Origin of the sequence: Alkaliflexus imshenetskii DSM 15055, assembly GCF_000517065.1 — a bacterium.
Lineage (GTDB): Bacteria > Bacteroidota > Bacteroidia > Bacteroidales > Marinilabiliaceae > Alkaliflexus > Alkaliflexus imshenetskii.
On record NZ_KI912105.1, the window covers coordinates 3,484,738 to 3,533,957 of the forward strand.

The 49,220-nt window shown below is 43.3% G+C and carries 35 protein-coding genes (1 of these 35 running past the window's edge); 26 read left to right on the forward strand and 9 right to left on the reverse strand.

Annotation, left to right across the window (positions count from 1 at the left end):
• Positions 1 to 701 carry the 5' end (the start) of a CTP synthase gene (locus ALKIM_RS0114530; protein ID WP_026475282.1) on the reverse strand. The gene continues 919 nt to the left of window position 1, outside the view, so the window shows 701 of its 1,620 coding nt (coding positions 1–701); it begins with the start codon at positions 699 to 701; its stop codon lies off the left edge, out of view.
• Positions 702 to 1,047: 346 nt separating this feature from the next.
• On the reverse strand, positions 1,048 to 2,946 hold the full coding sequence (locus ALKIM_RS0114540) for a DUF349 domain-containing protein (protein WP_026475283.1): 1,899 nt from the start codon (positions 2,944 to 2,946) through the stop codon (positions 1,048 to 1,050).
• A 236-nt stretch (positions 2,947 to 3,182) separates the two neighbouring features.
• Between ALKIM_RS0114540 and trmD the strand changes: the two genes are divergently transcribed.
• On the forward strand, positions 3,183 to 3,869 hold the full coding sequence (trmD, locus tag ALKIM_RS0114545; protein ID WP_235714425.1) for a tRNA (guanosine(37)-N1)-methyltransferase TrmD: 687 nt from the start codon (positions 3,183 to 3,185) through the stop codon (positions 3,867 to 3,869).
• A 46-nt stretch (positions 3,870 to 3,915) separates the two neighbouring features.
• Here the strand turns inward: trmD and ALKIM_RS0114550 are convergent, their stop codons facing one another.
• Entirely contained in the window at positions 3,916 to 6,780 is a 2,865-nt protein-coding gene (locus ALKIM_RS0114550) for a PD-(D/E)XK nuclease family protein (protein WP_026475285.1), read from the reverse strand.
• 53 nt (positions 6,781 to 6,833) lie between these two features.
• Here ALKIM_RS0114550 and ALKIM_RS0114555 point away from each other — a divergent pair, with 53 nt between their 5' ends.
• Together ALKIM_RS0114555 and odhB are read left to right on the forward strand one after the other, a co-directional pair.
• Complete coding sequence (locus tag ALKIM_RS0114555) at positions 6,834 to 9,701, forward strand: 2-oxoglutarate dehydrogenase E1 component (RefSeq protein ID WP_235714426.1); 2,868 nt, start codon at positions 6,834 to 6,836, stop codon at positions 9,699 to 9,701.
• A 68-nt stretch (positions 9,702 to 9,769) separates the two neighbouring features.
• Positions 9,770 to 11,032, forward strand: a complete 1,263-nt coding sequence (gene odhB / locus ALKIM_RS0114560) for a 2-oxoglutarate dehydrogenase complex dihydrolipoyllysine-residue succinyltransferase (protein ID WP_026475287.1) — start codon at positions 9,770 to 9,772, stop codon at positions 11,030 to 11,032.
• Positions 11,033 to 11,112: 80 nt separating this feature from the next.
• Here odhB and ALKIM_RS0114565 read toward each other — a convergent pair whose 3' ends face one another.
• Positions 11,113 to 11,577, reverse strand: coding sequence for a DUF4293 domain-containing protein (locus ALKIM_RS0114565; protein WP_026475288.1), 465 nt, complete (start codon positions 11,575 to 11,577; stop codon positions 11,113 to 11,115).
• Between the two features lie 283 nt (positions 11,578 to 11,860).
• On the opposite strand from ALKIM_RS0114565, the gene ALKIM_RS0114570 reads away from it, so the two are divergent.
• Entirely contained in the window at positions 11,861 to 12,736 is an 876-nt protein-coding gene (locus ALKIM_RS0114570) for a nucleoside phosphorylase (RefSeq protein WP_026475289.1), read from the forward strand.
• Between the two features lie 98 nt (positions 12,737 to 12,834).
• A complete protein-coding gene (locus tag ALKIM_RS0114575) occupies positions 12,835 to 13,719 on the forward strand; it encodes a transglutaminase-like domain-containing protein (protein ID WP_026475290.1) in 885 nt (294 codons plus the stop codon).
• A 6-nt stretch (positions 13,720 to 13,725) separates the two neighbouring features.
• Here ALKIM_RS0114575 and ALKIM_RS0114580 read toward each other — a convergent pair whose 3' ends face one another.
• Positions 13,726 to 14,457, reverse strand: a complete 732-nt coding sequence (locus ALKIM_RS0114580) for an MBL fold metallo-hydrolase (protein WP_026475291.1) — start codon at positions 14,455 to 14,457, stop codon at positions 13,726 to 13,728.
• Between the two features lie 178 nt (positions 14,458 to 14,635).
• On the opposite strand from ALKIM_RS0114580, the gene ALKIM_RS0114585 reads away from it, so the two are divergent.
• Entirely contained in the window at positions 14,636 to 15,835 is a 1,200-nt protein-coding gene (locus tag ALKIM_RS0114585) for a transglutaminase-like domain-containing protein (protein ID WP_026475292.1), read from the forward strand.
• 106 nt (positions 15,836 to 15,941) lie between these two features.
• On the opposite strand, the gene ALKIM_RS0114590 is transcribed toward ALKIM_RS0114585, so the two are convergent.
• The gene (locus ALKIM_RS0114590; protein WP_026475293.1) at positions 15,942 to 17,183 is read right to left on the reverse strand and encodes an aminotransferase class I/II-fold pyridoxal phosphate-dependent enzyme; all 1,242 of its coding nucleotides are present in this window, start codon (positions 17,181 to 17,183) and stop codon (positions 15,942 to 15,944) included.
• Positions 17,184 to 17,511: 328 nt separating this feature from the next.
• Here ALKIM_RS0114590 and ALKIM_RS0114595 point away from each other — a divergent pair, with 328 nt between their 5' ends.
• The 9 genes from ALKIM_RS0114595 to cysN all read left to right on the forward strand — a co-directional run bounded on the left by ALKIM_RS0114595 (position 17,512) and on the right by cysN (position 29,322).
• The gene (locus tag ALKIM_RS0114595) at positions 17,512 to 19,986 is read left to right on the forward strand and encodes a TonB-dependent receptor (RefSeq protein ID WP_026475294.1); all 2,475 of its coding nucleotides are present in this window, start codon (positions 17,512 to 17,514) and stop codon (positions 19,984 to 19,986) included.
• A 316-nt stretch (positions 19,987 to 20,302) separates the two neighbouring features.
• Positions 20,303 to 21,103, forward strand: a complete 801-nt coding sequence (locus ALKIM_RS0114600; protein WP_026475295.1) for an outer membrane protein assembly factor BamD — start codon at positions 20,303 to 20,305, stop codon at positions 21,101 to 21,103.
• A gap of 35 nt (positions 21,104 to 21,138) precedes the next feature.
• Positions 21,139 to 21,471, forward strand: a complete 333-nt coding sequence (locus ALKIM_RS0114605; RefSeq protein ID WP_026475296.1) for a DNA-directed RNA polymerase subunit omega — start codon at positions 21,139 to 21,141, stop codon at positions 21,469 to 21,471.
• Positions 21,472 to 21,646: 175 nt separating this feature from the next.
• Complete coding sequence (gene coaBC / locus ALKIM_RS0114610; RefSeq protein WP_026475297.1) at positions 21,647 to 22,858, forward strand: bifunctional phosphopantothenoylcysteine decarboxylase/phosphopantothenate--cysteine ligase CoaBC; 1,212 nt, start codon at positions 21,647 to 21,649, stop codon at positions 22,856 to 22,858.
• A 47-nt stretch (positions 22,859 to 22,905) separates the two neighbouring features.
• On the forward strand, positions 22,906 to 23,826 hold the full coding sequence (gene porD, locus ALKIM_RS0114615) for a type IX secretion system protein PorD (RefSeq protein WP_235714427.1): 921 nt from the start codon (positions 22,906 to 22,908) through the stop codon (positions 23,824 to 23,826).
• A 261-nt stretch (positions 23,827 to 24,087) separates the two neighbouring features.
• Positions 24,088 to 25,743 (forward strand): DNA repair protein RecN, encoded by a 1,656-nt coding sequence (gene recN, locus ALKIM_RS0114620; RefSeq protein WP_026475299.1) that lies wholly within the window; start codon positions 24,088 to 24,090, stop codon positions 25,741 to 25,743.
• A 259-nt stretch (positions 25,744 to 26,002) separates the two neighbouring features.
• Entirely contained in the window at positions 26,003 to 26,848 is an 846-nt protein-coding gene (locus ALKIM_RS0114625; protein ID WP_026475300.1) for an enoyl-ACP reductase FabI, read from the forward strand.
• A gap of 269 nt (positions 26,849 to 27,117) precedes the next feature.
• Positions 27,118 to 28,023 (forward strand): sulfate adenylyltransferase subunit CysD, encoded by a 906-nt coding sequence (cysD, locus tag ALKIM_RS0114635; protein ID WP_026475302.1) that lies wholly within the window; start codon positions 27,118 to 27,120, stop codon positions 28,021 to 28,023.
• 21 nt (positions 28,024 to 28,044) lie between these two features.
• A complete protein-coding gene (cysN, locus tag ALKIM_RS0114640) occupies positions 28,045 to 29,322 on the forward strand; it encodes a sulfate adenylyltransferase subunit CysN (RefSeq protein ID WP_026475303.1) in 1,278 nt (425 codons plus the stop codon).
• 88 nt (positions 29,323 to 29,410) lie between these two features.
• Here cysN and ALKIM_RS0114645 read toward each other — a convergent pair whose 3' ends face one another.
• Positions 29,411 to 30,355: a diacylglycerol/lipid kinase family protein gene (locus ALKIM_RS0114645; RefSeq protein ID WP_026475304.1), complete on the reverse strand. Its 945-nt coding sequence runs from the start codon at positions 30,353 to 30,355 to the stop codon at positions 29,411 to 29,413.
• A 333-nt stretch (positions 30,356 to 30,688) separates the two neighbouring features.
• On the opposite strand from ALKIM_RS0114645, the gene ALKIM_RS0114650 reads away from it, so the two are divergent.
• From ALKIM_RS0114650 to ALKIM_RS0114670, 5 genes are all read left to right on the forward strand, one after another.
• On the forward strand, positions 30,689 to 31,306 hold the full coding sequence (locus ALKIM_RS0114650) for a TetR/AcrR family transcriptional regulator (protein ID WP_026475305.1): 618 nt from the start codon (positions 30,689 to 30,691) through the stop codon (positions 31,304 to 31,306).
• Positions 31,307 to 31,346: 40 nt separating this feature from the next.
• Positions 31,347 to 32,702 (forward strand): TolC family protein, encoded by a 1,356-nt coding sequence (locus ALKIM_RS0114655; RefSeq protein WP_235714428.1) that lies wholly within the window; start codon positions 31,347 to 31,349, stop codon positions 32,700 to 32,702.
• A gap of 61 nt (positions 32,703 to 32,763) precedes the next feature.
• On the forward strand, positions 32,764 to 33,813 hold the full coding sequence (locus tag ALKIM_RS0114660) for an efflux RND transporter periplasmic adaptor subunit (protein ID WP_044117993.1): 1,050 nt from the start codon (positions 32,764 to 32,766) through the stop codon (positions 33,811 to 33,813).
• Positions 33,814 to 33,864: 51 nt separating this feature from the next.
• The gene (locus tag ALKIM_RS0114665; RefSeq protein WP_026475308.1) at positions 33,865 to 36,987 is read left to right on the forward strand and encodes an efflux RND transporter permease subunit; all 3,123 of its coding nucleotides are present in this window, start codon (positions 33,865 to 33,867) and stop codon (positions 36,985 to 36,987) included.
• Between the two features lie 98 nt (positions 36,988 to 37,085).
• Positions 37,086 to 37,379: a PG0541 family transporter-associated protein gene (locus tag ALKIM_RS0114670; protein ID WP_026475309.1), complete on the forward strand. Its 294-nt coding sequence runs from the start codon at positions 37,086 to 37,088 to the stop codon at positions 37,377 to 37,379.
• A 301-nt stretch (positions 37,380 to 37,680) separates the two neighbouring features.
• On the opposite strand, the gene ALKIM_RS0114675 is transcribed toward ALKIM_RS0114670, so the two are convergent.
• Together ALKIM_RS0114675 and ALKIM_RS19670 are read right to left on the reverse strand one after the other, a co-directional pair.
• Positions 37,681 to 39,273, reverse strand: a complete 1,593-nt coding sequence (locus ALKIM_RS0114675) for an OmpP1/FadL family transporter (protein ID WP_026475310.1) — start codon at positions 39,271 to 39,273, stop codon at positions 37,681 to 37,683.
• Between the two features lie 147 nt (positions 39,274 to 39,420).
• Positions 39,421 to 41,049 carry a hypothetical protein gene (locus ALKIM_RS19670; protein ID WP_084555905.1) on the reverse strand — a complete coding sequence of 543 codons (1,629 nt, stop codon included), beginning with the start codon at positions 41,047 to 41,049 and terminating at the stop codon, positions 39,421 to 39,423.
• 261 nt (positions 41,050 to 41,310) lie between these two features.
• Between ALKIM_RS19670 and proS the strand changes: the two genes are divergently transcribed.
• From proS to ALKIM_RS18740, 6 genes are all read left to right on the forward strand, one after another.
• Positions 41,311 to 42,786: a proline--tRNA ligase gene (gene proS / locus ALKIM_RS0114690; protein WP_026475313.1), complete on the forward strand. Its 1,476-nt coding sequence runs from the start codon at positions 41,311 to 41,313 to the stop codon at positions 42,784 to 42,786.
• A gap of 172 nt (positions 42,787 to 42,958) precedes the next feature.
• Positions 42,959 to 43,645, forward strand: a complete 687-nt coding sequence (locus ALKIM_RS0114700) for a hypothetical protein (protein WP_026475314.1) — start codon at positions 42,959 to 42,961, stop codon at positions 43,643 to 43,645.
• A gap of 50 nt (positions 43,646 to 43,695) precedes the next feature.
• On the forward strand, positions 43,696 to 44,919 hold the full coding sequence (gene pepT / locus ALKIM_RS0114705) for a peptidase T (protein WP_026475315.1): 1,224 nt from the start codon (positions 43,696 to 43,698) through the stop codon (positions 44,917 to 44,919).
• A gap of 352 nt (positions 44,920 to 45,271) precedes the next feature.
• Positions 45,272 to 46,186 carry a tyrosine-type recombinase/integrase gene (locus ALKIM_RS0114710; RefSeq protein WP_026473068.1) on the forward strand — a complete coding sequence of 305 codons (915 nt, stop codon included), beginning with the start codon at positions 45,272 to 45,274 and terminating at the stop codon, positions 46,184 to 46,186.
• Positions 46,158 to 47,342 (forward strand): IS91 family transposase, encoded by a 1,185-nt coding sequence (locus tag ALKIM_RS18735; RefSeq protein WP_044117669.1) that lies wholly within the window; start codon positions 46,158 to 46,160, stop codon positions 47,340 to 47,342. Before ALKIM_RS0114710 ends, ALKIM_RS18735 begins: the two co-directional genes overlap by 29 nt.
• A gap of 569 nt (positions 47,343 to 47,911) precedes the next feature.
• Positions 47,912 to 49,220, forward strand: a 1,309-nt coding sequence (locus ALKIM_RS18740) for a right-handed parallel beta-helix repeat-containing protein (RefSeq protein WP_162148826.1), incomplete at its 3' end; no start/stop codon positions are given.

The following is a 49,220-nucleotide window of genomic DNA, read 5'->3' on the forward strand; positions in this document are numbered from 1 at the left end:
CTATCCACATTGCAGAAAAGCGCCACCTTTTTTCGAATGTCTAAAGCCAAATGCTTTTCGGTACGCAGAACCAGTATGTCGGGCTGAACACCAATTTCCAGAAGGGCTTTTACAGAGTGCTGGGTTGGCTTGGTTTTGAGCTCTCCACTGGCTGCAAGGAACGGAACCAAAGTAAGGTGAATCACGATGGCTCTGGAGCCCAGCTCCCATTTCAACTGACGCACCGCTTCAATATAGGGTAATGACTCTATATCGCCAACTGTTCCGCCAATCTCAGTAATGACCACATCAAACTTGTGTTTGTTGCCCAAAAGTTTGATGTTCCGCTTTATTTCATCAGTAATATGTGGAATAATCTGAACGGTTTTGCCCAGAAAATCGCCTCGTCGTTCTTTGTTGATGACGTTTTGATAGATTCGTCCTGTGGTAACGTTGTTGGCCTGTGAGGTGGGAACGTTAAGAAAACGCTCGTAATGCCCCAGGTCGAGGTCTGTTTCGGCACCGTCTTCAGTAACATAGCACTCTCCATGTTCGTATGGATTGAGTGTTCCCGGATCCACGTTCAGATAAGGATCCAGTTTTTGTATGGTAACTCTATACCCTCTGGCCTGTAGTAGTTTGGCTAGAGATGCGGAGATTATACCTTTACCTAATGAAGAGGCAACCCCTCCTGTAACAAAAACATAACGAGTATCCGGCACGGCGTAAACAGTTTAAAATTTTACATGACAATGCACGGGGCATGTTCTGTTAGTTCGGTCTGGATAACAGATTGTTAGAGTGTTTTTACCCCTGATGCAAAAAAAATTAAGTGACAAAGGTAACAAAATCATTTCTAAAATTTTTCAACCACTGCCAGATGTTTCAAAACATCATATCTATTAGGTTGCATGATAAACCGTTTGATTTTTTGTCATAGTTTAAAAAAATGCCCGCTACTCAATCAATACGCTTTGCAACTTTACCACCCTGAGAGGTTATATAAAAGGGTTGCAGTTTGTCTCTCTGCAACCCTTGGCTTTCTTTTTTTTAATGGTTCGTGATGATTTATAGCATCTCGTCAATCAAATCAAGTTTTTTGTTGAGCAACTTAATGTTTCGTTTTCCGTTTTCAATTTTGTGTTTGAAGTCACGTACCAGAGCATCAGAGTTTTTTGATTTGGCGAAGAATCCAATGTTGTTCTCCCACAATACAATGTCATTCTCTAGTTGCTTGAGTTTGGTCATTATTTTGTTGCGTTCCTGTCCAATTTTCTCGTTAAACTGGCTGGTTGCTTTCCAGTTTTCCAGCTTGTTTCTGAATTTTTGCAGGTTTTTATTTACTTCATCCAGATTCAGATGGTCAAATTTTTGATTGATGATGTTTCTGAACTCTTGGTTTATACGCTCTTTGTCCTGAATGGGCACAAAACCAATTTCCGACCAGCGGCGTTGAAACTCCTGTAGGGTAGAGAAGCATTTTTCGCTGTCCTCTTCCATGTTAAGCTGTTTCAGCTCTTCAATTATCTCTTCTTTCAGTTTCAGATTGCTGGCTTGCTCTTCATCTATGTAGCTGAAAAACTGCGATTTTCTATCGAAGAAGTAGTCACAGGCCTCTCTGAAACGTTTCCAGATGGCATCCGATTGCTTGCGTGGTACCGGTCCAATCTCTTTCCATTTTTTCTGGATGCGAATAAATTCGTCGGTGGTTTTTTTCCAGTCGTGACTCTCTTTCATCGCCTCTGCCTGAATGCAGAGTTCTGTCTTTAGTTGAAAGTTGTTTTGCTGATCTTCTTTGTATGATTTAAAGTAATCCCTTTTTTTGTTGAAGAACTCATCACATGCTTTGCGAAAACGATCATAAACCTGATTGTTCTCTTTCTTTGGGGCAAAACCTATTGTTTTCCATATTTGCTGTAGGTCAATTAGTTGCTTGCTTTTGTCTTCCCAATCGCGTGGCGAAACAATGTCATCTTTAATGAGCGCTTCAGCCTTTTCACAAAGTTCTGTTTTAGCCTCAAGATTTTTCTTAAGTTGGTTCTTTAAGGATTCAAAGTGTTCTTGTTGTTTCTGATTGATTTTGGCTGTAGCAGCTTTAAAACGTTCCCACAGCTCTTCCTTCTTTTCGCGCAGAACGGGGCCTATTTCGCGCCATTGGTCATGATATTTCTGGAGTGTTTTAAACGCTTTTACCGGAGATGTTTCCAAAAGCAGTTCTTCGGCTTTTTCGCAAAGAGCCAATTTTGCTTCGCAGTTTTTCTTTAAATCAAGATCCCGAAGTTCATTGTTTATCTTTATGTAATTATAGAAGTTTTCTACGTGCAGGTGAAATGTCTCCCAAAGGTCGTGAAGTTTGCTTTGTGGCACAGGTCCAATTTCGCGCCATTTTTGTTGCAGCGTTCTGAATTCATGAAAAGTGTCATTAAGAGATTCCTGACGGTTCACCAGGTCTTTAATGGCTTCAATCACCTCATATTTGGCCTGCAGATTTTTCTCTTTCTCGTGTTCTTGCGTTACCCGCTCTTCATCTCGCTTGGTTCTGTATTCGTAAAGCAGTGCTGAGAACTCCTTTTGTGTCATATCGGGTTGGGGCGAAAAATTCTCTTCGGCCTCTCCCGATTCCAGAAACTTTCTTCGCTGTTCATCCTCAATCTCTTTGGAGGCCTCATCAAAAACTTCGCGAATGACATCTACATGCTCTTTTATTTCAGAGATGGGATGATTGCGTAACAGTTTTTTAAAGGCATCGGTAAGTTGCTCCCTCGAGAATGATGCGTAATCGGTATCTTCAACAGGAGCGACTTCTTCCTGATGCTTTTCATGCGTATGCTCAGTGGATTCTGATGCGTGAATGTTATCGCCCTGCATTTCTGCATTATCAGAGGGTGCAGGGGTATCGCCGGAAGAGTGTTCCGTGTTCAAATTCAACCCGTCCAGGGAGGATTTGTTTAGTTCATTAGCTTCCATCACCACAGGTGTTTGGGGGGTGCAACATTTTCTGTTTTGTTAAAAAATCCAATTTAAACCAACACTCGGCTTTTCCCGGCATAAATAGTTCGGGGGGATTTTTTAATTTATTCTCCTGTTATTGAGAAAATAATCTACGAATATATCACATTGCCGCCAATGGTCAAAGTTTTTTAAAAAAAACCTTTAGACTAACGGTCTCGGTCTCTTTACTATCTTTGTAACAAATTTGAATAATGATGCGCATTGATATTCTGACTTTATTTCCCGATATGTTTCAGGGGCCATTTAGCGAATCTATTATCCGCAGAGCTGTTGATCAAGGCTCAGTTGAAATATTTTTGCACGACATTAGGGATTATTCTGAAGATAAGCATAAAAAAGTGGATGATTATCCTTTTGGTGGCGGCGCTGGAATGGTGATGCAACCTGGCCCGATTGCAGCTCTTATGGATAAACTGATGGCAGAACGTGAGTATGATGATATCATCTATATGACACCTGACGGGCAACGCCATAGTCAGCATTTGGCCAATCAGCTCTCTCTGAAAACCAATCTGATAATTCTTTGCGGTCATTACAAAGGTGTTGATCAACGCATTCGTGATCACTATATCACATGCGAGGTGTCAATTGGCGATTATGTGCTCACAGGTGGTGAACTGGCAGCTGCAGTGGTGGTCGATTCGGTGGTGAGACTCATCCCAGGTGTTATCTCTGATGAAACATCGGCACTTACTGATTCTTTTCAGGATGGATTGCTTGCTCCGCCGGTTTATACACGCCCTGCCAATTTTCGCGGCTGGCAGGTGCCTGAGGTACTGCTATCCGGACACCAGGCCAAAATTGACCAGTGGCGCGAAGATATGGCCTGGCAGCGCACGCGCAAACTGCGTCCGGACCTGCTTTCCGATGAATCTTAGAAAATGCTTTTTTGAAGCTGACGGTGCAATAAGTGCATCGATTTAATTAACTCTTAAGGCAGTTGGTGCTGTAGATGCAATATTTGCAACTGTCAGTATTGTCGGTTTGTGTAAAATCAATTTCTTTGTTAAATAGCTGAATGAGTGCTTCCTGAAGCATCTCTGCATACTGGTCTTCTACCGTGTGTAAAGTCAGTAGCTCTTTCTGTTTGTTTTCTTTCAGATAGATGTTACTGTCATAATTTTCCTTAAACAGTGTTTTCACTGTGATTACCCCAGGAATGATGGGCAATTTGTTGTCGGTTTGCTTTTTAACCATTGAATATAAGAGCGTTTGAAAGATGGCTTTATATTCTGCATGATCTTTCTGTGAGAATAGTTTGGCAATATCATCAATCTCTTTTTTGGCAGATCCTGTTTTGTAGTCAAGAATCCTTAAATATCCATCTTTCTCATCTGTTCGGTCAATGGTGCCGCCAATGTTTACGATGAGGCCATTGCCCAGATTAAAACGGCCGGATACTTTCTCTTCGAGAGCCAGAAGTTTGAATGGTGCTGCCTCGGCCTCAACTTTTAGAAACCGGACAATATATTTGTGAATGATTTCATAGATAAGGGTGTTTTTTCCCTGTAAGTCATTGAATACGTTTGTTTTTTCCTTGACAAAGGGTATGTTTTCGGCAAACACGGAGTCCATAACTTCTTTTATGCGCGTTTTGTTGTTCGCAACTGTCTCAAGTTCTTGGCTTGTGATAGTTTGTCCAACGTAGGGTTTGTACAGGGCTTCCACAATTTGATGAAAGAGGTTGCCAAAGACCCGTGGATCAAGGTCTTCACTTATCTCTTCCGGCTCCTTTATGTTGGCAACATACCTGTAATAGAATTTTAGCGGACATTCCAGATAGATGCTTAGGGCACTTGGCGAGAGATCACGACCATCTGCTTGTGTCCATTTCTCCAATATCTGCATCACCTGCTCATTCTTTGAGGCTTTCATTTCAGGTTGCTTCGGAATGGTGACAAGTTGCTGCATGGTTTCCATGGTTATTTTGCCCGGATACTCATAATAGAGTTGCTGCAAAAAACGACTCATCTCCGCTTCTTCAGTAAGCGATTTGGTTGTGGTATATATCAGTTTCACGTTTTTTGCTCTGTGAATAAGCCTGTAGAAGTAGTATGCAAAGATGGCATCCTGATTGTCGATGGTAGGAAGCCCATGCCCTTTACGAAGGTTAAAAGGAATGAACGAGTCGGGAGGAGAGGTTTTTGGAAAAACCCCTTCATTGAGACCGGTAATCACCAGATTGTCAAAATCGAGTGCTCTGGTTTCCAGAATTCCCATCACCTGAAGTCCACTCAACGGTTCGCCTCTGAATGGCACCGACTGCTGCATTGCCATACGTTTAAACAGCATTTGCCATGTGTCTGGCGATGGTTCCTGCTTCAGTTCTGATAGGATGTCTGACAACCGCTTTAGGCTTGTGTAAAGAAAATATACGAACTCTCTTTCCACCTCTGTACCCTCTTTTTTTTCCAGCTGTTTATAAATCAACATCAGTAAGTTGTTCAGGTATCCCGTTAGGGCGCCGGCACTTTCAATTTTTATGAAAATGGAGGCCAGTAATGGTGAACCGGTTAACCTGTGACCTTCGACAAACAGATGGTTGGAAGCAATAAGCTCGCGCAAAAGTTCGGCATTCTCTCCTTCCAGAATCGCTTCCATATACTGATGCCGCAACACTTCGAGCACGTTACGGTGATAAAACCATGTTTTTCCTTCCCGCGTAACACGTGTTGTTTTCTGCATTGCCAGAAGATTTTCAACCAGTGCAAAGGCGGGTGTGTTTTTCAGCGGAAAACCGAGTGTGATGTTTATGGATTGGTAAGCGTCCGGAATGGAGTGCATGGTTGGCATCAGTTGTTGCTCATCGGCCAGTACGAGGGCTGTTTTTTCCGGCTCTTCATTCCTTTGACTGATCTGTTTTAAACAGTCGTGTGCAATTTGCGCCTGCACAAGGTCATTGGCTGCAGCGGCAATGGTGATGTCGGGAAAACTCTTTGGCAGTGGGGCTTTCCAGTTTTTCAGCTCAGGGAAATCATTCAGGTTGGCCTTTATAAATCGGGTGGCTTCATGTTGTACATGCTGAAGACTTGATTCTTTGTTTAATATCCATTGAGGGTAATCCCAGTAAAAATCTGCTTTCCCTTGTATATTTAGATAGTTGAAAATGACTTTTTCACAACTGTTAAGTGCATTAAAGCCTGCAAAAATAGTTCTCTTATATGGTGTTGCCAGTGCCCGATCTGTTCTGGTTTTTTCGGCTACACGCCTTAATACCATTCCACTGTATGCAATACCCTGTGCATCAAGTTTATGTCGAAAATCTTCATATAGCGTATAAAGTTTTTCCCAAACGGCCAGAAATTGCTCTTGCTGTCTGGAGAGCCGTTCCGGATCAAAACTGCTCCAAAAGAGCTGGATGGCCTTAACTTGTTCAGGTTGCAAATGTTGGTAATCTATATCGAGTGCTTTAATGGCAGCCAAATTGGCAAAAACCTGATTTGGATCGGCCAGATACTTATCGATGTCGTTAAAATCGCTCAGTAACATCTCACCCATTGGCAAAAACTCATCAATCGAAATATTCGATTGCATAACCTTTTGATAACTAAGGTGGAGGTTGAATAACAAAGTGATGGGGTCGGCCACAGGGGTTGAGTCTATCTCTTCGAAAAATTCATTTATGGTTATTACCTTTGGCGCCCAAACTGCCTTTGGCGTTTTTTCCGAAAGATATTTATTGAAAAACAGACCTGCACGTCGGCTTGGAAAAACAAAACAAAATTCGTCTATTTCTGTTAAATGATATTGAATGTGATGTTCTGCCAGTTGTTCCAGAAAAGTTTGCATTATTTTCACGAAATTAGTGTGACGTTCAAAGATAGTTTAAAGTTCCAGGATATGTGAATATCCGAAAATTATATCAAATCAGCATCAGACAAATAAGCGATATGGATGATTTCTCATTTTTAAGCAATAGCGAACCGCAGGCAATTGAAGAACTGTACAATCAATACAAAAAGGACCCATCGTCGGTTGATTCAGGGTATGCTACCTTTTTTAAAGGTTTTGATTTTGCGCTTGAAAATTTTCAACCATTACCCGAGCAGGTAATCAGCAAGGAGTTTAATGTAATCAACCTCATTCACGGTTACCGGCAGCGTGGCCATCTTTTCACTAAAACAAATCCGGTAAGGGCTAGGCGTCAGTATTTTCCGACACTGGATTTGGAAAATTTTGGCTTGTCAGAAGCTGAACTGGATACGGTCTTTCAGGCCGGTAGTCAGATAGGAATTGGCCCGGCACCACTACGCGATATCGTTAAGCACTTGCAGGATACTTATTGCTTATCGGTAGGTGTGGAGTATCTTTATGTTCGGCGCCCCGAGGTTGTTAGCTGGCTAAGAGACAGGATGGAACCCGTGCGTAACCTTCCGGCTTATGATTCTGCCAAAAAACTGGAGATATTTCGTCAACTTAAGCGTGCCGTAGGTTTTGAAGACTTTGTACATAAAAAATTTGTGGGTCAGAAACGGTTCTCTCTTGAAGGCTCCGAAGGTCTTATTCCCGGTTTGATGGCGCTTATTCAGAAAGGCGCTGAAATGGGCGTGGATGAGTTTGTGATGGGAATGGCGCACCGTGGCAGGCTAAACGTGCTTACCAATATTCTGGGCAAACCATATCGCAAGGTGTTTAAAGAGTTTGTGGCCGATGAGTATGATGACAATGTTTCACTCGGTGATGTGAAATACCACCTTGGGTACGACAATTATATTGATACAAAATCCGGTAAAAAAGTGAGGCTGTGCCTATTGCCAAACCCATCGCATCTGGAAGCTGTTACACCGGTGGCAATCGGCCTGACTCGCGCACGCGTGGATCATGCCTACAACAGCAATTTTAACAAAGTTGTGCCTGTAATCATACACGGTGATGCGGCTATTGCTGCGCAGGGTGTGGTGTATGAAGTGGTTCAAATGGCCAAGTTGCCGGGCTATCAGACCGGCGGTACCATCCATGTGGTGGTGAACAACCAGGTTGGCTTTACCACCAATTATCTCGAAGCCCGTTCAAGTACCTATTGCACCGATGTTGGAAAGGTTACCAATAATCCTGTATTTCACGTCAATGGTGACGATGCAGAGGCTGTGGTGTATGTTTTTGAGCTGGCGCTCGAGTATCGGCAACGGTTCAATACCGATGTCTTTATTGATATTCTATCTTACAGGAAATATGGGCACAACGAGGGCGATGAGCCCCGTTTCACACAGCCAACACTTTATAAGGCCATCGCTTTGCATCCAAACCCACGCGACCTTTATGCACGTCAGCTTATTGCGCAAGATGTATTTAATCAGTCAGATTTCCAGCGACTTATTGATGATTTTAACAATCATCTTGAAAAAGAGTATGATGCATCGGGAGAAATAGATAAAATGTCAATTGCCCGGTTCATGCCCGATTTGTGGGATAATTTCCGTTACCCAAAGCGCACCGATTTTGATCTGCCGGTATCTACGGGTGTTTCAATCGAAATATTGACAGATTTGTGCAATAAATTGAGTCATCTTCCCGATGACAAGCCTTTCTTTCCTAAAGTACAAAAAATTCTGGAGGACAGGAAAAAGGCCTTTACTGCCGGAAAAGTGGATTGGGCCATGGCCGAACTTCTGGCTTATGCCACCCTTGTCAACGAGGGCAATCCGGTGCGTTTAAGTGGCCAGGATGCCGAACGGGGTACATTTGCACATCGCCATGCCAGTTTTACCGTGGAGGATATGAATGAGCGCTACACGCCAATGAAGCATCTCGACGACAATCCGCTCTCTTTCAATGTATTCAATTCGCCATTGTCCGAGTATGGTGTGATGGGCTTTGAATATGGTTACGCTCTTGGTGTGCCTGAAGGATTAACTATATGGGAGGCGCAGTTTGGTGATTTTTACAATGTAGCTCAGGTTATTGTTGACCAGTATATAAGTTCGGCAGAGGAGAAATGGGGCTTGATGAATGGCCTTGTGTTGTTTTTGCCGCACGGTTTCGAAGGGCAGGGGCCTGAACACTCCAGTTCACGAATAGAACGGTTCTTATCTCTTGCTGCGCGAAACAACATGCAGGTGTTAAACTTTACGACTCCCGGCAACTTGTTTCATGCATTGCGCCGTCAGGTGAAACGTGATTTCAGAGTACCTATGGTGGTGTTTACGCCCAAAAGTTTGTTAAGACATCCCAAATGTGTTTCTTCGTTGAGTGAACTGGAGAAGGGGGTATTCAAACCTGTAATAGATGATGCCAATGTGGATGCTGCTTTAGTTACCCGTGTGGTGCTATGCTCCGGGAAGGTTTATTACGATTTGTTGGCTCGAAAAGAGGAGTTGGATGCCAAAGATGTTGCGCTGGTAAGAATAGAGCAATTGCATCCATTCCCAGCCCAAGAGGTGGAGGCAATTTTAAAGAACTATCCCAAGGCGCTTTTAACGCTTTGGGTGCAGGAGGAGCCGGTGAATATGGGCGCCTGGAACTACATTCGGAGCATGATGGATAATCACCAGCTTGTGCCGGTTGCACGTATCGCAAGTGCAAGCCCTGCTACCGGTCTCACCGGCCTTCACAATATAGGACAAAACGAAATCATCAACAAGGTCTTTAAAAAGTGTCATTGCGAACTTAAGCTGCCCTACTGTAGTCTTAACTGCATGGAGGGAAAGACCAGAGAAGAGATACTTAAAGCTCATAACTATTTTGTTGAAACCTCCCGTTTCTCAATATAATAAGGATGCATAGAATAAAGTTTTCGATGCTCATACTTGCAACCAAAACAATAGAATAACATACTGATATGGTTATAGATGTAAAGGTGCCCACGCCGGGGGAATCAATTGCAGAAGTGGAAGTTGCCGTTTGGCATGTGTCAAGTGGCGATTTGGTAAGGAAAAATCAGGAATTGGCTGACATTGAGTCTGATAAGGCTACGCTCTCTCTCACAGCGCCCGAATCGGGCAAAATAGAAATCTTAGTTGAAGCCGGCACAACGGTTAAGGTCAATTCTATCGCTTGTCGCATCGATGGTTCGGTGGCCGTACCTGAGCAAAGCCCTGCGCCTGATGCTGGGTTAACCGCTGCCAATACCAATGTAGAGGCAAAAGCAACTGAGGATGTGAAGCCCTCTTCCGAACCTGAAAAAGCCACCGATGAATCAAAGGTAAAGCATCCTGATATAAAAGTTACCCCTTTGGCACGCGAGAAGATGGATGCTGAGAATATCCAGATGGATGAGCTGTTGGCTGGTCTGCGCAAGCTTACCTCTAAAGATGTGGATGCCTATCTCGAGTGGCAAAAATCCGGTACCAATGGCGACAGTGCTGGCTCAAACCGTGAGATGAATCGTTCACGAATGTCGCAGTTGCGAAAACAGCTAAGTAAGAGGTTGGTGCAAGTGAAGAATGAGACGGCCATGCTAACCACTTTCAATGAAGTGGATATGTCTGCACTCATGAACTTAAGGCGTAAATATCAGGATGAATTTGTGAAAAAATACGGCTTTAAGATAGGGCTGATTTCGTTTTTTCTTAAAGCTGCGGCCAATGCACTGAAGTTGCATCCAATGGTTAACAGTATGATTGATGGTGATGAAATTCTATCACCGGGCTACATCGACATATCGGTTGCGGTGCAATCACCCAAAGGATTAATGGTGCCTGTGATACGCAATGTGGACAAGTTGTCGCTGCCTCAGATTGAGTTGGAAATGCAGCAAATGGCAGAGAAAGCCAAGGCAGGAAAAATCTCTCTGGAGGAGATGACCGGCGGTACCTTCACCTTAACCAATGGAGGGGTGTTTGGCTCAATGCTTTCAACACCGCTGATTAATCCTCCGCAGTCAGCTATTATTGGCATGCACAATATCACTGATCGCCCCGTGGCTATTAACGGAAAAGTAGAAATCCGTCCGATGATGTATGTGGCTCTAAGCTATGACCATCGACTTATTGATGGCAAGGATTCGGTTGGCTTTCTACTGGATGTGAAGCGGATGATAGAGAATCCTGCTTCGCTCTTATCTGGTGGAAAAAATCCCGATAAATTGCTCTTGGGATTGTAGGCAATAATTTGAATGATAAAAACCGGGCTTTGAAAATTAAGCGTTTCAAAGTCCGGTTTAATTTTTTCTCGGAGCCGTTGTTACCTGATTCTGTCTAAACTGCGAACCAATGCTTCATCTTTTCCAATTGCGCGTATTGCTAAAAATACCAAAACCATTGAAACAAGAGGAGCTACGAGTGGCCAGTTAAATGAGAGTTCTGCGTTCAACTCGCTGGCGGCCATCTTTCCAAAGAAAAAAATCATGACCGACAAACCCAGAAGCAAGCCCATATTTAAGCCACACAGCCGTATTTGCAGCAATCTCTTTTTATAAAGAAAGATTGACACAGCCGTTACCAAAACGGTAACTATCAAAAGCATGTTCAATGCCAGCGCAGGCATAGCTACTTGCACTATATCTTCGGCGCCTGTGAGTACTATTCCCTTATTGGTTAATGTGTATAGCGAATCGGCAGTGGCCAACTGAGCCAGATCCAGAAAGAACAGACTGCCCGTTAAAATAAGGGCACACAGCAAAAACAATGATTGGATTCTTTGTATCATGATCTTTTTTTTGCCAAAATTAGTAAGATTCATCTAATATGAAGGAATTAATCTACTCTTTGCGCACCATAATCTGAAAGTTTTATTCCTTTGCCTGCAGTTTCTCTGCCAACTACCTAAAATTAGGTGTAGATTGGCATTCAGTGTTTATTATTTAAATAATTTTACCTGTTAAATAAATTCAGAACACTGAGTTAACCCAATATTAACAGGGTGTTGATAAGAATTTTATTGGTAATTCGTATTTTTTTTATTAATTTGATAGTTACTAAAAATGATTAGTATGAGTAGGATAGCTGATTCCGAATTGATCATAAATGCTGACGGAAGCGTTTTTCATCTTCATATCAAACCAGGTCAACTTGCCAAAAAAGTTATTTTGGTAGGCGATCCGGGGCGGGTTGATACGGTTGCCGGTTTTTTTGATGGTGTTGACCATCAGGGAGCTAATCGTGAGTTTCTATGGAAAACCGGAAGATTCAGCGGTACGGAGGTCACAGTTTTGTCATCGGGAATAGGCACTGATAACATTGATATTGTATTAAACGAGCTGGATGCTCTGGTAAATGTTGATTTTGACTCACGGATGCCTAAATCGTCGCATACTTCACTTGAGATTGTGCGAATTGGCACATCTGGCTCCCTTCAAAAGGATTTGCCCGTGGATAGCTGGCTCCTGAGTCAAAAAGCAATTGGTTTCGATGGGTTATTGAATTTTTACGATGGACGAGGTGAGGTGTGTGACCTGCCTTTTGAATCTGAGTTTGTAAAATATACCGGTTGGAAACACGAATTGCCTGCCCCATATACCGTCAATGCTGACAACTATTTATTGGAACGCCTCAACAGCGAGAAAGTAGTCAAAGGTGTTACTATTTCAGCACCCGGATTCTATGGCCCGCAGGGACGAATCATTCGACTTCCACTGTCAATGCCCGGAATAAACGATAGAATATCGGAATTCAGGTTTAATAATCTGCGAGTTACGAATTATGAAATGGAGTGCTCTGCAATTTACGGACTCTCGGCATTGCTAGGGCACAAAGCAGCCACTGTTTGTGCCATAATTGCAAACCGAATGGCTGGTGAATACAGTAAAGATTATAAAAAAGTAGTGAAGGAACTTATTGAATATGTGCTGACCGCACTTACTAAGTAGGTGGGTTGGGAAATTTTTGGGGCTAATTGGAACTGAAAGTCTGAGGGTTTGATATATATATATGTGTTTCTGTTGATTTAATCCGATACTAAGCTTGTATGGATAAAAATAAAGTCATCGCCTTAATCAGCCTTTTAGATGATCCCAACGAGGAGATCTTTAGCACGGTTGAAGGCGAGTTATTAAAAGAGGAGGTCGACATTGTTCCGGAGCTGGAAAAAGCCTGGGAGTTGACCCTGGATTCCGCGTATCAGAAACGGATTGAAAATCTCATTCATACATTGCAATTCCGTGATGTAAAATCCAGACTTCGCGCCTGGCTGCAGTCACCAGACGATGATCTGCTCTTTGGTGCTTTCCTTGTGTCCAGATTTCAATATCCCGAACTGCGTTATGAAGACATCAATGACAAGATTAATCAGTTGCGTAAAGATGTCTGGCTTGAGCTGAATGATCATCTTACTGCTCTCGAAAAAGTGCGAATCATCAATCACATCCTTTTTGATGTGCATGGCTTTTCGCGCAACAACAGCAACTTTATGTCGGCTCAGAATTCGTTTATCTGTGATGTGCTCGATACCCGAAAAGGAAATCCCATATCTTTATCAGTCATATATTCTGTAATAGCTCAGCGTCTTGGAATTCCTGTTTATGGTGTAAATCTGCCTAAGAATTTCATCCTGGCCTATCTCGATGATTCTGCAGAGTTCTCTTCAACCGATAAAGGTTCCGAGGTGCCTGTTCTCTTTTACATTAATCCCATCAATAAAGGAGCTGTTCTTGGTCGTAAAGAGATCGAGTTTTTTGTGCAGCAACAAAAATTGGAGCCAAAAGTCTCTTACTTTCTGCCATGCAGCAATAAAGACATCGTACAGCGTATGCTCAACAATATTCTGTATGCTTATGAAAGCACAGGCCAAACGTCCAAAGCCGATGAGGTACAGGAGCTGTTATCCTTGTTTGGCGACATTCCTAAGGCTTGATTTGATTTAGAAGTTTCGGATGCGAACCTCGATCTCCTCTTCATATTCAAGAAGTTCTTCCAGCTCATCCAGGTTTGTCTGCCCAAAACGAAAGTGATAGGGATAGAGAACTCTGGGTTGTATCATCATGGCTGCATTGGCTACCATTTCAGGTGTCATGGTAAATGGTAGGTTCATCGGCAAAAAGGCCACATCAATGTTTTTTATCTGCTTCATTTCCGGTATATCCTCGGTATCTCCGGCCACATAAACTCTATACTCACCAAAGTTGATTATGTAACCGTTTCCTACACCTTTGGGATGATACGGTTGTCCATCGTTACGCAGGTGTACGACATTGTATGCCGGCACTGATTCAATCAGGATACCAGCAATGTTAAGCGATTCGTTATTCGACAAAACAAAACCTTCCTTCAGAATATTGTAGCATGTTGGTGTGAGCACAAATTTCGTGTCATCCTTTCGTATTAAGTTGATGGCAATCGTATCTAAATGATCCTGATGCTCGTGCGTAATCAGTATCAAATCTGCCTTGGGTAGTTCACTGTAATCGGCTACACGACTGAAGGGATCCACGTGTATGTTCATTCCGTTATAGCTGAACATCAAACTGCCATGTCCTACAAACCATGTTTCCAAATCAAAACTTTCTGTCTCAAAGATGTCTTTGCTCACTTGTCCCATCGTGAGAACCGGAACAAGCACAATGCAGCAAACGAAAAGCATAAACCGTTTCATATTCTTATTTATTGATGAAAAACAAATTTAACCACAATGTTCTATCAATTCAAAATTTGTTTGATGTGATTGTTTCATTACTCTTCACAACTAAAGGTGTGTTAAATTCAATAGATTAAGCTCGAAGTGCGAAAAAATAATATAACTTAGCAATCTTTATTGAAAATATAATATAAGTATGACCAAATCATTTGCTTTAAAACTGTTACTGTTCGTTGCAATTGTTCTTGGCGGATGTCATCCAAAGAACAAGGGCATACCAGCTCATTATCTACCGATGCTTGAAGCGGCTTTTGTAAAGGCTGGTGCCAATGCCATTGAAATTGAGAGGGCTTTGTATGATAGTCCCTACGCGCAGCGCGAGGGCATGGCATTTATCATTTCGCACATGCCCGAACACGATCTTCAAACGCTCACGGCAGCGTTTCTTCTTGAGAATGCCCACTATGCTTACCATGCCCGGGAAGTGTTTCCCTGGGGGCGTGAATTGCCGGACTCGGTATTTTACAACGATGTGTTGCCATACGTGATTCTGAATGAGACCCGTGACAACTGGCGGAAGGATTTTTTTGAGCGTTTTTCGCACTATCTGGAGGGCGTAACAACCATTCAGGCTGCCGTGGATACCATCAATAAGGTAATTCGGGATGAAGTGTTGGTCGATTACAGTACCAAACGCGATAAGCCGGACCAAAGCCCGTATGAATCCATGCGCATCAATATGGCATCATGTTCCGGTTTGTCCATCTTACTTACCGATGCTTTTAGGGCGGTCGCTATCCCATCGCGGATAGCTGGCACACCAAACTGGCACGATATGCGTGGTAACCACAATTGGAATGAAGTCTGGATAGAAGGAGAGTGGTATTTCACCGAGTACTATTCCAGCGGGCTTAACCAGAGTTGGTTTCTGGCCGATGCCGGAAAAGCCGACCCAAACAATCCTGAAACATCAATTTTTGCCAGTTCGTGGAAAACTACCGGAAGGCATTTCCCTTTGGTCTGGGCTCGTAACAACCACTCGGTACCAGGCTTAAACGTAACGGAACGATATCTGGCCATTTATCAGGCCGATGAAGCCCTAAAGGCAAGCAATCTTAATAAGGTTGCCATCGAAGTGAGGATGTTTCGCAATGCCAATGCCAGAAGTGGCGATGAGCGCGTCAGGACAAGGGTTGAACTACTGCTGGGTAAGGATACCGTTGGTTTTGGCTATACCAGCGGACCAACTCAGGATATGAATGATGTGCTTACCTTTTATGTAGATCAAAATAGTGAGTTTACGCTGGCTTACAGTGATTTTGCAGGTGAACCGGTGCAACAGACCTTGAAATCAGGCGTTGATAAGATGCAGATGCAACTGAACTTTGAAAAGTGATGCTGTTTTGCTAATCTCGTTTCATTGAATTTTGCCGATACAAATAACAAAAAAACCGCTCTCCCTAAGGAAAGCGGTTTTTTTGTTACGTATTTATTTCGCCGGTTTACAAACTTGCGATTTTATCACTCTTGTATTTTCCGGCTTTTAATTTTTCAGATACTTCGGCAAAAGCGTTAATGGTGTACTGAACATCTTCCAGCGTGTGAACCGCTGTTGGAATAATGCGAAGCATAATTTGTCCTTTAGGAATTACCGGATATACTACGATAGAACAGAAAATGTTATAGTTCTCACGTAAATCCATTGTAAGGGTTGTGGCTTCGGGTACAGTACCGTCAAGAAACACTGGCGTTACCGGGCTTTCAGTTTTCCCAAGGTTAAACCCTTTTTCGCGCAATCCTTTTTGAAGTGCGTTAACCACTGTCCAAAGGTTTTCCTTAAGTTCTGGTTTTGTGCGAAGAAGTTCAAGACGCTTGAGCGCTCCAATTACCAGAGGCATTGGCAACGACTTGGCAAAAATCTGTGAGCGCATGTTGTAACGAAGGTAGTTTATCACATCTTCGCGACCGGCCACAAAGCCGCCAATCAGAGCCATCGATTTGGCAAATGTTCCAAAGATAATGTCTACACCATCTTCAACACCAAAATGTTCAGCCACGCCTGCTCCGGTTTTACCCATTGTACCAAAACCGTGTGCATCGTCAACCAGCAATCGGAATTGAAAATCTTTCTTGAGAGCTACAATTTCGTCAAGTTTCCCGAGGTCACCAGCCATTCCGAATACTCCTTCGGTGATAACGAGGATTCCACCGCCTTGTTTATCGGCAAGTGCAGTAGCTCTTTCAAGTTGTTTGCGCAGATTGTCGATGTTGTTATGTGGAAACACATAACGTTTTCCCATGTGCAAACGTAATCCGTCTAGAATACAGGCATGAGATTCGGAGTCATAAACAATTACATCGTTACGGTTAACCAGCGTGTCGATGATAGAAACCATACCCTGATAGCCAAAATTAAGAAGATATGCATCTTCTTTTTTTACGAATTCGGCAAGTGCAGCTTCTAGTTCTTCGTGCTTGGAAGTGTGTCCCGACATCATTCTGGCTCCCATAGGATAGCCCAATCCATACTCTTTGGTGGCCTCTGCATCCACCTTACGCACTTCAGGGTGATTGGCCAGTCCCAGATAGTTATTCAAACTCCAGGTTAATACTTCTTTACCACGAAATTTCATTTTCGGGTGTATTTCCCCTTCAAGTTTGGGAAACATGAAATAACCATGAGCCTCTTTGCCATACTGGCCCAATGGACCCATGTTGGCACTTATCTTATTAAAAATATCCACGTTAATAAGTTTTTAATTATTTCACGGGCAAAGGTAATCTTTTTTGAATATCCGTATCAGAAACCTCCATAAAATTATTGGTATTTATCTCTCATTTCGATTATGATTTTGCTGTAAGAGTTAAACAAAGTTGCATGTCCGACTTTAATGTTCAATTATACGGCACTTAAAAACCCCTAATTGTTGGGATTGTAGGGACAGGCTTATGTCTTTATGTTTGTAGTCTAAATTTTGGTATGGTTTTATACCATTGACGGAGTTGACAAACTCCATTTTTTTAAAACTGAAATAAGCAATTAAGTGCCTAATTGGATAAAATCACAAAACTATGAAACGTTTTTTTTGGTTTAGGAGAGTAAGCGGATTGTTCTTGTTGGCCGCATTTCTAATCTTCAATACCATATCAGTGTTTGGTATTACTGTTGGTGGCAGAGTGGTGAGCGAAGGTAACGCGGTGCCATACATAGCTGTGTATGTTAAGGGAACAGCCAATGGTACCACAACTGATGCAAATGGACAGTTTGTTCTGGCATTAAATTCTGATACTGATATCACGCTTGGGATTCAAGGTTTGGGATATAAAACGGCTTATGTTGAGATTAGAAAGGACGAAAATCCCGGAAACTTGAGTATCAATATTGAGCCTGATAATCTGCTACTGGCTCAGGTTGTGGTTTCTGGCAGCAGGATTGGCATGTTGCGACACTTACCGGGATCCGTATCAATTGTAAATAGCGCACAATTGGCGCGTCAACAGCCAATGAGCGGAAATGAAGTTTTACGCAGCATCACCGGTATTCATGTGGTTGAGGAAGAGGGAGCCGGATTGCGTACCAATATAGGCATAAGAGGTCTCGACCCCGACAAAAGCCGCTCTGTGCTGATGCTCGAAGATGGCATCCCGGTGGCGTTGGCGCCATACGGTGAGCCGGAGATGTATTTCACACCCAACATTGACCGCATGAGTGGTATAGAAGTGCTAAAAGGGAGTGGTTCTATTCTCTTTGGTCCTCAAACCATTGGCGGTGTAATTAACTACCTTACTGCTGATGCACCCGCCGAGTCAAGTGGAAAACTTTCATTCAAAACGGGCGATTTTGGCTATAATAACAGCCAGATTTTTTACGGTAATACCATTGGTAATACTGGCTTTACAATCAATTATACCCGAAAGCAGGCCGAAAATTTTGGCCCTACACAGTTTCTGCTACACGATTTTAATGCCAAGTTGCAAACCAACTTTTCGCCAATATCCCAATTAATGGTGAAATTGGGTGTGTATGATGAAAACTCAAATTCAACTTATGTTGGACTTACGCAACCCATGTATGACAGGGGCGACATGGACGATCTTCGCCTGGCTCCTGATGATGCACTCGACATTCGAAGGTATGCAATAAGTGCCAATCATAAGTATCTCTTATCAGAAGGATTGCAGTTGAGTACATCCGTTTTTGGATATACAACCACCCGTAACTGGAACCGTCAGGATTTTACATACAGTGCCACGGCATCTAACCTTACTGGAGTGGTTCACGGAACGCCAGATGGTAATCAGGGGGCTATTTATCTGCGAAACACCACCGGCCAAAGAAACCGGCAGTTTGAAGTTGCAGGAGTAGAGCCGAGGGTAGAGTATCGTTATCAGATTGGCGACCGTACGGCCAAGATGGATGCAGGTGTCAGATATTTGTATGAGCGTGCTTTTGAGCAACGAGTGAACGGAACAAAAGCAGGTGCTTTATCAGGCAACATTCAGGAGGATGAAATCAGAACAGGTTATGCATTGAGTGGTTACCTACAGAATAAATTTATGCTTAGCGAAAAATTGTCAGTTACGGCAGGCATTCGCAGTGAAAGTATCTGGTATGAACGTGAAATTATGCGCATTAGCAACAGGGATACGCTGATTGTTGCCAAAACAGATGTTACTTCATTGATTCCCGGAGCGGGCGTAAACTACAATATTTCGGACAGGGTTGGCGTTTTTGCGGGAATCCACCGAGGTTTTGCGCCTCCGCGCACCAAAGATGCCATAAGCAACAGTGGCGAAGATTTACAGCTTGAGGCAGAAAAAAGTTGGAACAGTGAGTTGGGACTGCGTTCAAACATTGGCAGTCTTGAGATTGAGATGACTGCTTTTCACATGGACTTCTCAAATCAGGTGATACCTGTATCCGAATCGTCAGGAGGAGCTGGTAGCGGTTATATTAATGGTGGACGTACCCTGCATTACGGCTTAGAATCATCACTCCGATTGGGTTTCAATGATGTTTTACCAGCCAATTGGTTGGGGCATTTATACGTTGGAGGAACCTATGTGCATTCTGAGTTTTCGAGTGACAGGTTTGTGTTGCAAAAAACTGCCATTACGCCGGGTCTTGAGAATGTATATTTAAACGTTAAAGGCAATAAAACACCTTATGCGCCTGAGCTTACGCTAACCGGCGGCATTCAGGTGGAGGTGCCTGCGGGTGTTGGTTTAAGCATAACCGGCAATTACATTGGCAGCCAATACACCGATGTGCTCAACACCGAAAATGTTTACGATTGGATTGCTACAGATGCAGCCGATTCTGACTATCGTTATGCCCAGGCCAATACCAACGGGCGAATTGGTAAACTGGATGCCTATTTTATCACCAACTTAAACGCCTGGTACAACCATACAGCGTCGGGGCTCGGATTTAGTTTTACCATCAAAAATATTACCAATGAGCGATATATTGTAACTCGCAGACCACAAGGAATAAGAGCCGGTTTGCCACGCTTTATATCTGCCGGAATCACATATAATTTTTAGAAGAACTCTACTTGAATTGTAAAAGGCCGTTTCTCCCATCAAAGGGAGGACGGCCTTTGTACGTTATTTTTTGTTGTTATGGAAATGGGGATTGTGGTCTGATTTTTGTTTATGCCAGAAAGTGTTTTTGCCTGAGATCTTGTTTCTGCATCACTTTGTATCAGCAGATGTTTAAAATTAAGCCCACTGCTAAGTATTGCTAAAAATATCGTTTTAACTATTAGTGAATTGAAATGAAAACTATATCTTTGCAGGATGTTTCCGGGCAAAACATTGTTTGTGTTTTGTTTATATAAGTAATAATAAAGACCTTCAAATGAGGAAATTATTCTTTTTTGTTTTTATGATGCTCATGGTTCTGACCTCCTGCAGCGAATATCAAAAATTGCTGAAAAGCAACGATTATGACCTGAAGTACCAGAAGGCAATGGAGTATTATGAAAAAGGAGACAACATGCGTGCCTCTACGCTTTTTGGTGAATTGATAGGAATTTACAGAGGTACTGAGCGTTCGGAAACGGCTCATTTTATTTATGCTCAGTGTCTTTACAATATGCGTGATTATTTGATGGCTGATCACTATTTCCGCATGTTTGTGCAGAACTATCCTACCAGTGAACGAGCCGAAGACGCCCAGTTTATGGCTGCCTATTGTAACTACAAAATGTCGCCCAACCCCAGGCTGGATCAAACATACACATACAATGCCCTCGATGGGTTTCAGCTGTTTATCAATCTGTACCCAAACAGCGAACGTGCATCCGAAGCTACCGTGTTGATGGATGAATTGCGTAATAAGCTGGTATTTAAAGCATATTTAAATGCAAAACTATATTACCACCTTGGAACCTACATGGGCAACAACTATCAGTCTGCAGTGATTGCCGCGCGTAACACATTGGATGAGTTTCCCGATACCAAATATCGTGAGGAGTTGTCATTCCTGATTCTTGATGCCAAATTTATTCAGGCAGTTAACAGTATCGAAGAGCGAATGGAAGAGCGGTTGCGCGATACCATAGACGAGTATTATTCTTTTGTCAATGAGTTTCCTCAAAGCCAGTACCTGCGTAGAGCAAACCGGATTTTTGAAGAGACTAACGCAATGCTTAGATAGATTTAGTAAAGTACGATTTTATTTATATTGTAACTATGGACTTCAAAAAATCAAAGGCGCCGGTTAATACCATAACCTGGGACACCGCCAAACTTGCCGAGCCTACCGGAAATGTTTACGAATCGGTAATGATAGTGGCAAAAAGAGCCAATCAGATTTCTGTAGAAATGAAAGAGGAACTTAACAGGAAACTGCAAGAGTTTGCTTCTTATACAGACAATCTGGAAGAGGTGTTTGAGAATCGTGAGCAAATTGAGATTTCACGTTTTTATGAGCGTCTTCCTAAGGCTACAGCATTGGCTGTTACTGAGTTTATGGTGGAGGATAATGTGTACCACCGAAATCCTTCGAGAGACGAGAAAATTTAATGCCACAAGCAACAAGTGTTTGCGGTTAACCTGATTGTTTTAATCAGATAGATTTGTCGAAACAAGCTCATCTGCTGGCTGTCAGGCCAAAATTTTAGAAAGATAAAAGAGATGTATTGTTTCTTTTATCTTTTTTTATTGATATCTGCCGTTGTTTGTTCTAGAACCAAATGCCATGTTGGAAGGGAAAAAAATAATATTGGGTATTACCGGCAGCATTGCTGCCTACAAAGCCGCATTTCTGCTTCGTCTGCTTATTAAAGAGGGAGCCGAGGTACAGGTAATAATTACACCGGCCGGCAAAGAGTTTATTACGCCGGTTACTTTGTCTGCCCTTTCAAACAGGCCGGTATTGGGTGCATTTTTCGAGAACCGCGACGGAACATGGCATAGCCATGTAGATTTGGGATTGTGGGCCGATGCATTTGTTATTGCACCGGCCACCGCAAATACAATGGGTAAAATGGTAACTGGTATTTGCGACAATCTACTCGTAACCACCTATCTCTCGGCCCGCTGTCCTGTTTTTATAGCACCGGCGATGGATTTGGACATGTTTCAGCACCCTTCCACAATACAAAACATTAAAACGCTCCAGGAATGGGGGTGCCATGTGATAGAGCCCGGCACGGGTGCGTTGGCCAGCGGCTTATCGGGCAAAGGGCGAATGGAGGAGCCTGAAGTTATTGTAGAAAAGCTTAAAACGTTTTTCTCTGACTCGATTAAAAAAAAAACACTAACCGGTAAGCGGGTGATGGTTACTGCCGGCCCTACCTATGAATCCATAGATCCGGTTCGCTTTATCGGTAACTACTCTTCCGGAAAAATGGGGTTTGCTATAGTGGAGGAGCTTGCGGCACGAGGGGCTCAGGTGGATTTAATTGCTGGCCCTGTGCATGTTGAGTTGTCTGGCAGTGTTTTGATTAACAGGGTGGACGTAAAAAGTGCCAGGCAGATGTACGAAGCGTGTTGCAATAGTTTTCCATATTGTGATGCCGCTATCATGGCTGCTGCTGTGAGCGATTATGCACCTGCCGGATATCACACATCTAAAATAAAACGGAGTGGCGAAAACTTAAGAATTGAGCTGGTTGCCAATCCGGATATTGCCAAGGAAATGGGTCAAATGAAGCGGGACGGACAGATTCTTGCAGGGTTTGCACTCGAAACCGACAATGAAGAAGCCAATGCTGGCAAAAAGCTCATATCAAAAAATCTTGATTTTATCGTGCTTAACTCACTCGCGCAAGCTGGCGCCGGGTTTATGACAGATACCAATAGGATAACTATTCTCAATCGTGAAAATAAAAAAGAGGAATTTGCGTTAAAAAGCAAAAGGGATGTTGCGGTTGATATCGTTGACTACCTCGAGAAGTTAATGATTTGATTTTTCATTCTCTATATATTTGTTCTATGTCTCAAATTTGCAGTCTCTTGAAACAAAAAGCAGCCGCATTAGTTATTTTTTGCTTCTCGTTTTTTCTGTTGTCCCAGGTGACGCAGGCACAGGAACTGCGTTGTATGGTGCAGGTAGTGGCGCCCGGTGTGCAGGGAACCAACAGGGGGGTATATGAAACCCTTCAAACTACCATTATGGAGTTTATGAACGGTCAACGATGGACTGAGCATCGGTTTAAACCCGAAGAGCGCATTGATTGCTCAATTTTTATCAATATACGTGAGGTAATTGGCAGTGATGAGTATAAGGGCACCATTCAAATTCAAGCCCGCCGTTCGGTATATAACTCATCATACAATTCACAACTTATAAATTTTCAGGATCAGAACCTGCACTTCAGATATGTTGAGTTTGATCAGTTGATTTTTAATCCTGCAAATATAGAATCTAACCTGGTTGCTATTCTGGCTTATTACGCCTATGTGATAATTGGTTACGATTATGATACTTTCAGTTCAAGGGGTGGCACACCCTATTTTCAGAGGGCAGAGCAAATAGTCAGCGTTTCTCAGAATGCAAGGGAAGCCGGTTGGCGTTCGTTTGAAAGTACCCGAAACCGTTATTGGCTTGTCGAAAACCTTCTTAGTGAGCAGCATGCCCCATTGCGAAATGCTTATTATCAGTATCACCGGCGGGGTTTGGATATGATGGCCGACAAGCCGGAAGAGGGCAGGAGTAATATTGTGTCAGCCATTGAGCAGTTACAACGCGTATATCGCCAACGGCCAAACTCATTTGCCTTGGGATTCTTTTTTGATGCCAAAACGGAGGAGCTTGTAAATGTTTTTTCTGGTGCACCATCCATGGAACGTGGACGAGTGGTTAATCTGCTCACCGAAATAGACCCATCCAATTCGGATAAATACCGACGCTTGACTTCAGAAGGCAACAGATAAATTTGGAAATGCATTTTGTTTTTTGATGATGACATGTCCGTGTTGTAGATTTATTGGAGTCTGCACCTAACTGATATGGAGTAGATTGTTTAAAACTTTCGCTTCCGATGACTGTTTCTTGAAACAACTTTTCTATTTTTGTTATACCCTTAATATTCTTAGTTTCGCTTTTAATCTGTTTATAATGAATGTTTTTGATTGTTTGTTGAACAGGGCAGACGGCTAAATTAGAATGGATAGGGAAAAGAAAAATTGTCATCTATGCTAAAACAGCTTCAAATTTTAAATTACGCGCTAATTGATTCAGCCGATATATCATTTGACAATGGTTTTTCGGTGATAACTGGCGAAACCGGTGCCGGAAAGTCCATTATGTTGGGCGCACTGGCTCTGATTCTTGGTCAGCGCAGTGATACTTCGGCTATGCGTGATAAGGAGGAGAAATGCGTGGTTGAGGCATGTTTCAATCTAGAGGGCTATGGCCTTGAACCGCTTTTTGTTGCTGAGGATGTCGATTTTGATAACGAAACGGTCATCAGACGCGAAATACTGCCATCAGGCAAGTCGCGTGCTTTTGTGAACGATACGCCTGTGACGCTCAATTTTCTCAAAGAGTTGTCGCAAAAACTCATTGATATTCATTCGCAGCATCAAAATCTGTTGTTGGGCGATTTTAATTTTCAGTTGATGGTGGTTGATACTGTCGCAGGAAACGCCCATCTTAAAAGCGATTATAGAAAAGGGTTCGACCAGCTTAAGCAGATAAAGAAGGAGCGTTCACGGCTGTTAGAGATGTATGAAAAACAGCAATCTGATAAAGATTACTGGTCGTTTCAGGCCAACCAGTTGCGTGAAGCGGCCATGCAACCCGGTGAGCAAGCTGAGTTGGAGCAGGAGCTGGAGCAACTGACCCATGTTGAAGAGATTAAGGCAGCTTTGTCATCGGCTAATTTGTTAATGGCTGAAGGTGAGTATCCAATTTTGGATGGCATACATCAGGTTCAGGGCGAGCTATCCCGCATCAGCAAGTATTTACCAGGAGGCGATGAACTTTGGAGCAGGTTAGAAATCATTAATATTGAATTAAAGGATATAGCCAGGGAGATTGGTGAGCGAAGTGCCGGAATTGAGTTTGAGCCCCAGCGTGCGCGATATGTGCAGGACAGGCTCGATACCATCTATTCTTTGCAACAGAAGCATCATGTGGATTCTGTTGATGCACTGCTCTCATTATTGAGCGATTTGGACGAAAAACTTACCCGTCTGGAATCCTTCGACGAAGAGATTGCGTTGCTTGACAATGCCATAGCTGCTCAACAGGCAATTGTTGAGACGCTGGCAGAGAAACTCTCTGACAGCCGGAAAGCTGTTTTTGAGTCCATTCAGCACTCTATTGAGCAACAATTGCATCAGCTGGGTATGCCACATGCGCGGTTCCGTATTTCTCATTCTCCGTCTGAGGCATTTCGTGATGACGGTTTTGATGAGATTCAATTTTTATTCACTGCCAACAAGAACGGCGAGTTGGCCGATATTCCCAAGGTGGCTTCCGGTGGTGAGATGTCCAGAGTTATGTTATGTATCAAATCATTACTGTCGTCGGCCAAAGGGTTGCCGACCATCATTTTTGATGAAATAGATACAGGTGTGTCGGGTGAAATTGCCGACAAAATGGGACGCATCATGCAGCAAATGGGGCTTAACATACAGGTTATAAGCATTACCCATCTGCCTCAGATAGCCGGCAAGGGAGCCAATCACTACAAAGTTTACAAAACCGATACCGATCATCAGACCATTTCTGCCATACGGCAATTGAATGATGAAGATCGTGTGTTGGAAATTGCCGGTATGCTGAGCGGCGCTGAATTGTCGGAAGCTGCCTTAAGTAACGCCCGGGATTTAATGGCAAAGTAGGTTTCTTTTCGCGTACCCCAAGCTACGCTGTGTTACCATGTGATTGTTTTACATGCGGTTGTATGTCGTGTTACATTTTCACGAGCTCCGGCTTTTCTCTACCAACACGCAAAGGCAGTAATCGTTATGATTCATTCGAATTTTCGATTGAATTATCCCGTGTTTTCTTAAATTGTTTTAATTAAGACGAAAAAGTATTTAATTTTCATTTCTGGATAATTAAGCCGTATATTTGTACCCTCAAAAATCAAAACTTAATATGGGATATAATCTATTAAAAGGTAAAAGAGGGATTATTTTCGGTGCCCTAAACGACATGTCAATTGCCTGGAAGGTAGCTGAGATGGCGCACGCTGAGGGTGCCGTATTTACTCTGTCAAATACCCATGTGGCATGTAGAATGGGTAGCGTTATGGAACTGGCACAGAAGACCGGTGCTGAAGTTATACCGGCTGATGCCACCAGTATTGAAGATCTTGAGAATGTGATTAAAACTTCCATGGAGGTGATGGGGGGTAAGATTGATTTCATCCTGCACTCTATCGGTATGTCTCTTAACGTACGGAAGCATAGACTCTACAACGATCTCGACTACAATTATCTGGCAAAAACTCTGGACATATCTGCAATTTCCTTTCACAAGGTAATTCAAACGGCCTATAAACTGGATGCAATGTCTGAGTGGGGTTCAATTGTGGCTTTGTCATACGTGGCAGCTCAACGTACCCTTTACGGTTACAACGATATGGCCGATGCCAAAGCTTTACTTGAATCCATCGCACGAAGCTTTGGTTACATCTACGGTCGCGAAAAGAAAGTACGCATCAATACCATTAGCCAGTCACCTACCGTTACTACCGCTGGTAGTGGGGTAAAAGGTATCGACGGACTTATCGATTTCTCTGATCGGATGTCGCCACTAGGTAATGCTGATGCCAGTGATTGCGCAAGCTATTGCATCACTCTGTTCTCTGATCTTACCAAAAAGGTGACCATGCAAAACCTTTTCCACGACGGAGGGTTCTCAAGTATGGGAATGAGCCTTGCTGCCATGAAACAGTACAACAAGAGTTTCGATGCAGGCGAAGTGGAAGATCTTTATTAATGATGGATTGATTTCTTAGCTGCTTTTAAAGGATTTCATACGCCCGCGATGGGAATAAAAAACCTTTATTTTTAGCGCAATAGATGGATAATAATATAAAAAGACCTTTCTTTGTGGAAGGTCTTTTTGTTGTTGTATGGACAATATTTCAATATGTCCCTTTAAAGCGTTAAATTTGGCTTTCCCAAAAAACGCGATACGTTTTAAAAGGAAGTATTGAATAATCCTGAAGCCGGCATGCCGGCACATTCATTTGTAAACAGATATTCATGGATAATTATCAAATCAACCATTTGAAGGAGCTGGAGGCTGAATCAATCTTTGTGATACGCGAAGTGGCAGCTCAGTTTGAAAATCCGGTTATGCTCTTTTCGGGAGGTAAAGACTCCATTGTGATGTTTCATCTGGCTCGTAAGGCTTTTTGGCCCGCCAGAGTTCCTTTCCCGTTGTTACACATCGATACCGGACATAATTTTGAGGAAACACTCATCTATCGCGACCAATTAATGGAAAAAACCGGAGCTACCTGTATTGTGCGATTGGTTCAGGATTCCATCGATAAAGGCAGGGCAAAGGAAGAGACTGGTTACAATGCCAGCCGCAATAAATTACAAACGATTACGCTTCTGGATGCTTTGGAGGAGTTGAAGTTTGATGCAGCCATGGGTGGCGGCCGACGCGATGAGGAGAAGGCAAGAGCCAAAGAACGGTTCTTCTCGCACCGTGATGAGTTTGGCCAGTGGGATCCTAAAAACCAACGTCCGGAACTTTGGAATCTTTTTAATGGACGCAAGAATATGGGTGAACATTTCCGTGTTTTCCCCATAAGTAACTGGACCGAAATGGATGTTTGGCAATACATCTATATGGAACAAATAGAATTACCTTCACTATATTATACACACGAACGCGAAGTATTTGAGCGGGACGGAGTGCTTATGGCCACTGCACCGTTTATGAAGTTGCGCGATACTGAAAAGCCAAAAATTATGCAGGTAAGATGTCGTACCATTGGGGATATCTCCTGTACTGGACTCACACTATCTGCGGCCAACTCTTTAGAAGATATTATTCAGGAGGTTGCGGCATCGCGTGTGACTGAGCGCGGCGGAAGAGCCGACGACAAGCGTTCAGATGCGGCAATGGAAGACCGCAAAAAAGAAGGTTATTTTTAATTCTCGTTTGAATCCATTATCATGAGCGGAAAAAATTCAGGTTATTTAGATATGGAACTGCTGCGGTTCACGACCGCAGGAAGCGTCGATGACGGAAAAAGTACATTGATTGGCCGGTTGCTTTACGACTCCAAGGCCATCTTTGAAGATCAGATGGAGGCCATTGAACGGGCAAGTATCAAAGCCGGTGGCGAACAGGTAAATCTGGCCTTGCTAACCGATGGTCTAAGAGCCGAACGTGAACAGGGTATTACCATCGATGTGGCATACCGTTATTTTGCGACACCAAAACGTAAGTTTATCATTGCGGATACGCCGGGGCATATTCAGTACACTCGCAACATGGTAACGGGTGCCAGTACTGCCAACGTAGCCATTATTTTAGTGGATGCCCGCCAGGGAGTTCTGGAGCAGACGCGCAGACATGCCTATATTGCATCGTTGCTGCAAATTCCACACCTTATTATATGTGTGAATAAGATGGACTTGGTTGAATACAATCAGGACGTGTTTGAAAGAATTGTCAGTGATTTTGAAGCCATCGCCTCCAAATTGTCAGTTAAAGATGTGCGTTTTGTCCCCATTAGCGCACTCGAAGGCGATAATGTGGTGGATAGAAGCACAAAAATGGATTGGTATCAAGGACCTACTTTAATGTATCTTCTTGAGAATATTCATATAGGAAGTGATATAAACCGTGATGATTTCCGTTTTCCTGTACAATATGTGATTCGTCCCCAATCCAAAGACTGGCCCGATTATCGGGGTTATGGCGGTCGCGTGGCCAGCGGCGTTGTAAATGTGGGCGATAAGGTAACTGTTTTACCGTCAGGGTTTTCATCAGTGGTGAAAAGTATCGACTTATTCAACGAATCACTTGATATGGCTTTTGCCCCACAATCTGTTACCATTACGCTCGATGATGACATTGATATCAGTAGGGGTGATATGATTATTAAAGAATCAAACGGGAAGCAGCCGCGTATTGATCAAAACATTGAAATGATGATATGCTGGTTCAATGAGAGGAATCTTGTGCCGGGAGGCAAGTATGTCCTAAAACACACCACTACAGAGGTGCGCTGTATGATTAAAGATGTACAGTACAAGGTGGACATCAACAATCTGGAGAAGAACCATGAGAGCATCGAAGTAGGGATGAATGACATCGCGCGTATCTCTGTTAGAACAACCAAACCGCTCTTTTTTGATGCGTATAATGTGAATCGAATTACCGGAAGTGTGATTCTGGTTGACGAGGGAACCAACGAAACCGTAGCAGCAGGGATGATAATATAGATTGCCTCCGGTTATATAAAACATAAGAAATCCGCTCTTTGAAAATTAAGGGCGGATTTTTTTGTTCAGTTAAAATGCCTGTGGGATATTAATTTCGTGTGATGGCCGGCAGCATTTCAATGAGCGGCGAAAACATATTTTGTGCCTGTTTAAGATGGGCAGGAGGTGCTGCCACTTTGAGTGCCAGCGGCATAATTTCTACATCTACACGCGTGCCAAGATTTACAGGTTCACCATCTACATGACCCAAAAGGTTGGTTTCATGTTCTACTGTAACGCTTGGAGCCTTTACAATTACATCATACTTGTTTTTATCGATACTTTGATCCAGTAAACTGATAAGCAAAGCAGGAGCGGTTACTTTCGGGAAGTCCCGAATCAGACAAACATCAATCAATCCATCGTCGATACGAGCCTGGGGTGCAATATGGATGTTATTGCCCCATTGCGAAGAGTTGGCAAAGCTGATGAGAAATGCATCCCAAGTTTGGGTTTGTTCACCAATGGTTACCCGGTATTTTGATGATTTGTAATTGGCAAACTCTTTGGTTATGAGTTGCATATAGGCCAGTGGACCCCGGTTTTTGCGGTTGGCAAACTTATGGCTTATGAATGCATCAAATCCTATTCCGGCCACATTTAATGAATGAAATTCATTGATTTTTATCACATCGATGGCCTTAATTTGCAGCTGGTTAAGTGCCTGAACGGCCTTGTTTACTTTAAAAGGGATTTTCAGAAATCTGGCCAATCCATTGCCGGAGCCGGTCGGAATGATGCCCAATGCTGTGCTGCTGCCAATTAGTCCACGGCCTACCTCGTTTACGGTGCCATCGCCGCCTACAGCCACAATTACATCAAAAATTCCGGCATTGTTTTGACTTATCTCAATGGCATGCCCTTTGTGGTTGGTGTATGCCACATTAACTTCCCAGTTTTTTTTATCCATCTCTGAATGGATAATTTCTTCGAGCGACTTATAACGACCAATGCCCGATACCGGGTTTATAATGAAGAGAATTTTTCTTCTCATTGAGTTTACTTCTTAATATCCATCACAAAGATAGTACTAAAATAGTGGCTTCTTCACAATTAAGTTACAGCCTGCCGAAAAGCAATTGGGATAGGTTGATTTCAAAGGCATCCGCTTGGTTGTTAATTAATTAAAAATATTGTGATAATTGACTTTTAGTCATTTTTGGTATTGACTTACAGTTCAGTTTCTGGGTTTACTCTTTTTGAATATATGCTTAACGTATTAATAATCAGGGTTAAGTGGAGTGTGAGTTAATATAGGTTAAAACCAGAAAACTATTTTGGTTTATTTGGTTTTCTCCATACATTTGCTAACCTAAAATCGATTACCATGGAAGTAAGGGATAGAATAATTGAAGGTGCCGGCAAGTTGTTTCTGACTGAAGGCATTCGTCGGGTCACTATGGATTATATCGCAAAAAAGCTGGCCATATCCAAACGCACAATCTATGAGATGTTTCAGGATAAGACAGAGTTGGTGAAGGCTACGTTGGAGTATCTTACCCGAAAACATGACGAAGAGTTTAATGCCATTCAAAAAGATGCAGGGAATGTGATTGAGGTTATTGTAGGTGTATTGCAGGTTGGCGTTACATCTATCAAACAGGTAAGTCCTTTGTTTTTGGACGATTTGGAGTTACACTATCCCGTGTTATGCGAAGAGACCATTGTAAGACGCCGACGGGAATCGATGTTGAATTTTGAGCTTCTGATTACACGAGGTATTGATGAGGGAATGTTCAGAGCAGATTTGAATGTGCGGCTGGTAGCTAAAATTTTCATTGAGCAGATGAATGCGATGAATAATCGCAATGTTTTTCCGCCTGATGAGTATCCTGCCGTTGAATTGTTTGAGACACTTTTTCTAAACTTCATCCGCGGTATCAGTACGCTTGAAGGAATCCGCAAACTGGATGAGCTGCTCCTGAACAGAAACGAATTAAAATAACACAGAAAACCACAACAATAATTTAAGAATATTAATGAGTATGAGCCTACAACTGAAATTGCGCCGACTGGTATTTGGTCTATCGGCACTTGTTTTTTCGGGAACAACGGTTTTTGCGCAGGAGAGTGAATCCAACGTTTTGGAGTTGAATCTGCAAAAAGCCATTGAGATTGCGATGTCGGATAACCCAATGATTCGCATCGCTGAGAAAGAGATAAAGCGTGTAGATTATTCACGTAAGGAGGCGCGTAGCGGACTGCTGCCGTCGGTAAACGGAGAAGGCAGTTACAACAGGAACTTCAACAAACCCGTAATTTTTATGCCGGAGGGCATTTTTGGTCCGGGTTCAGGCGGCCCAATCGAAATGGGATATGACAACAGCTTCACAGGCGCCGTTTCTGCATCTCTGCCTTTATTCTCATATTCCTTGTTGCAAAGTATCCGCATTTCTGATCACGATGTGGAGATTGCACTTGAATCGGCAAGGGCATCAAAAATCAATATGGCAGCCGAAGTGAGAAAGGCTTATTATACAGTTTTATTGGCCAACGATTCTTATAAAGTCATCCGAAAAAGTATTGACAATGCCAATGAGAATCTGACCAATGTGCGTAACCTCTTTTCGCAAGGATTGGTAGCCGAGTATGACGTTATACGTAGCGAGGTACAGGTGCGTAACCTTATGCCATCATTGATACAGGCACAAAACGGCGTGAGCATGTCTGAGATGATGTTGCGTGTGCTTCTGGGCGTTCACCAGGATATAAACATAGAGGTGACCGACTCGCTGGACGATTATCAGAAGATGAGAACTGCTTCGGCTGGAGACGCAAATTTTGACATCTCGGCCAACAGTGACTTACGTAAGCTTGATTTACAGATGGAGCGCATGCAAACACAGTTTCAACTGGTGCGTTCACAAAGGTATCCTACATTGGCTGCTTTTGCTCAATACCAATTTACTGCTCAATCAAATGATTTTGATTTTGGTAATTACCAATGGGCAAAGCCCTTTATTGGGGGCTTAACACTTCAGATTCCTATTTTCAGAGGGTTCTCAGTGAGCCATCAGGAAAAACAAGTGAAAATTGGAATGGAGCAGATGGCTATGCAACGCGAATATCTTGATAGAAACCTTACGCTTCAGGTGCGTAATGCATATACCAATATGCAACGTGCCCAGGAGCAAATTGAGTCGGGACAAATGGGCGTTAAACAGGCCGAAAGGGGCTTTTCCATTGCACGAACACGGTATCAAACAGGTTCTGGTACTTTGCTCGAACTCAATGATGCGGAGATAGCACTGACGCAGGCCAAACTAACTCTTAATCAGGCTCTGTTTGATTTACTCTCTGCCGAAGCGGATTTTATTATGATTCAAGGACAGGTGGAGTAACTTTTAAGAATTAATATTTAAGGAATATACAATTCAGAACGATAACAATTCATTCACAAATATGAGAAAGCAAATTTATAGAGCTGCAGGCATGTTGCAGTTGGTTTCGGTACTAATACTTTTATCATCATGTGGTGGTAAAAAAACAGCAAGTGATGAAACAGAGGAACAATTGCCACTTGTTAAAACGACTATTGCTATTGCACAAATGGTTGAGCAACAGGTTACCCTAACCGGAAACATAGAGCCGTTTGAGAAAGCATATATCAGTCCGGCGGCACCCATGCGTGTGGAGAGAATTTTTAAGGAAGTAGGTGACTTTGTACGAAAAGGTGATCTGCTCGTCCAGATGGATATATCAAACTATCGCCAGGCAAAGATTCAGCTTGATAATCTTGAGATGGAGTTTGCCCGGCTCGATACACTTTTTAAAGTGGGTAGTATTTCGCAGCAGCAGCTCGATCAGATGGCGACGCAACTTGAAGTGGCACGTACATCTTATCGTAATCTGACTGAAAATACCCAACTGCGTTCTCCAATAAACGGCGTAATTTCCGGCCGTTTCTACGAGAATGGCGAGATGTTCAGCATGTCGCCTGTGGTTGATGGTCGTGCTGCTCTTTTCACTGTTGAAACAATCAATCCGGTGAAAGTCACCGTGAGTGTGCCCGAGCAGTTTTTCCCGAAGGTAGATAAGGATATGAATGTGGTTCTGTCATTGGATGTATATCCCGGGCAGCATTTTAATGGTTCGGTTTTTCTCAAATATCCCACCATCGACCCCACTACCCGCACATTTACTGTGGAGTTGCAATTTCCAAATCAGAATCTGTTGATTCGTCCAGGTATGTTTGGACGTGTGGTGCTTGGTTTTGGTGAAGCAAATCGTGTGGTTGTGAGTGATATGGCTGTGCTAAGGCAGCCGGGAACCAACGAACGTTTTGTTTTTGTAGAGAAAGATGGCCGTGTGGAGCGCCGAACTGTGATTCTGGGAAGGCTCGTGGACAGCCAGCTTGAAATAATCAGTGGCATAGAGCCCGGCGAAGCTGTTGTGGTAACCGGACATAACCGTTTGCTTGATGGGTCGGCCGTGAATGTGGTAAACGACTAGCAAATAGTTGTTGAAAAGTATTTTGTTTATCTGCAAAAAAGCTAAAGTAAAATGAGAATATATGAAACGGCTGTTAAAAAGCCCATTACGACCATATTGATATTTGTGGGCGTGGTGATATTCGGGTTGTTTTCGCTGCGCTATCTGCCCATCGATCTTTATCCTGAGATTGATCCGCCAATGGTTACTGTTTTCACGTTCTACCAGGGTGCCAGTGCGGCCGACATCGAGACTAACGTGACCCGGCCTCTTGAGGATAACCTGAACACAGTTAACAATTTAAAGAAACTCTCCTCTGTATCGCGCGACAATGTATCGTTGCTCACGCTTGAATTTGAGTGGGGCTCCAATCTCGACGAGGCCACCAACGACATTCGCGATGTGTTGGGGCGTATCGAAGCATTTCTTCCTGATGGCGTAGATAAGCCAATTCTCTTCAAGTTCAGCACCAGTATGATACCCATTATGATGCTGTCGGCAACTGCTGAAGAGAGTTATCCTGCGCTTACCAAAATTTTGGACGAGGCCATTGTAAATCCGCTCAACCGTATCGAAGGTGTAGGTGCTGTCTCATTATCGGGAGGCCCCAAACGGGAGATACAGGTTAACGTGGATCCTTTTAAACTGGATGCCTATAATATCTCGGTGGAGCAGCTTGGAAACTTCATCCGACAGGAAAATTTGAACCTTCCGGGCGGTGTGCTCGATATTGGCAGCCACACTTACCCCATCCGTGTGGAGGGTGAATATAAAAGTAGCGATGAGCTTGGCCGTTTGATTGTTGGTTCATTCAATGGTCGCACAGTGCGGCTTTCTGATGTGGCCACGGTAAAGGATACCATTGCCAAAATCACAATGGACGAGCGCACCAATGGTCGCACAGGTGCTCGCATCATTATACAGAAGCAGTCGGGTGGAAACTCAGTGAAGATTGCTGAGGAGGTAAATAAAGTGCTGCCACAATTGAAGCGCAGCCTCCCTTCTGATGTGCAGATAGAGATGATTTTTGATACATCCGAATTCATCCAGAACTCCATAAACAGCCTTGCCATGACCATTCTCTACGCGGGAATTTTTGTGGTGCTGGTGGTGCTGTTTTTTCTTGGGAGGTGGCGTGCCACCTTCATCATCATCCTGACAATTCCGGTTTCGCTCATTGTTTCATTTATTTATCTGTATGTTACGGGTAATACTTTGAATATTATATCCTTATCATCCCTTTCGATAGCTATTGGTATGGTGGTGGATGATGCCATCGTGGTACTTGAAAACATCACATCACATATTGAAAAGGGTGCATCGCCCCGTGAGGCTGCAATTTATGGAACCAACGAGGTAGGCTTGGCCGTTGTAGCAACAACGCTTACGGTGGTGGCAGTATTTTTCCCGCTTACAATGGTGCAGGGTTTAAGTGGTATCATGTTCCGGCAGTTGGGTATGATTGTGACGCTGGTTGTTGTTGTGTCAACCATAGCAGCGCTTACACTAACGCCTATGTTGGCTTCTCAAATGATGCGCCGTCAACCGCCCCGGAAAACCGGAATCATCAAGGTAATTTTTGATGGCATTGACCGTTTTCTTACTGGTTTGGATAACTTCTATGAGTCAACTTTGGCCATGGCTGTCCGTCGCAGGTTTTTGGTGCTGTTTGTCTCCATCGGTATTTTTATAGGTAGTATCTTTCTTTTACCGATGGTAGGGGTAGAGTTTTTCCCGCCGGCTGATAATGGTCGTATCGAAGCCAAAGTAGAGCTTCAGATGGGTTTAGGATTGGAGACTACTAAAGTTACTGCACGTAAAATTGAGCAGATATTTCTGGAGAAGTACCCTGAAGTTGAAGTGATTTCAACCAGTGCTGGTTCTGCCGACCAGGGTAATATCTTTGCTTCATTTTCTGATAATGGTTCACACATCATTAGTTTAACAATGCGCCTTTCATCGGCTACAGAGCGCAATCGCTCCATCTACGAAATAGGTGACATGATGCGTGCCGATTTGTCTCTTATTCCCGAGATTGAAGATTTTAGGGTTGATCCAGGCGGCAGTGGTGGCGGAATGGGTAGTGGTGCTGCTACAGTCGAAGTGATTATCTCTGGTTTTGATTTGGATGTGACTGGTCGTCTGGCCGATGAAATGGCTGAGACAATGACTAACATGGCCGGACTCAGGGATGTGGAAATAAGCCGTGATAAATCCAACGTAGAGTATCAACTGGTGCTTGACCGCGAAAAAATGGCACTGCACGGTCTCAATACCGGACTTGTTGCCAATGCCTTGCGAAACAGAATGCATGGTCTCACCGCTGCTCAGTTTCGTGAGGATGGCGAGGAGTATGACATTGTGGTTCGTTATGATGAGGTATTCCGTGAGTCGCTCGATAATGTGGAGGGCATTCTTATTCCCAATAATCAAGGTTTGTTTATCCGTCTGAGCGAAGTAGGTACGCTCAAGGAGTTCTTCTCGCCACCATCAATAGAGCGGGAAAACCGCCAGCGTATTGTGCGTGTTACTGCTTCTCTTTTTAATGCTTCGATGACAGATGTGGTACGTGATGTACGGGCTGCCTTCGATAGGATGGACGTGCCTGTTGGCGTTGGGATGGATATCGGTGGAACGGTTGAAGAGCAACAGGAATCATTTGCTGACATTCTTCTTCTGCTGCTATTGGTTATCATATTGGTTTACATAGTGATGGCGTCGCAGTTTGAATCGTTCAGGTCACCTTTCATCATTATGCTTACGCTGCCGTTTGCATTCACTGGTGTATTTCTCATGCTCTTTATCACAGGACATACTTTGAACCTTATCTCATTGATTGGCTCAGTGATGCTGGTGGGTATTGTGGTGAAAAACGGAATTGTGCTTGTGGATTATATCAACCTGATGCGCGATCGCGGACTGGCACTTGTTCAGGCTGTGATTGTAGCCGGAAGGTCGCGTTTGCGCCCTGTACTTATGACTACGCTCACTACGGCGCTGGCTATGATTCCGCTTGCAATGGGCATTGGCGAAGGTTCCGAAATATGGCAGCCAATGGGTATAAGCATCATTGGTGGACTGATGTTCTCAACCATGATCACATTGGTTCTGATTCCTGTAGTGTACACACTCTTTGGTGCAGGACGTATGAAACGCGAGAAGAAGCGTTTGCAAATGATGGAAGAGGAGATTTAAACAAGATAGACATTGATGCAAAATAGTGTTCGTTCGATGGCCTTGTGCCGTCGGACGAATAATCATGAAACGGATGATTAACCATCAAACAGAGAAAAATGAAAGCAGTATTTATTGCATATAACCAGGCACTTACCGAAAAGATAGAGTTTATTCTCGATCGCATGTCCATACGGGGATTTACGCGTTGGAACCAGGTTCAGGGGCGCGGCAGCCACACTGGTGAGCCACACATGGGAACCCACACATGGCCAGCCATGAACGAAACCATTCTCACCATCGTTCCTGATGAAAAGGTGAATGAACTAATGGATAAATTACGCCACCTCGACAGCAAGACCGAAATGCAGGGCTTAAGAGCCTATGTTTGGAGTGTGGAAGACGCGATTTGAGGTATAATAGCAAAAAATAGTTGGTAAAAAGCTCTGGAAGTATTTTCCCTATTGGGATTTGAAAGAGTTTATTGAAACGATTAACATACGAGCTATAGGCTTGCATTTGCGTTGTAAAGACTGACTTAATTCAGGTAGCGATGCTCCATTCCGCGCAAGAACTTTAGGCTCGGTGTATTTTGGTTGTGTTAAAATAGGGATACATTAGCATTGGTTTATAGCAACAAAACACCCCGGTAACGTAATCGCTACGGGGGTGTTTCTTTTTAACTATTTGTGTTTTTGTTATTGGAAATAAATTTTAAAAGCGCCAACCTAAAGTGACACCAAAATGGTGGCGATTGGTTTTTAGTTGAGCCGGCATTTGGTCCTCGTCGTTAAGATGTGAGGCATAATAGAGCGAATAGGTCTCCTTCTCTTGTCTTAACATGTAACCAAAATCAACGAACATGTTATCCATGCGGAAACCGAATCCCGCCGAATAGGTTTGATGCTTGTCCTTATTTTTGAAGTGCCCCTCTTTGTATGGGCTTTGAAAAACTCCATATCCTGCTCTAAGCGAAAAGAGTTCTGTTGGCCTGTATTCAGCACCAAATCTAAGGTTGTGCGTTGCACGGAAGGTGTTGTTAATGGCTGAATTTCTGGCGTTAACGGATTGTATGTCGCTTAAAGTTGAGTTTTTGCTTTTAAATTGCATGGAGCTGTAGTCAGTATATTCGTAATCCATAGAAATTAAGCCTTTGGTGCCAAAAATATACGATAAACTTCCAACTGCTTTAAGAGGCGTTCTGAAATTATACGAAAATTCCCCGTAACGTCTGCCTCTGTCAACTCCACCATCGTAAACTACTGGCTCATTGTTTTCGAGCTCAATATCAAAGTACTGCGATTCAACCATTGTTGTAAACTCATCATCAAATGAGTAAAAAGTGGGCGAGTGAAATGCTAATCCTAATCTTAACTCATTTGTAGGTTTATAAATAATACCGGTTTTTAGATTGATTCCGGCTCCAGTGGTTTTTATTTTCTCACGAAACTCGAAATCGTCACGTCCTTCAAATCCGTCCAAAGCTCTGAAGTATAAATAATTATAACTGTAGGATTGCCATCCGCCATTTACCTCTTCGTAATGCGAAAGTGTTTTATCGAAATTGAAAGTAGCAATTCCCAATGTTGCTCCTACATATAGCTTATGACTAAAATTTGCTCCAAAAGAGAGATTGAAATCACCTGTACTGCCGCTTTCGGTTAAAATACGACTCTGATTAATGCCATTGGTGGGGCCCCAAAATATGTTGTCAGGATTTTCGCCTACATATTCAAAACCATGAATATGACCCGAATATCCTTCCTCGGGATGTGCATCAATAAGATAATGCTCATTTGCAAGTCCATTGTAAAAATCATCCCATATCCCGGCATTGGCCTGATCCACAAACATGTCGAGCAGAGAGGATTGTATGCCGTTGCCTTGTATAAAGCTTCGGCGCGAAAAACTGTTGTTACGCGAGTATCCAATACCAAAGTGCGTGCTTATAAGTCCCGATGAAACTTCATGTATTGGTCTGTAGGTCCCAACAAAGCCGATTTGCTGAAAAGGCAGGCTGAATTTGTCATCCGATGAGATGATGCCAAAATAGTCTGATTCAGTTTTGGTGTACTGTAATGATGGGGTAAAGGTGAATTCACTGCTTCGGTAAACGGCAATACCTGCCGGGTTTATGCCTATGCTGGTGAAATCTCCGCCCAGAGCTCCCATGGCACCGCTAAGCGCCATGCTTCTGGCTGTTCCTGAGGGTTTATCCTGGGAAATGCGCAGGGCGTCTTCGGTTGTTTGGCCTGATGCGACCATCACTGCCGAAGCAAGGGTTAATGTGGCTATTATCTTCTTCATCGGTTTCAGTTTTTAGATTGACTGCGGAAACATAGGATTCAGAGGAGAGAGCAAGCCCTTTGTTATGGGGGTTTCCGACAGGTTTAGAGTCCTCAGCCTTAATTTCAATAAGGCTGAGGAGAAATTCATTGCTATAGTTGTGATTAATTATCTGCGTCCGCTACCACTGCTGCGCGATGATGAGCCGGAACTTGAGCCGGAGCTGGACGAGCTTCCTGAAGAGCTACCTGAGCTTCTGCTTGATCCTGAGCTGGAGCTGGGTGTGCTTACCGCTGGTGAGCTGCTCCTGCTGGGGCTTGACACCGACGGAGAGCTGCTTCTGGCCGGTGCCGGGCTACTGCTCCTTGTGGGTGCTGTAGAAGTACCCTGGGTGCTTGTGCCTGACGTTCTGGCGGGCGAAGTGCTACTGCCTCGCTGATAGGTTACCGGAGTTTGCTGACGTGTGGCTGCCGGGGTGGTAGTGGTGGCACGTTGCGGTGTTGCGCTACCTGCTGCCGGTCTGCTTTGCACGTTTTGCTGACTCTGATTGGTTGATACACTTTGAGTTTGTCGTGTTCCGGTATTCACACTCTGAACCGTTCCGGTTGACTGTGCAGGCCGTGGGCTGTCACTTACTCTTGTGTACGATGCCCTGTTGTAGGTAGGCCTGGTGTTGTCTTCCGGCTGACTATACGATGGCGTATAGCTTCGTCTGGTTGGTGCATCTTGCGCATAGCTTCTGGATGCTGCATTGCGTGAATCCGAAGTTGATTTCACTTCACCTTCCCCAGTAGAACCAGTACGAGGAACCCTTGTGGCGGTGGTGGCTTCACCATTTACGGTACGGCTAACCTGACCATCTCTGGGCTGTCTGGTTGCCTGTGTGGTAGAGGATGTAGCTGTTCTGCCATCTCTGGGTACCCTATCCGAGGTTGATGATCTTACGTCGCCTTGCGCGCTCCTTGGTGCACGAGTGTCACGAGTGTCTGAACTAAGGCCGTTACGCATGCCCCTGTGAACTGGTGTTGTTGTTCCGGGTCTATGGCTGTAGTAGGGTCTGTTATAATAATAGTGATGATGGTGGTGATATCCATACCAGTAGGGATGGTTCCAATGGCTCCATGCGTAGTATGGACTGTAGTAATTCCATCCAAAACCATATCCCCAATAAGGATATCCGTATGACCAACCAAAATAGAACCTTGAGGGGCTATGCCATCTGTTATAGTAGTGGTAATCGTACCAACGATTTGTCCAGGTAGGAAAAGCATAAGCATAATGTCCATCCACGTACACATTCCAATCGTAATGGTTAAAGTAAACCACTTCGCTATAGAACGGTGAATGATAAGGTATTCCTACTGCTGGGCCGTGGAACCTAACGATACGCTCTGCATAGCTTCTATCCATGCTTGAGCCTCTGAAACCATCTACCCAATATCCGGTCTCATCGTTGTAATAAAGCAACGTATCTACCTCCTGATAGTTGTTATCGCTCAAAAGGGCAGAATATTGTTCCTGAATACCGGAAAAGTCGCGCAAATCTTGATTCTCACGCGCCTGTTGGCTTTTTCTGTATTCGTTTTGTTGCGCGGCAAGTTCTCTGTTCTCAAGCCGTTGTTCTTCTCTTGTTAATGACGGAACCGGTGAAAATGCCTGATGCATATTGTCGCGGCTCACGCCTGGTACGTAATATATGTCGTCATAATAAACGCCGGGACCTGCTAATTGCGATGAACTACAGGCGCCCAGAAGTACTATCAGTACCATTGCGGTTGTCAGGCTAATTGCTCTCATGATCTGTCCTCCTGATTGGTTTTGCTTTATATGTTGCAAATTCTATACCAAAAACTGTAGTTGGAAACGTTTTTTGCAATAAAAATAAAACAAATATTAAAATTTGTAAAACCTGAAATATGGGTTAAATATGGTTTTTCTCTTTGAATTAGACAAATCCTGAGAGAAATTTCGTCAGGTGATAATTAATCGGGTGATTATTTCTATTTTTGTGGCTTACAGATAAACTTTTACAGACAATTTTATATTTGAGGGTCTTTTATGGCAAAAGTACTTACAAGCCGCGAGGAGAACTACTCGCAATGGTATAACGATTTGGTAATAAAAGCTGATTTGGCTGATAATTCGGCTGTAAGGGGTTGTATGGTTATTAAACCTTACGGTTATGCAATTTGGGAAAAAATGCAGCGTGTACTCGATGATATGTTTAAAGAGACAGGTCATGTGAATGCTTATTTTCCGCTGTTTATACCCAAATCATTTTTCAGCAAGGAAGCTGCTCACGTGGAGGGCTTTGCCAAAGAGTGCGCTGTTGTGACGCACTACCGGTTAAAAAACTCACCCGATGGCAAAGGGGTTATTGTTGATCCCGACGCCAAACTGGAAGAGGAGTATATTGTGAGACCCACTTCAGAAACCATTATTTGGAATACATACAAAAACTGGATACAATCTTACCGGGATTTACCAATTTTGGTTAACCAGTGGGCCAATGTGGTGCGCTGGGAGATGCGTACCCGTCTGTTTTTGCGAACTGCTGAATTTCTTTGGCAGGAGGGGCATACAGCCCATTCAACCAAAGAGGAGGCAATAAAGGAGACCGAAACCATGCTGAAGGTTTACGCCAACTTTGCCGAAAACTGGATGGCCATGCCGGTGGTTCAGGGATATAAAACGGCCAACGAGCGGTTTGCCGGTGCACTGGAAACCCTTACCATCGAAGCTTTGATGCAAGATGGAAAGGCTCTGCAATCGGGAACTTCGCACTTCCTGGGTCAGAATTTTGCCAAGGCTTTTGATGTAACATTTGCCAATCAGGAAGGCAAGCTGGATTATGTGTGGGCCACATCATGGGGGGTATCAACCAGACTTATGGGGGCGCTCATCATGTCGCATTCAGATGATAACGGCCTTGTTTTGCCGCCAAAACTGGCTCCAATTCAGGTTGTGATTGTTCCTATTTATAAGAAAGAGGAAGAGCTGGCAAAAATTAGTGAAGTAGTTGATAAGCTGTCAGCCAAACTTAAGTCGCTTGGCATTTCGGTGAAGTATGACAACGATGACAAGCGTAAACCGGGATGGAAGTTTGCTGAGTACGAACTAAAAGGTGTGCCTGTTCGTTTGGCAATGGGACCTCGTGACCTGGAAAATGGCACCGTTGAGGTAGCGCGTCGTGATACACTTCAAAAAGAGGTAATGCAGCTTGAAGGCCTTGAGAACAACATCCTGGCACTTTTAGATGATATTCAGTCTAATATTTATAAAAAGGCGCAGGCGTTCCGTGAGGAGAAAACCACCGTGGTGAATGATTATGAAGAGTTCAAGCGTCTGCTCGATGAAAAGGGCGGTTTTTTCCTTTGTCACTGGGATGGAACATCCGAAACCGAAGAGCTCATAAAAACTGAAACCAAAGCAACTATACGTTGTATACCAATTGACGCTCCTGAAGAGCAGGGGAATTGTATGGTTACCGGTAAGCCATCGTCGCGCAGGGTACTGTTTGCCAGAGCTTACTAACTGATATTGATTTGTTCAACGATTGAGTTGGCAAATATCCAAATAGAAAAGGGGCAGTCTCACAAGGCTGTCCTTTTTGTTTTTAGTCACTTTTTGTTTCATACTTTTCTTGTATATTCGTAGTGTTCGGTTAACCCATTGTTGCCACACTTCAATATTTAACAGTATCCACATGAAGTTATCACTCGAAGACAAAATTCTGCAACAACTAAAAACACGCGCCACGCTTAAACAGGGTGTTTTTGATACTACGCTCAATGTTTTCAATGAATTGCGTGAAGTACTGGCTTCCCTGCCGCAACACATTAATGGTAAGTTGGCCGATTCCGATGATCGGATTCAGCTTCAATATGAGGAAGTTGGAAATTTTGTAGCCAAATTGAAAGTGGCTGGCGATGTTCTGGTTTTTTTCATGCATACCAATGCTTTTATGTTTGATCGCGACCATAAAGTGTGGGAACAACCCTATGTGAAAGAGAATGCTGCCAGATGCTACTCAGGTGTCATCAATATTTACAATTTTCTATATGATTCCTTTCGATATGGACGACAGGATGATTTAGGTTACTTGGTGGCCCGGGTTTTTGTGAATCGTGAACGTGCTTTTTTTGTGGAAGGCAAACGTCAGCGCACCATGGGTGTGAGTGGCTTTGGGCAGCAGAAGCTTAACAAGGAATCGCTGCAGCGAATAGTTGAAACGGCCATGCTCTATTCTCTTGAATTTGACTTGCTTGTGCCTCCTTATGAGAATATGAGTGTACTCACCATGGCACAAATGAACGAAGAGATTCTGAAATCGCGTATGCGCACCGGTAAACGGCTTGGTTTTATTTTTAATGCGGATGATGTAAAGCAATAATCTGCCTGGCTATAAAATGTTGTTAGTACTATTTATCAATTATAAAAATCATGACCATAATAGATCGCTTCTTTGAATATGTATCGTTTGATACCCAGTCAGATACCACCACCGGTTTAACTCCCAGTACGCCGGGACAGTTGGTTTTGGCGCGTCATCTGGCCGATGAGTTGAACCGTATTGGGCTCTCTGAGGTGGATATAGATGACAATGGTTATGTGATGGCTACACTTCCGGCCAATATGGAGGGCGAAATACCGGTAATTGGTTTCATTGCACATTTTGACACAAGTCCGGACATGACAGGCAGGAATGTAAAGCCTCGCATTGTTATGAATTACGATGGCGGAGATATTGTTCTGGATGCCGATGCAGGAATTTATCTTAAACCGGCTGAGTTTCCGGAGTTGAAACAATACATTGGGCAAGATATCATCACCACCGATGGACACACGCTTCTGGGTGCCGACGATAAGGCTGGCATTGCCGAAATTGTTACAGCCATGGAGTATCTTATCAACCATCCCGAAATAAAACACGGAAGGATTCGGCTGGCATTTACCCCGGATGAGGAAATAGGACAGGGAGCAGATCATTTTAATGTAGAGAAGTTTGGAGCCGATTTCGCATTTACAATAGATGGTGGTGAGATTGGCGAGTTGGAGTTTGAGAATTTTAATGCTGCACTGGCGAAAGTAGTCGTAAAAGGTCGAAATGTGCATCCCGGTTATGCACGTAATAAGATGAAGAATTCCATTCGGATTGCCAATCAGTTGGTTAGTATGTTACCACGTCACGAAACTCCTGAACATACCGATGGCTATGAAGGGTTTTATCATTTGATGGCATTTAATGGTGATGTGGAAAAGACAGAGCTGACGTTCATAATCCGCGATTTTAGCAGCGAAGGTTTTGCCCGCCGCAAACGGGAAATGGAGCATCTGGTGAAAAAAGTGAATGCTGAGTTTGGCGAGGGCACAGTGAGGGTTGAGATTACAGATCAATACTACAATATGCGAGAGAAAATTAAACCTGTTATGCACATTGTGGATTTGGCGCAGAAGGCCATGCAAGAGGTTGGTGTAACACCAATAATACGACCCATAAGGGGAGGAACTGACGGTGCCCGCCTCTCATTTATGGGACTGCCTACGCCGAATATTTTTGCAGGAGGTCACAACTTTCATGGAAGGTATGAGTTTATTCCAGTACAAAGTATGGAGAAAGCAGTTGAGGTTATCGTGAAGATTGCTCAATTATCAACTGAGATGTAGCTTAAGTGACTGTTTAAATTTGATAATAAATCTGCTTTGAAGATTTTTAGACTATTAAATGCCGAGCAAAGCGAAGTCCCGCAATGCGGGATAAGATATTTAGTCTGATAGATATGATTAAATAGAGAATAAGACCAATCTAACCTTCTTTCTCTACTTCTCTATCAATCTAAGTTCTAAATATCTAAAATACAGTGTTTTTATACCTGCCGTTTAAGTTTTAGATAGATATCATTTACCGTTTGATAGTATTGAACTAAATCCCTCCGGGATAGCCTCTTTCAAAAATAGCATTAATCTTTTTAGATGCAAGCCGTTATAACTGCATTACTCATTTTTAAATTATGCAGTTATGAGAAAGAAAACAACCTTAACGATTGTAGAGCGCGCCCTCGTTCTTGTTCCGGAGTTTAAGGCCAGGGCTTTAAAGATGGAGCATCAGGTGGTACTTCGTGGACAGAGTCAGAGCACTCTGAATAATTACATTCGGCGCATAGCGCTGTTTGTTATCCATTTTAAACAACTGCCCGAAGACGTCACCGAAGATGAAATCAACGAGTATCTGGTGGCTTTGGCACGCGATGTCAAGGCTCCTTCGCGGAGCAGTTTCAAGCACATGGTTTATGGCCTAAGGTATTACTACCGTTTGCTGGGCATGAACAAAAAGGCCATTGCTTTGCCTTCATTAAAGCAAGAGAGCAAGTTGCCGGTTGTGCTGAACCGCCAGGAGCTAAAGATGCTATTTTCGGCACCTACGCTGCTTAAGCACCGAATTATCCTTACGCTGATCTATTCTGCCGGATTACGGGGGCAAGAGGTCATCAACCTTAAGATATCCGATATTGACTTTGAGCGCATGGTCATCCACATCCGCCAGAGCAAATACAAGAAAGATCGGATTGTGCCTTTGTCCGCCATAATGGTCATCGGGCTCAAAAAATATCTCAGAGCCGAGAATCCGCATGTTTGGCTATTCAATGGCAAAGAGGCTGATGGTCGCTACAGCGTCAAAGGATTATCCTGGGTTATGCGGGAAAGCCTTAAAAAAACCACCATCTCTAAAAACGTGAACCTTCACTCCTTACGCCACACGTATGCAACCCATTTATTGGAGCAGGGCTTAAACATTGTAACCTTACAGGAGCTTTTGGGTCATGCCGACATCACAACAACCATGATTTATCTTCACACAGCCCAGTGTCAGCATATCACTCCTCACAGCCCCTTAGACACACTCTATGGAAAAGCCATACAAAAGCAAGCATGAACTGGCTGATGTTGTTTGCCAATTTGGAGGAAGTTTGTTGCAGAGCGGGGAGTTATCGCCCAAGCAAATCAAAGTCTTTCACAACCTTGTGCAGTGCCGTACGGCCGCTTTGGGTGGACATGAGCAGGTGTGTGATGATTGCGGAGTCATACACTACCGTTACAACAGCTGTCGCGACCGACATTGCCCCAAGTGTCAGGGAACCAAACAGGCGCTCTGGATTGAAAAGCTGATTAAATCAACACTTGCAGTCAAACACTACCATCTCATTTTCACCGTGCCTCATGAGCTCAACCAGATTTATCTTTGGGACAGGAGACTTTATTGCAATATTTTGTTCCACGCCACCAGAGGTATACTGCGCAGCTTTGGGTACACGCATTACGGTTGTGAAACCGGAGCCGTTGCGGTGTTACACACTTGGGGGCAGAACCTTTCATTGCATCCGCACTTGCACTGCATTGTTCCGGCAGCAGGATACTCGTTGTCGGGAAAATGGCGCCACATCGGCAAATATGAAAATTATCTCTATCCGGTGCACCAGTTGAGTGCTGCCTTTAAAGGTAAATTTCTGGACAGCATAAAAAGAGAACTGCGAAAACTATCTGCAATGGATGGCTTCAAAGTCTGCATTGAAGCGGCTCATCAAAAAAAGTGGGTCGTCTATTGCGAACCCTCAATGGCTGGCGCCGAACATGTCATCAGGTATCTGGGGCAATACACCCATCGCATTGCCATCAGCAACCAGCGGATATTGAATGTTGACTCAACAAACGTCACTTTCGTAGCTAAAGACTACCGCGACCGCGCACAAATAAAACCGGTATCCCTGAAAGGAGAAGAGTTTCTGCGTCGATTCTCTTTGCATGTTATGCCAGATGGTTACGTGCGTATCCGTCGGTTCGGCATTTATCATCACACCACAAAACTCCATCTGGATTTGCAATTTGTGCCCGATGAAAAGCCTGACATTGACCAGATGACAGCTAAACAAAAGCCCGAAACGGCTCCAGAGCGCATTTTAAGATTGACAGGATTTGACATAACCAAATGTCCGCATTGCAAAACGGGTCGTCTGATTGTCATCAGAACCCTGCCCAGGATTCGGTCACCCGCAGGGCATCTGCCTTCTATGCTTTTTGATAAGTTGCAGTAACCAACATTACATTCCCTTTAAAAACTTCATTCACATGAGGTTCGGCATCGTATTGCCTTGACGGTGGGTTTTAAGCCCAAAAGAAGCTGGTTTTCAACATTTGAAACACAAAGACCACTCTTCTCTTAAACCGATAAGGTTAAAAACAGTACGATCGCAGCATAGGCGTTCTTGCCAAAAACATCAAAAACCAACAAAAAGCCCATAGCTGCCAGTTGTAGTCCAGACGGGATGTCGTTCAACCTGGAATAATCGCTGGGTCGTGCCGACCGCTCATATTCCTATATATTAATGCTAGTTTTTATTTGTTGTTAAAATATTTGAATAATAAAGAGTATTTACTACTTTTAACAAATACTCTTCCTCAAATAAATATCTCTGTTTTTTCAGAATAGTTCATAATACCAGTGCTTTAGATGGGTTTGCTGAAAATGACAGTGGTTTAACAGTCACATTTTAATGTGGTGTTAATTGTTCTTATTTTATTATTGTTCTACATAGCTGAACAAATCATTTAATTAATAAATTTTACACAAATGACAAACAAGTTTACATTTAAACTAATTACAATGAGCATGTTGCTTTTGTCGTTGGTTGGTTTAAGTTTTTGCACCTCACCGGTTGAGAAAAGCGATGAGATAGTTTACGGGCCTATTGATATGGTTTATGATTTACCAAAAGTTACAGGTACTATTTATTACGTATCACCCGATGGTGATGGCAGCTCTGAAGGTTTAACGGTAGCTAACCCAACAAGTATTGGCGAAGCATTTAAGAAAGCTGTTTCGGGTGATGCTATTGTTTTACGAGGAGGAACCTATCGCACGGGCGATATTCTTTTTAACCAGGGCATCACAATACAGGCCTACAGAGATGAGAAACCTGTTTTAAACGGTACGCTTGTGGCCGATACATGGTCTCAGGTTAATGATAGTCTGTGGGTAATTCAATGGAATACTCTTTTTCCTGGCGCTCCCGAAGATTGGTGGCATAGAGCAAGAAATGAGGAGTTTACCCCAATGCATCGTTTTAATAATGATGTTGTTTTCATAAATGGAGATTTTTTACAATCAGTTGGTAGTATTGCTGAATTAAATGAAGAAACTTACTATGTTGATTACGATAACAACCAGATTTATATAGGTCTAAATCCAGAAGGGAAAAATGTAGAGATTACAGCTTTTAGAAAGGCGCTTCACAGAGTTTTAGAGCCTGTAAATGGCATGACCCCTGATAACAGAGGTCCTGTTATCAGAGGAATAACCTTTACTCAGTATGCCGATACTACTGTGCATATTGGTGGGGGAGGTCTCGCAATTGACCAGCACGGTAGAGATGCAGTAGGTACAGTGTTTGAGAACTGTGTTTTTTCTAAATGTTTTAGAATAGCCATGTTTGCATTAAGCGACAGCCTTGTAATGCGCAATTGTTTAGTAATTGATACCAATACCGAAGGTGTTTATGTTGTGGCATCAAATGATGTGTTGTTAGAGAGAAATATTTTTGAGAACAATAATATTGAGCAGTGGACAGGTTATTTTCCATCATCGGTGAAGATATTCAATCAGAGTCACAGAGCCATTGTTCGCGAAAACATTGTAAGAAACCATCCTCATTCAAATGGCGTTTGGTGGGATGTTGGTAACCACGATGGTGTTTTTGTTAATAATTACGTAGAGAATGTGTCTCATAGTGGTTTTTTCTTCGAAATATCTGACAGAATTACTGTAATGGGCAACGTTTTTAAGGATTGTGATCAGAGTATTTTTGTTTTAAATTCTGCAAATGCAAAAATTTACAACAATACAATGATTAATAGTACAGTAAACTTTAGACGTGATTCGCGAGGCGATCAGCTTGGAACCTTTGGATGGCACG

Bases quoted from the DNA above. Each gene is read 5' to 3' on its own strand.
- ALKIM_RS0114540 (WP_026475283.1), bottom strand. From the start codon at position 2,946: ATGGAAGCTAATGAACTAAACAAATCCTCCCTGGACGGGTTGAATTTG.
- trmD (WP_235714425.1), top strand. From the start codon at position 3,183: ATGATGCGCATTGATATTCTGACTTTATTTCCCGATATGTTTCAGGGG.
- ALKIM_RS0114550 (WP_026475285.1), bottom strand. From the start codon at position 6,780: ATGCAAACTTTTCTGGAACAACTGGCAGAACATCACATTCAATATCAT.
- odhB (WP_026475287.1), top strand. From the start codon at position 9,770: ATGGTTATAGATGTAAAGGTGCCCACGCCGGGGGAATCAATTGCAGAA.
- ALKIM_RS0114565 (WP_026475288.1), bottom strand. From the start codon at position 11,577: ATGATACAAAGAATCCAATCATTGTTTTTGCTGTGTGCCCTTATTTTA.
- ALKIM_RS0114570 (WP_026475289.1), top strand. From the start codon at position 11,861: ATGAGTAGGATAGCTGATTCCGAATTGATCATAAATGCTGACGGAAGC.
- ALKIM_RS0114575 (WP_026475290.1), top strand. From the start codon at position 12,835: ATGGATAAAAATAAAGTCATCGCCTTAATCAGCCTTTTAGATGATCCC.
- ALKIM_RS0114580 (WP_026475291.1), bottom strand. From the start codon at position 14,457: ATGAAACGGTTTATGCTTTTCGTTTGCTGCATTGTGCTTGTTCCGGTT.
- ALKIM_RS0114585 (WP_026475292.1), top strand. From the start codon at position 14,636: ATGACCAAATCATTTGCTTTAAAACTGTTACTGTTCGTTGCAATTGTT.
- ALKIM_RS0114595 (WP_026475294.1), top strand. From the start codon at position 17,512: ATGAAACGTTTTTTTTGGTTTAGGAGAGTAAGCGGATTGTTCTTGTTG.
- ALKIM_RS0114600 (WP_026475295.1), top strand. From the start codon at position 20,303: ATGAGGAAATTATTCTTTTTTGTTTTTATGATGCTCATGGTTCTGACC.
- ALKIM_RS0114605 (WP_026475296.1), top strand. From the start codon at position 21,139: ATGGACTTCAAAAAATCAAAGGCGCCGGTTAATACCATAACCTGGGAC.
- coaBC (WP_026475297.1), top strand. From the start codon at position 21,647: ATGTTGGAAGGGAAAAAAATAATATTGGGTATTACCGGCAGCATTGCT.
- recN (WP_026475299.1), top strand. From the start codon at position 24,088: ATGCTAAAACAGCTTCAAATTTTAAATTACGCGCTAATTGATTCAGCC.
- ALKIM_RS0114625 (WP_026475300.1), top strand. From the start codon at position 26,003: ATGGGATATAATCTATTAAAAGGTAAAAGAGGGATTATTTTCGGTGCC.
- cysD (WP_026475302.1), top strand. From the start codon at position 27,118: ATGGATAATTATCAAATCAACCATTTGAAGGAGCTGGAGGCTGAATCA.
- cysN (WP_026475303.1), top strand. From the start codon at position 28,045: ATGAGCGGAAAAAATTCAGGTTATTTAGATATGGAACTGCTGCGGTTC.
- ALKIM_RS0114645 (WP_026475304.1), bottom strand. From the start codon at position 30,355: ATGAGAAGAAAAATTCTCTTCATTATAAACCCGGTATCGGGCATTGGT.
- ALKIM_RS0114650 (WP_026475305.1), top strand. From the start codon at position 30,689: ATGGAAGTAAGGGATAGAATAATTGAAGGTGCCGGCAAGTTGTTTCTG.
- ALKIM_RS0114655 (WP_235714428.1), top strand. From the start codon at position 31,347: ATGAGCCTACAACTGAAATTGCGCCGACTGGTATTTGGTCTATCGGCA.
- ALKIM_RS0114660 (WP_044117993.1), top strand. From the start codon at position 32,764: ATGAGAAAGCAAATTTATAGAGCTGCAGGCATGTTGCAGTTGGTTTCG.
- ALKIM_RS0114665 (WP_026475308.1), top strand. From the start codon at position 33,865: ATGAGAATATATGAAACGGCTGTTAAAAAGCCCATTACGACCATATTG.
- ALKIM_RS0114670 (WP_026475309.1), top strand. From the start codon at position 37,086: ATGAAAGCAGTATTTATTGCATATAACCAGGCACTTACCGAAAAGATA.
- ALKIM_RS0114675 (WP_026475310.1), bottom strand. From the start codon at position 39,273: ATGAAGAAGATAATAGCCACATTAACCCTTGCTTCGGCAGTGATGGTC.
- ALKIM_RS19670 (WP_084555905.1), bottom strand. From the start codon at position 41,049: ATGAGAGCAATTAGCCTGACAACCGCAATGGTACTGATAGTACTTCTG.
- proS (WP_026475313.1), top strand. From the start codon at position 41,311: ATGGCAAAAGTACTTACAAGCCGCGAGGAGAACTACTCGCAATGGTAT.
- ALKIM_RS0114700 (WP_026475314.1), top strand. From the start codon at position 42,959: ATGAAGTTATCACTCGAAGACAAAATTCTGCAACAACTAAAAACACGC.
- pepT (WP_026475315.1), top strand. From the start codon at position 43,696: ATGACCATAATAGATCGCTTCTTTGAATATGTATCGTTTGATACCCAG.
- ALKIM_RS0114710 (WP_026473068.1), top strand. From the start codon at position 45,272: ATGAGAAAGAAAACAACCTTAACGATTGTAGAGCGCGCCCTCGTTCTT.
- ALKIM_RS18735 (WP_044117669.1), top strand. From the start codon at position 46,158: ATGGAAAAGCCATACAAAAGCAAGCATGAACTGGCTGATGTTGTTTGC.